The following is a 56,743-nucleotide window of genomic DNA, read 5'->3' as shown; positions in this document are numbered from 1 at the left end:
CTCGAGGCGAGCGGACGGGTCGTGGATTTCCTGCCGGAGAGCGCGGCCGACGCCTTCAGCCTCCGCGGGGGCCCCCGCGAGGTTGCCGACCGGCTGACCGACGTGCTCCGCGGCGCGCCGGCCGAGTTCGACTACGTCGTCCTGCATCCGATCCCGAACCCGGAGTTCCCCGACGATCCCGAGAGCGGCTACACGGCTCGGATGGCGCGCGAGGTGCTCCCGCGCGTGCGCCGCGCCCTAAGTCTCCCTCTCCCCCCTGGGGAGCGCTAACTCTCCCTCTCCCCACTGGGGAGAGGGTAGGGTGAGGGGTGCCGCGTCAACCCTGGACCGTCTTCACCCAGATGCCGGGAGAGCCCGGCGCGTGCCGCATGTGCGGGCGTATGCGGTGCGTCACCGGTGAGATGTCCCGCTGGGCCAGCCATGCGGCGCTCTCGGATACATCGGGCCGCTCGAACTCGTAGAGCGTGAGGTACGTCGGCGAGCCGACCACCGCTCGATAGCGCCGGCCACGGATCACGCCCGGCACCTTTTCATAGTTGGGCACGTAGATGGTGTTGTACCAGTCGTTGAAATCCGCGTCGACTTCGGGCGGCACATCCATGCGCCCGATCTGGAGCGCAGGCGCCATGCCGCCCTGCGCCGCCTCCGGCGTGAGCGTCTTCGGGTGGATCATCGTGTAGACGTTGCGGATGAATGTCGTGCCGATGGCCTCGGGAGAGCAGCGCTGGGTCCATTCCGTCGGGTGCGCCTGGACGCGCTTGTACGCCGCGCTCTCCAGCACGGAGACGTCTTCCAGCTCGTAGCAGGCGAGGTGCTTCGGCCCGCTCTTCACGGCTTCATAGCGGGCTCCGGAGAGAAAACCCCGCACGGCCAGCCGCTCGCGCAGATGCTCCTCGTTGTACCAGCGGTTGAACTCTTTCTCCTTGTCGGCCGGGACGTCCGCCCAGACCATGAGGAGCCCCGCGCCCTTCAGCTTGGTCGGCATGCGGCGTTACCGGATCTGCTTGTGCACGAATTCGATGATCTTGTCCATCGCCCGGACGGCGGTAGGTGAAGTTGGGTTCTTTGTGATGAACGACTGCCCGGCGTCGTCGTAGAGCTCCAGCTCGACCTGGCCGCCCGCCTTGCGGTACCCGGCCACGAACCGATCGAGGTGGGGACGCGGGTGCGCCGGGTCGTTGGTGCCCTGGAGGTAGAGGACCGGCGGCATCTCGACCCGCTCGCCGCGCTCGAGTGCGAGGACCGGATTGCCCTCGGCCATGGCGGCCTCCGTCTGCCAGTACTGATCGTGGAGCGGCAGCACCTGATCCACGACGTCCGGGTACGGCTTGCCGCCCGCTTTCAGCTTCTTCGCGTAGTGATAGCGCCCCAGCGGGTCGATAACCGGCCAGCACAGGACGACGGCGCGGACCGTGGCATCGACCGCAGGGGCGCCGGCGGGCAGCGGAATCGCCGAGTAGCGCGAGTCACGCGGACGCATCGCGCTCAGCATGCCCTGGTGCGAGCCGCTCGAGATGCCCAGGACGCCGACCATGGCGGGGCGGCTGCCGAGCTCGGTCGCGCGTGTCTTGAACCAGCGGATCGCGTAGTTGATGTCGGCCATCGAGGCAGGGTACCCGGCCTCCGGCGGCATGCGGAAGTCCAGCGCCGCCACGACCACGCCGCTCTTCGCCAGGGGCTCGTTGAGTGCGGTGTCGTTCAGGCGATCGCCCTTGCACCAGGCGCCGCCGTGGAGCTCGACGATCAGCGGGAAGGGTCCCGTGCCGCGCGGCTTGAAGAGGCGCGCCAGGAGCGGCTTGTCCCCATGGCGGAGATATTCGACATCTTCGACGTCGATCGCGGACGTGACGGCTGCGTTGATGGCCATGATTCGCTCCTCAGGCCGTCCCGAGCACTTGGGCGGCTGCCTTCTCCACCACGGTACCGCTGAAGAAGGCTGGGTTGACCGTGCCCCAGAGCCGCACGGCGTTGGCGAACGTGAAATCGCGGAAGTCGTCGGCGGTGATGAGGCCATCCTCGCACAGCTCGTAGGCCTCGGGCAGCACGTCCAGCATGTCCGGCACGTCGAAGTGGCCGATGTCGGAGCCGAAGATGGCGTTGAGCCGCGCGCCGAACGGGTTCACGCGGCGGTCGAACGCCCAGGCGTTGCTCCGGTCGTCGGCCTCGCAGCCGAAATAGAACTGCTTGGTGAAGAGATCCCGCAGGTCTTCCTTGCGCTCGATCCGGCACGCGGAGTAGTCGTCCAGATCGGCGATGCCGCCCGTGGCCGTGACGGCGTCGGGGTTGGGCCAGCCGTCGCGCTCGCGCAGCGCGGCCGCCATGTCCTCGCTGCCGTACTTCCGCACGAGGTCCATGAGCAGCGCGCGGTCGAGGGAGCGGGGATCGGTATGCTCGAGCGCCTTGCGGTTGCGCTTCTCCCAGTGGCCGATGAGATCGGCGTAGAGCATGCACGCCCAGCCCACGCCGCCCTCGAGAAACGCGAAGTTCAACCCCGGGAATCGCCGCGTGACTCCCCCCAGGAATAGCGCCTTGCAGACGGCGTGGCCGGCGGCGGCAAAGTGGCCGATGTGGTTGTAGGTGAAGTTCGTCGGCGACAGCCGCAGGCCCTGCCGGCGGACGCCGGTGTGGAAGGTCGGCGCGACGCGAAGCTCGGCGCACTTGGCCCACAGCGCATCGTAGTCGTACTCGCTGTCGAGGCCGAGCGGGTCGTACCACGTGACGGCGCCGTCCTGGGCGGCAGCCGGGCGGGCGATGAGGCTGCCGAACATCGCGACCTTGAAACCGAGCTGGCGCGCGCAGTATTCCAACTCCTCGATCGCTTCGTCCGGCGTGTGCACCGGGATGACCGCCGCGGGCGTCATGCGGTCGGCGAAGTCCCGGAAGTAGTCGGCGGTGACCACGTTGAACGCCCGGCACGTGGCGCGCCGCTGGGCGTCGTCGCTGATGCGGGGCACGCGCAGCCCGACCGTCGGGTACAGGACCGCGAAGTCGATGCCGAGCTCGTCGAGTCGTTCGTAGAGGAGCTGCGGCAGCAGGCCCGTGGCCCGATCGCGCGTGTTCCGCTCGGGCGAACCCCAGAATGCCTCCTGCGAGATCCGGCGCCGGCGCCGCTCGTCCACCGACATGGACAGCGCCTCGCGCGTATCGCGCCCGACCGAGGCAAAGCCGTCCGCAGCAACGCTCCCGCCGACCTTCCGCAGCTGCTCGGCGAGGACGGGGCGGTACTCGAGCCAGTGCCCGTCGGCGTCGATCACCGGATGGTTCAAGCGCGCTCGAATGGCTGCCGGGCTTCCATGACCGTTGCCGCTCATCGGGCACCTCCTGCGCGTATCTCCCTCTCCCCGTCTTTCCCGCTCCCCCGTCGCGGGGAGAGGGCAGGGTGAGGGGGCCTAAGGGTGAGGGGGCTATGTGCCTGCTACCGCCCCTGGAACTGCGGGCGACGCTTCTCCGAGAAGGCCCGGACGCCCTCCTGGTAGTCCTCGCTGTTGAAGCAGTCGGCGATCAGGCGCTCGAGCATGGCGAAATCGCGCTTCTCCGCCGGCCGCGAGAGCTCGTTCACGGTGGCCTTGGCCGAGCGGATCGTCAGCGGCGCGTTTTTCGCGATCGTGAGCGCGTACTCGCGCGTGAAGGCCTCCAGCTCCGCCTTGGGCACGACCTGGTTGATCAGGCCCATGCGGAGCGCGTCCTGGGCGCTCCAGTTGGTGCGGGCGGTGAAGAAGATCTCCTTCGTGAACGACGGGCCGACGAGGGCCATCAGCTGCTCCATGCCGCTGTAGTGGTAGCCGAGGCCGAGGCGCGCCGCGGGGATGCCGAAGCGCGCGTCGTCCGACGCGATGCGCATGTCGCAGCCGATGGCGATGGCGACGCCGCCGCCCACGCAGTACCCGTGGATCATGGCGAGCAGCGGCTTCGTCAGCGTGGCGAGCGCCTCGCGTCCGCGCGCGCCGATGCGGCGGTACTCCGCTTCGTCCTCCATGTTGCGCCGGCGGTCCTTGAACTGCGAGATATCGGCGCCCGCGACGAAAGCCTTGTCGCCGGCCCCGCGCAGGATGACCACGCGGATGGCGTCGTCGGAGGCCAGGTCCTTGACGTAGTCCGGCATGAGCTGCCACGTCTCGATGCCCACGGCATTCCGCTTCTCCGGCCGGTTGAAGATGAGCCAGCCGATCGGTCCGTCCTTCTCCATCAAGAGGGGCGCCGCGTCACTCATGGATGCTCTCCTTGGGGTTCACTGGGAACCTAGATAACATATCGTGTATGCTCCCGTCTATGAGCGCGGGCCGGATCTCTCGGAGAGGATTTTTCGCCGTCGGGCTAATCGGCCTGCTCGGAACGCCGGCCGCGGCGGCGGGCAAGCCCACGGTGCTTGTGTACAAGGAGCCCACCTGAGGCTGCTGCGAAGGGTGGGTGGGTCACCTGCGCGCCAGCGGTTATCCGGTCAAGGAGGAGAACGTCCCCGACGTCACGCCGATCAAGCGGCGCTATGGCGTCCCCAAGCGCCTCGAGGCTTGTCACACCGCTCTCGTCGAGGGCTACGTGATCGAGGGCCACGTGCCGGCCGATCTCATCGACCGCCTGCTGCGGGAGCGCCCGCGCGCGGCGGGCCTCGCCGTGCCCGGCATGCCCGCCGGCTCGCCCGGCATGGAGTCCTCGGGCCAGACGTCCGAGCCCTACCAGGTCCTGATCTTCGACCGCTCCGGCAAGACCGCCGTCTTCGCCACCCGCTAGGGCTGCGCGAAGAACCAACGATACTTACTTGAACGCGGGCATGACGTCGCGGGCTACGATGCTGAGACTCCGCGCGGCGTATTCCGTCGGGATCAGGCCGGCGGGGTTCGGCTCGACCACGATGCCGTCGAGGCCGAGCTCGTCTCGGAGCTCGGTCAGGCGCTCGATCAGCTGGGCGGCCGTGCCAAATGCCACGCGCGTGCGAAGGATCTCCTCGTACGGCAGCTGCCCCAGCCGCTCCGCCTTGGCCGCGCGCCGGTCCGCCGGGCCCGCGCCCGCCCGCCCGACCGAGGTCTTCATGAGGTCGGCCTGGCGGCGGAAGAAGGCTGTGATGCTCTCCCGCGGCTCCTCGAGCGCGCCCGACTCCGTGAGACCCGCGTAGACGGGGATGCGGAGGTAGACGCTCGGCCGTCCCGGGTGGCCCGCCTCGCGCCAGGCGCGACGGTACAGCTGAAGACACTCGACCAGCTCGGGGATGTCCAGGTCGCGCAGGCCCGCGAAGAGCGCCAGCCCCAGCTCGCCGACAAGCGAAAACGTGTCGGGAGTATTGGCGGCCATGCGGATGGGCGGATGCGGCTTCTGGTACGGGCGCGGCGCGACGGTCGCGTTCTCGAAGCGGTAGAACTTGCCCTCGTAGCTGAACGGCTGGCCCTTCCAGGCTTCCTTGATGATCGCGAGCGCTTCGCGGAAGCGGGCCTGGCTCTCGCCGTAGGGAATGCCGAGGACGTCGTAGGCGCGCGGGGCTCCGCTGCGCCCGATCCCGAACTCGAAGCGTCCCTCGCTGAGGTGGTCCACGGTGGCGGTGTCCTCTGCGATGCGGAGCGGATGGTTCAGCGGCAGGACCTGCACCGCCGTCCCGACGTGGATCCGCTTGGTGCGGGCGGCGATCGCGGTGGCCATCGCGATCGGCGAGGAGAGCACGGAGCGGGCCGGGTTGAAGTGGATCTCGCCGAGCCACACGCAGTCGAACCCCAGGGTCTCGGCGGCGTCCACCGTCTCGAAGCTTTCGCGGAACGCGTCGGCCTCGCCGACTCCGGGCCGCAGCTCCTCGATGAATACGCCGAAGTGCATAAGGGGGCAAGAGTAGCGCGGGGGTCCTCCGTGTTCAAGGCGCGTTTCAGGGCCCCCACCGCGTGCTACTATCCCGTCGTTTTCCACTACGAGGTTATTCACCACGAGACCGGGAGGCAGCGATGGCACTGTTCCGACTGTACACGGGCGCCGACAGCAAGTCCCGCGTCGAGCCGATCGCGCTCGACAAGACCCCCGACTGGGGCAAGGGCCTGGCGACGACGCAGATCTCGTTCAGGGAAGACCCGGTTGGGCGCTTCCTGGACTGGCATCCGGCTCCGCGCCGGCAGTTCGTCATCATCCTGTCGGGCCAGCTCGAGATCGGCCTGGGCGACGGCTCGAAGCACCTCTTCGGTCCCGGCGACGCGCGGCTGGTCGAGGACACAACGGGGCAGGGACACACCACGAAGGTCTACGGCACCCAGCCCTGCCTGACGACCACGATTCCGCTCCAGCAGCAGTGACCCCAGCAGCAGTGACCAAGGAGACCCCATGGCGACCAAGATCCTCTTCGCTCCCAAGCAGGCCGACGCGATCATGGAGATCGCGCGGAGCCTGACGCCGCCCGATTTCGAGCTGGTGATGGCGGAACCCGGTACGCCGGAGTTCTACGAAGCGGCCCCGACGGCCGAGTTCTACCTGGGTCTCGCGCGCCAGATGGGCGGCGAGTTCTTCCGTTCGGCGACGAAGATGCGCCTCGTCCAACTCATCAGCGCCGGGTACGACCACGTCGATATCGAAGCGGCCCGGAAAGCGAAGGTGCCCGTGGCGAACAACGGCGGTGCCAACGCCATCGCCGTGGCCGAGCACACGATCATGCTCATGCTGGCCGTCCTGAAGCGGGTCGTCCGCTTCCACAACGACGTGGTCGCGGGGAAGTGGCGCGCGGGCAACCCGAACGAGTCGCGCATCTACGAGCTGGCGGGCAAGACGCTCGGTATCGTGGGCCTCGGCAACATCGGCAAGAAGGTCGCCCGCCGGGCGGCGCCGTTCGACATGGCCGTCCAGTACTACGACATCGCCCGCCTCACCGAGGACCAGGAGGACGCGATAGGGGCCCGCTTCGTGCTCCTGGAGGAGCTCCTGCGCACCTCGGACGTCGTGAGCTTGCACGTGCCGCTCACGGACTCGACGCGCAGGCTCCTGGGAGCGCGCGAGCTCGGGATGATGAAGCGGAGCGCGATTGTCATCAACACCTGCCGCGGGCCCGTGGTGGACGAAGACGCGCTCCACCGGGCGCTCACGCAGGGCCAGATCGCGGGCGCCGGGCTCGACGTGTTCGTCGAGGAGCCTCCCGCGCCGAGCCATCCGCTCTTCGCGCTGCCGAACGTCACGCTCACGCCGCACTCGGCGGGGCCCACCTGGGAGAACTGGACCGCCCGCTTCCGCAACGGCTTCGACAACATCCAGCGCGTCGCCGCCGGCGACAAGCCGCGCTGGGTAATCCCCGAGCTCACCTGACCGGCTTCATGGCCGGCCGCCTCACGCGTCAGATCAGGTGAGGGGTTCGGGTTAGGAGCCCGTCGGAGAAATGCGTTTGGGCACGACGACGGCGAAGATGCGATCGTACATGTGGCTCACGATCGACGATCCGGCCGTCATTGAGCCGATCCTCGCCCATCTCGAACTCCCGGGCACGCGGGACGGCCCGCAGCCTTCGTTTTCCATGACTGAGGCAGGAGTCGAGCAGCTGGCACTCCCCCGCGTAACCTTCTAGGCGGTGCCGGGGGCCCAGGCAGCCGCGGACGTCTGCCGTGCCGCTGCTTGCGCCCCGGGTGACAGCTCTCGCCCCCTGCGTCGAGGCGCCGATTTGACTGCTCCGACGTGCTCTGGCAGGATCGGCCCGAGATGGGAGGCGCGTTATCCGCACTGTGACAAGGGGAAGAGCCTGGGCCGCGGGTCGCCATGGCTGAGAACGGGGTGTATGTTATCTACGCTCTTGGGTACTGTTTCGATACTCCCATTGGCCGCGGCGATCATCGTCGGATTGTTCGTGGCGTACAACCTTTTTCATTACGCCCTTTTTCTCCTCGTCACGCATCCGAAGGACGCAAGCAAGCTCGGCCACCAGTTGAATGAATTCGAGCAGCGCCAACTAGTCGAGTGGACACCGCGGGTGGACGACTTTCTCAAGCACGACGACGAGAATCGCACATATGATGACGTGTTCCGCGCATATCGCGACGAGCAAGCGAATTACAGCACGTGTGTTTTTCCCCGTGCGGCATTCACGTATCCTTACGAAGCCGAGTGCGCTCTTCTGAAACCGAGGGACGGGATGCGGCTGTTGGAGCTCGGGTGCGGTTCGGGCGCGGCGGCCTACTACCTCGCCAGCCGGTGCAATATCGAAATCGTGTGCGTGACCAATTCCTCTGTGCAAGCGGACATCTGCCGGCGGAAATTTGCGAAGTTTGGCGGGCGCGTCCGCGTGATTCTCACCGACTTCGACATTCTCGATCTCCCGAGCGAGAGTTTTGACGCCATCTATGCGCTCGAATCGATCGGCTACACCAAGGACTTGGACGCTTGGCTGGCGCGGTGCTGGCGGATGCTCAAGCCGGGAGGACGCCTGATGATCCGCTCACCAGGGTCGCTGGATCATTGTCGCCGTGAGGAGGATTACCGGAGCGTCACTGCCTTCTTCGACAATTGGCGCTACAATTTTCTCGGCGCCAATCTTCTCGTCTACAAGACGCGCCGACTCGGCTTCGACCCGATCCGGTATCGGCGACTGCCGTTCTGGGCCTGGGGCCTCACCTGGAACTTCATTCGACACATGCTGTTGTGGAAGTACCGGCTCAAGATGCGCACATTCGTGGAATTGGAAGGGATCATTTGGCGCACATCGAAAGGGTTCGTCTTCGGCAACGCGTACAACACGGTGCTTGCCACGAAGCCCGCGGCAGCATGTTCCTCCGTGCTGCCTCGTGCATCCCCAGAACGGGAGGGTAGATAACATAAAACCCGTTCTCAGTCATCGCCCGTCGAGCCCGAGGGCTTTCCTTGTCACAGCGCGGATAACTCCCCCCTCCCACCTCGCGCCGATCCTGCCAGAGCGGGAATCAGAGGTCAACTCGGGGTCGGGAATCACAGGGCGGGAGCCCTCCACGCGACCATCAGGGACCGGCAGAGCAGACGGCCGCGGCTAGCCCGCCGTGCGGAGGCGGTGGATCAAGTCGAGGACGCGGAGGATCTCGGCGCCGCTCCGGGTCATCAGCCGGTCGCCCGACTGCGACCAGCGCACCCGGCCGTCGCGGTCCACGACGACCGTCGAGCGGTAGGCGACGTTGCGCTCCTCGTCCCACACGCCGTACGCCTGGATCACGCTCCGGTGCACGTCGCTCAGGAGCGGAAACGGCAGCGCGTGCCGCCTGTGGTACTCCGCGTGCGAGAAGGGCGTGTCCCCGCTGATCCCGAGCACGACGGCGCCCTTGGCCTGAAGCTCGCCGGCGACCTCACCGAGGTCGCGGAGCTCGGGCGTTCAGATGTTCCCCCAGTCGTAGCAGTAGAACAACAGCACGACGTCGGATGCGCCCTTGAACTCGGCCAGCGAGATGTCGCGGCCGCTCGTCGAGGGGAGGGAGAACGCCGGAGCCTCGTACCCGTAGCGCAGCATGGGCTGTTGGTCCTCGGTCAGCGGTAAAGGTCGATGAGCTCCTGGATGGCGACCATCTGGCCGCCCTTCGTGGAGGACGGCACGACGATCGGGGTGTTGACGCCCGCCGCGTACCAGGCCTCGATGCCGTCGCGGACCTCCGCGGCGCTGCCGTAGAGGGTGACCTGCGAGAGCCAGCGGTCGGACATGAGCGAGGGAATGCGGTCCTCCTCGCCGGCGGCGATGGCCTTCCGGATCGCCAGCATCTCATCCTCGAAGCCGGCTTCGATCCAGTAGTTCTGGTAGTTGGGGAGCTTGACGTAGCTTATCAGCGTGCGCCGGTTGACGGCCGCGGCCGCGGACTTGTCGTTGTCGATGCAGGTCGGTAGCATGTTGCCGACGAAGAAGCCGGGGTCGCTGCGCAGGGCGGCCGGGAGGTGGCTGAGCGACGCGGCCATGTGAGAGCGCGCCGCGTTGGCCCACACCGCGCCCTGGGCGATCTCGCCGGCCAGGGCGACCATCTTCTGCCTGAGCGTCGCCAGCACGATGGGAGGCAGCGCGCCCGCCTGCTTGGCGCCCGCGCCGAGCTCAGTGACGAAGCGGCGCATGTCCTCGAGGGGCTTGCCCGCGGTCACCTTGAGCCGCGCGAGCGTGGGGCCGTGGCTGACGCCGATTCCGAAGCGGAAGCGGCCCCCGGAGATTTCGTGGATGAACGCGGCCGTGTGCGCGTAGTCGTGGGGGTGGCGCGAGTAGATGTTGGCGATGGACGTCCCGAACCGGATCTCCTTGGTCTCGAGCGCCAGCGCCTCGCAGAGCCCCAGGCCGTCGCCGTAGCTCGGGCAGTAGATGCCGGCGAAGCCCTCCTTCTCGAAGCGCTGGGCGACCTCGATGGTGGCGCGCCGCCGCCCCGGCGCGGCCGCCAGGCTGACCGCGGGCTTGCGCGTCACGCCCACGGCACGCGTCCCCCCCAGAGGTTCCACGAGGTGGTCTCCTCGATCGGCTTGCGCCGGCTCGGCCCGTACTTGACGGCCGGATAGCCGAGCGGGATGCAGAAGTGGAAGGTCAGCTCCTTCGGGATGGCGAAGAGCGCGCGGAAGCGGTCCATGACCACGGCGTGGAGCGTTGTTGGGAGCGAGCCGATCCCGAGCGCGTGGGCCGCCAGCATGAGGTTCTGGCAGGCCGGGATGACCGAGTTGGCTCCGCCGGTCGGCTCCGTAAGCGCGAAGACGACGCAGGGGACGTCCTTCATCGCGTCGGCGAGCCCCATGGCAGAGGCGTAGTTCTTCTCCCCCGGCGGGACGTCCTGGGGCCCGGTCCAGCCGTGGTCGTCCTTGCGCTTGGCCCACCACGCCTCGCGGTAGAGCTCGCCGAACTCGCGGATCTTCTGCCGGTCGGTGACCACGAGAAAGCGCGCGGTCTGGTGGTTGCCACCATTGGGCGCCTTGACCGCGGCCTCGAGGATCAGGCGGATGTCCTCGTCCGGGATCGGGTCGGGCCGGAGCTTGCGCATCGAGCGCTGGGTGAACAGGGCTTCGCCGAGAGGCATCCTTAGACGGTCAGCATTCATACGGGTACTCCCTCATGGTGTCTGTGCGGGGCGATCGTCCTACCGCCACTCGTCGATCGAGACGGTCTTCTGGTAGTTGCAGCCCATGATGCGCCAGTACCCGTTGGTCTCACCCCCGACGACTACGACATGGATGTCTTCTCGACGGAACATCGGGATCAGCTCGTCGGGCGCGGCCTTGAGCTTCGATGCCCACGGCTCCTCGCCGAAGGTCGCGCGCGGATAGATGTAGTTCTGGATGAGCTGGGAGTCCCAGTACTCGCCGGCCGGCATCGTCGCGGTCTCGAAGAGCCAGTCGATGAGCGCGTCCTTCTTCGTGAACCCCGCGCGGTCGATGAACTGGCGCGCGGCGATGGGATCGAGCAGGAGCGTCGGCGGCGTGTGCGGGTCCATGCCGCGCAGCATGCTGCGCACGTGTAGGCGCCAGTGCTTCTCGCGGAGCCCGAGCGTGAAGGATGTCGAGCGGCAGCCGCTGAAGACGCTGACCGCGCTGTCCGCCGGCTTGAAGCCGTGCTGGACATGGAAGGGCTCCCAGGGGCTCCGCTCCTCGTTCTCGGCGAAGGTGACGCTGTTGTAGGCGTAGTTGTTGCCCTGGTTGCCCATGTAGCTGTGGCCCGGGACGGAGCCGCCCTGGCCGTTCTGGGAAAGGAGGCCGTAGGCTCTTCCGATGGTGGCGTTGGCGTGGCTGTACGGGCCGAGCGCGCCCGTGCCCGCGTTCATGCCGATCTCGTCGCGGATCGGTCCGTTGACGACGGCCATGGACGCCATGGCGCTCGAGCTGCTGCTCCGCGCGGTGACGCCCGTCGCGCCGAGCGCCAGGATCACCGGGAAGTACTCTGGCCGCGCCCCCGCCATGACCGCGTTCACGGCGACCTTCTCTACTGTGTATTCCCAGTACTCTCGGAAGTGGGTCGAGCGCATGCGCCCGACGACTTCATCAGGCTTGCGGCGCGTCGCGGCCAGCATCGCCGCCACGCGCTCCTCGGTCGGCAGCACGATCGGCAGCTTGTCCGTCCAGTTGTTGTCGAGGAAGAGACGGTGGAGCTCCGCCTCCGTGCCGGGCTCGACGAGCCTGGGTGTCGAGCGGTCGAACTCGACAGCGCCCAGGTCCTTCGGGTCGAATGGCTGGGTCAGTCCTTCGATGACCTCCTGCATGACCGGGCGGCCGGTGATGGGATCCGTGCCGTCGACGTACGCGCGCAGCTGGGCGGCCGTCTTGCCCATGATGGGCTGGGGGACGAACACCTGCCGGAGCCCCGGCATCCCGTTCACCGCCGCCACCGAGCGGACCACCCGGTCGAACTTGTCGGTATGCATGGCGACGACGGGGATCCCGTACGCCGCTTCGATCGTCATCGCGTGCGCGGCGACCGCCGGCGCGCAGGTGCTTCAGTGGCCGACGCCGAGGATGGCGGCGTGCCCCTTCGCCTTGATCTCCTCCCAGGTCGTCGGGTCGTCGTGCAGGTACACGCTCGAGATCGGCTTGAAGACCGTGCGCACGCCCGGCATGTGCGAAGCGAACCACGCCTGCATCTGCTTGAGGAAGACGTCGGAATCGTCGAAGCGGCAGTCCACCAGGTAGACGGTCTTGCCCTCGAGCGTATCGAGCCTGGGCGCCAACGCCTTGCGGGTCACCTTCGGGGCGAAGCCGACCGGGTTCAGGGCCGTGATCGTCGTCGCGCCGCTCATGCGGTGGGTCCCTCGCCGGCGACGGTGGTCCGGTGCATGACGCGCGTGTGGCGCTTGGCGTCCCAGGGACGGCCGCGGTGCAGCAGGCAGCGGTTGTCCCAGATGACGAGGTCGTGCTGGCGCCACGCGTGCTGGTGCACGCGCTCCGGGCGCGTGGCCAGCTCGAGCAGCTCCTTCAAGAGCGCGCGCCTCTCCTCGACGGGCGTGCCCTCGATGTGCGAGGCGTGCGAGCCGATGTAGACGCTCTTCCTTCCGTTGAGGGGATTGGCGCGGACGAGGGCCTGGCGCACGGGCGGCAGGGCCTGCTGGACGTCGGGGCCGAGCAGCGTCGGGTCGATCAGCCCGCGCGAGTACGCGAAGGAGTGGACGGCGACCTTGCCTTCGAGCCGGCGTTGCATCTCGGGGGCAAGCGCCTCCCAGGCGACGCGGCAGGAGACGAACTCCGTCTCGCCGCCCTCGGGCGGCACCAGGCGGCCGGAGAGGAGGGAGGCCTGGGCCGGCACCTGCTTGAACGACGAGTCGCTGTGCCACATCTGGTTGCCGCTCTGGTAGACCATGCGCCGGTCCGTCCAGTCCATGAGCTTGCCGTCCTCGTCCACGTTGGCCAGCCCGACGAGGTTCGGGTGCAGGCGGTCTTCCTTGCCCAGCGTCTTGACGGTCGTCTCGAGCGGGCCGAAGCGCAGGCTGAAGCGCATCTGCTCGTCGTCCGACAGCGGCTGGCCGTGGAAGACCAGGAGGGAATGCTCGTTGAAGGCCTCCCAGATGTGCGCCCATGTGCCGTCATCGAGCGGCTGGCGGAGATCCACGCCTTCGATTCCGACGCCGAAGGCGGGGTGGAGCCTGTGCATCTGGAGCGTGCCCGTCGAGATCGTCATGGAACCCCCCTGGGGCAACATCCTACATCACATGCAGAACCAGCCCCCGCCACGCCTCACGAGGACGCAGGGGCCGAAGGGGGCGGCGAAGTAGGGATAGACATAGGGGTAGTAGGGAAAGTAGTAGGCCTGAGCCCGCTGGGCCTGAAGGAGCGCGTCCTGCGCATCACGACTGAGCTGCGCCTGAGTCTCGAGGCTGCCGACGAGAAAGTCGCGAACGGGATCGCTGAGCGGCCCCTGCCTGATCACCTCGAGCGCGCGGTCGATCTGCTGTGCGACGCGCGGGTCGATGTTGAGTGAACGGAGCGCCGTCAGCTGCTGCTCGGCCTGGAGCGAGTCCTGATTCCGCAGATAGGCCAAGCCCAGGTAGAGGCGCACGCTCGGTTCATTGGGGCGGATCAGGACGGCCTTCTGGAGCGTGTCGCTTGCCTGGTCGATCTCCCCCTGCTTGTACTGGGCGATGCCCAACCCCACCAGCGCGTCAGTGCGGCCAGGGTCGGCGGCCAGGGCTTGGCTGAAGTAACCCTCGGCCTCGGCGAAGCGCCCCTTCTGCAAGGCCGACTGGCCCTCGCCATAGGGCGTCACGCAGCCCGCCGCGAGAGCGATGACTGCCAGTGTGAGCAGCGTCTGTTTCACGGTGCGGTCCCTCGGTTAAAGCAGGGGGAAGGCGGAGAGCGCGCCGGGCTCGGTGACGGACCTCGCCTCGTGGAGATACGAGGCGTCGAGCTGGCCGTAGCCCGTCACGCCGAGGAGCGCCAGGCAGATCCGTATCTCCTCCTCGAGGAGCTCGAGCGCGCGCTCGAGCCCAGCCTGCCCCGCGGCCGCCAGGCCCAGGCACTGGAGCCTGCCGAGCCCCACGCACTGCGCGCCGAGCGTGATCGCCTTGACCACGTCGGTGCCGCGCATGAATCCGCCGTCCACCATGACGGCGGCGCGGCCCGCGACGGCCGCCACCACCTCGGGAAGCACGTCGAGCGAGCCCCGGCCGTGGTCGAGCTGGCGGCCGCCGTGGTTAGAGACGTAGACGACCTCCACGCCGTGCTCGCAGGCCAGCGCCGCGTCCTCGCCGGTGGCGATGCCCTTCAGGATCAGCGGCACGTCGTGCGCGTCCTTGAAGCGCTTGACCTGGTCCCACGAGAGCGCGGCCTGGTATTCCGCGCCCGTCGCCTTGACGCGCCACGGCTTCACGAAGCGCTTGTCGAGGTCGCGCTCGCGCCGGCTGTAGGACGCCGAGTCCACGGTCATGCAGAAGGCGTGGTAGCCGTGGTCCAGCGCGCGCTTGACGTGGTCGTCCACGAAGGCGTCGTCGCCGCGGACGTAGAGCTGGAAGATGCGGTAGTTGTCCGCCGCCGCCGCCGTCGCCTCGAGGCCCGGGTTGCAGGCGCTCGAGAGCATGTGCGGCACGCCGAAGGCACCGGAGGCTTTCCCCGCCGTCGCGCCGCCGCCGGGCGCGAAGCTCTCGACCGACCCCACCGGCGCCAGCATTACGGGGATGCGCACGGGCCTGCCGAGGAAGGTGGACGAGGTGTCCACCTTGGAGACGTCGCGCAGCACCCGGGGTCTCCAGGCGAGCGAGTCGATCGCCGTGCGGTTGCGCTTCACGGTGGTCTCGGTCTCGGTGCCGCCGACCAGATAGTCCCACGGACCGTCGGCCAGGTTGCGCCGCGCCGCGCGGGCGATTTCGTGGAGCGTCTGGAACTGCTCGTCGAGGTTCGAGGGCATGGGGGGAAGTCTCCTTGAGTGCCCCCAAGTCTGCCCTCGGCCCCCTGCGAAGTCAAAGCCGGCGTGATAAGGCGGCGCATGCTCCGCGCCATCGCGCGCACGCCGACCTCGCCGCCGTCCTGGCACTCCTATGCGGCTGCTCCTCGTCGCCGACGGGGACGTCCGCGGCAGGTGACGAGCCGGTCGCGGCTGGAGACACCGCGCTCTTCATGGACGGGCAGACGCTCCGCGCCGTTGCGGCCGGCGACGGAGGAGCGCGGTAGAGTCTCGAGCTGCCTGCGGCGCTCGCCTACCCGCAGTCTCTCTGGGTGACCACCTCTATCTCCTCGGGGCGGCGTCCCTCGGCTCCGTCAACATCAAGAGCCGAGGCCTCGAGTGGATCGTGCCGCTCGGCAGCGCGCCGACTGCGGGCATCGCGGCGGCCGACGACACGCTCTACGTCACGACCCAGTCGGCGTCAGGTACCTGCGTCTTCCACCCTTCGACCCGGCGACGCAGAAGGACCGCTGGAGCCGCCCGCTCGACTCGAGCTCTCCCGTCGCGCCCATCGTCATGGGCTCGCTCGTCGCCACCGCCTCCAACTCGAGCGCAGAGACCCTCGTGGCCCTCTCGCGGGGTACTGGCATGGTCGCGTGGAGCGCGCGGGCGGGCTCGGTCCCGGTGCAGCCGGTGCTCAAGGGCAACGTGCTCTACGTCGCGGGGCAGGGGCCGAACCGCGTCTACGCCTTCGAGACGCGCACGGGCGCCGTTCTCTGGAGCGGGCGGCTCTGGGGCTGGCCCATGGGCATGGCGCTCACTGAAGACGGCACGCTCCTCGTCAGCGCGGACAACCTCACGCTCTACGCCTACCGGACGCGGTAGACCGGGCGCCGGCGGCAGGTCACCCGAGAACGGCGAGGACGTCCACCTTCACGTCGGTCGCGACCGCGACCGTGCGGTAGAGCGGTCAGCGACTCTTCCAGACCTCCACGAGCTCTTCGGCCTGCCCCTGGCTCACGCCCCAAATCTCGAACGAGACGTTGATGCACTGGAAGCGGTTGGGCTCGGCGTTGCTGCGGATGCCTTCGATGGCGACCTGCATGCCCTTGACGGGCACGTTCTTCTCCAGCGCGTACTTCTCGATGAGCGTCACGCCGCAGGAGGAGACGCCGGCCAGGAAAGCCTCGCCGTTGGTCAGCGCCTCGTTGGGGCCCGAGGGCGAGTCCAGCACGAAGTGGTTGTGGCGCGCGCTGTTCAGCGCGCGGCCCGGGGTACCGGTCGAGTAGGACCGCACCGTGTCGATCTTGACGCCCTGAGTCCCCTCAGCCATAGACGCCCCCTTTCGCTCGGTTGGAGGCAGCCATTGTAGCAGGCCGCGTGCCAATCGGTTGACAAGGCCGAGGGTCTCCCGCACGATGTCCCGAACCCGTGGAGCTACGAGTGATCCGCCAGTGAAGGTACGAGTGATCCGGAGGTACGAGTGATCCAGACCGTTCGCACCGCATGCGCCCATGACTGCCCCGACCAATGCTCGCTGCTGGCCACCGTCGACGACGGTCGGCTGCTGAAGCTCCAGGGCGACCCCGACCATCCGATGACCGCGGGCTTCGCCTGCGCCAAGGTGAACCGCGAGCACGAGTGGGTCCATTCCCCCGACCGCGTGCTCACGCCGCTCCGGCGCGCCGGCGCCAAGGGCGAAGGCCGCTTCGAGCCCATCTCGTGGGCCCAGGCGCTCGACCTGATCGTCGGCCGCTGGCAGGCCATCATCAGCACGGACGGGCCGCTGGGCATCCTGGGCTACGCCTACAGCGCGCACCAGGGCCAGTTGAACCGCGGGCTCTTGCTGGGCTTGTTCCACGCGCTCGGCGTCACGCGGCTCTGGGCCGGGACCGTTTGCGACTCCTGCGCCGAGGCCGGCTGGGACGCGGCGTGCGGCAGCACCGGCGGGGCCGATCCCGAGACCGTGACCGAGTCCGACCTCGTCATCTCCTGGGGCGCCGATCTCCTCACGACCAACGTCCACATGTGGCCGCTCGTCGAGCGGGCCCGCGCGCGCGGCGCCCAGCTCGTCGTGATCGAGCCGCGGCGCAGCCGCACCGCCGAGCGCGCCGACTGGCACTTGAGAGTCAATGTCGGCACGGATGCGGCGCTCGCCCTCGGGGTCATGCATATCCTCGCGCGCGCCGGCCTCTGCGACCGCGACTACATCGCCCGCGAGACGATCGGCTTCGACCGGCTCGAGCTGGGAGTCCTGCCGCGCTTCGATCCGGCCTCCGTGTCGGCGATCACGGGCGTGTCCGTCGCCGACCTCGAGCGGCTCGCGCTCCTCTACGGCCGCGCGCGGGCGCCCTTCATCCGCATGGGCGAGGGCATGTCCCGTTGCGTGAACGGCGGCCAGGCCATCCGCGCCGTCGCGCTCCTCCCAGGGCTGACGGGGGCCTACAACCGTGTGGGCGGGGGCGCGCTCCTGATGACGGCGACGGGCTTCGGCCTGGACAGTAGCGGGATCCGCAAGCCCTCGGGCCCCGCGACGACGCGGATCGTGAACCATTCGCGGCTCGGCAAGGCGCTCCTCGAGCTGGGCGATCCGCCGATCCGTTCGATCTTCGTCGCCGCCAACAACCCGGCTGTCACCTGTCCCGACTCGGTGACGGTGCGCCGCGGATTCGCGCGCGAGGATCTCTTCACGATTGTCCACGACCCGTTCCTCTCGGACACGGCGCGCTACGCCGACATCGTCCTCCCGGCGGCGACCTATCTCGAGAGCGAGGATGTCGTCCGCTCCTACGGCTCGTACTACATCCAGATGGTCCGGCAGGTCGTGCCGCCCCAGGGCGAGGCGTGGTCGAACGGCCGCCTCGCGCAGGAGCTGGCGCAGCGGCTCGGCCTCAAGGACCCGATCTTTTCCATGGACACGGACGGGCTCCTCCGCGAGCTCTTCGGCGGCGCCGCCTCACCGGCGGCGGAGGTGGACCTGAAGGATCTGCGGGATGGCGGACCTATCAAGCTCGCTCCCAAGCCGGGACGGCAGCGCTTTACGACGCCGTCGGGTAAGCTCGAGTTCTATTCGGCGGGCCTGGCGGCGCAGGGTCTGCCGGCGATGCCCGACTGGGTCGCCGACCCGCTCGAGCCCGAGGCGCGCGCGCGCTTCCCGCTGCAGCTCTTGACGGCGCCGGGCTACTTCCAGGCGCACACGGCGTATGCCGGCGTCGCGGCCCTGCGCAAGCGCGCGGGAGCGCCCGAGTGCGTGCTGCACCCGGAGGATGCGGCGGCGCGCGGGCTCGAGAACGGCCAGGTGGTCGAGCTGCACAACGACCACGGGACGGTGCGGCTGAGACTCCGCGTCAGCGACGAGACGGCGCGCGGCGTGGCCTTCGTGCCCGGCCAGCGCCCGGCGGCGGAGGCAGGCGGCGGGACGATCAACATGCTGTGCGGAGACCGCTACAGCGACATGGGCGAAGGAGCGACCTACCAGAGCACGCGGCTCGACGTCCGCGCCGCGCGCTGAGAGGGAGACCCGCGTGATAGGCATCGTCGCGACCATCAAGGTGAAACCTGGGATGAACAAGGAGTTCGAGCAGGTGGCCAAGGAGCTGGTGGCCAAGGTCAACTCGAGCGAGCCCGGCTGCAAGCTGTACGCCCTCCACCACGGCGAGGCGCCGGAGACCTACGTCTTCCTGGAGCGCTACGCCGACCAGGCCGCCGTGGACGCCCATCGCGGAACGGAGTATTTCAAGGCGCTCGGGCGTAAGATGGGGGAGTATATGGACGGCCGCGCCGAGGTGATGCGGCTCCGCGAGGTCGGCTAGATCCTCGAGGAGAACGGGGGGACCGCCGTGCGGAAAATTCTGACGACCGTGTTGCTGGCGTGGGCTCTCTGGTGGGTCCAGGACCTGGAGAAGAAGCCCGAGATGCCCCGGGACATCGTCAAGCTCAGCGTGCACGAGACCCAGGACGCGTGCGAGGCACAGGCCGTGACTCGCCGCCAGTGGCAGGTGGACCTCAGCCAGCAGGAGGTCGGGAGCTTCGACTGGAACTCCAAGCCCTGGCCCACGTACATGCTGCGCCGTCAGACCTTCACCTGCATCCCGGCGTAGCGGCGACCACGCGTCCACAGCGGCGCGCAGCGGAGTAGGCCGGACGTGGAAACCATCCTGATCGTGGACGACGAGCCCGAAGTGCGCGCCGTCGCGCGCGACATGCTCAAGGCCAAGGGCTACACCACGCTCGACACGGGCGATCCCACGCTGGCGCTCCGGATCGCGCGGACCGAGTCCCAGCCCATCCACCTGCTGCTGACCGACGTCGTCATGCCCCTCATGAACGGGCGGGAGCTGGTCGATCAGATCCGCGCGATCCGCCCGGCGATGAAGACCCTCTACATGTCGGCCTACACCACCGAGACCGTCGAGGACTACGGCATCCGGCTCGCCCCGGGTGAGCCCTTCGTCGTCAAGCCCTTCACCATGGAGAGCCTGGCCTCGGCGGTGCGCTCCGTGCTCGACTACCGGTCGCCCTTCGGCAAGCGTCCCTCCCCGTAAGCGCGCCGCCCGAAAGGGGACGACGAATCGCGCCCAGTTGTGTCATGATAGTGGTGTCTGGCTCGGCCGTCGGTTCATTGCGGACCCCTCCTCACCAGACCGCACTCTGGTTCCCCCTTCCGCGGTCCAGAGCGCGTCATCCGCAGCGGGAGATGTACTCGGAGGTTGCTCATGGCGCAGAAACTGTTTATCGGGGGGCTGTCCTTCTCCACGACCGACGAACGCCTGCGCGAGCTGTTCGCCGCTGCCGGCACCGTCGAGTCGGCCGCGGTGGTGACGGACCGTGACACCGGCCGTTCGCGCGGGTTTGGGTTCGTCGAGATGGCGACGGTCGAAGAAGCTACCGAGGCGGTGAAGAAGTTCAATGGGCAGGAAGTGGATGGCCGGACGCTGAAGGTCGAGCTGGCGAATCCCTCGGGCTCGGGCGGCGGCCGGAGCGGCGGCGGGTACCGGAGCGGCGGCGGTGGTGGTGGTGGAAATCGGGGGGGCGGCGGCGGCCGCTGGTAGTCAGGAGCCGACCATGCAGGTCGCAGCGTTCTCGACTCCAGAGAGCCCGGATTGGCGCTGGCGCATCATCAACTACGCCGGCGAGATCATCGAGGAGTCCCACGAGACATATCCGACGATCGTCAGCGCCGTGGCCGACGGGAACAAGCGGCTCGTGCAGATGAACGTCGTGGACAATTCGGTCGTCGCGCGCGTCACCCGCTCGACCTCGCATCTGCGGCGCCGGTAGCGGGGGCTGGTGTGAGGTGAAGCTCCTGCTCGTCCGTCATGCCGCCGCTGTGCCCACGGGCACGCCCGGCGTTCCCGACGACGAGCGCCCCCTCACGCCGAAGGGCAAGGCCAAGTTTACCGTGGCCGCCAAGGGGCTCGCCCGCATCGCCCGTCGGCCCGATGTGCTGCTGACGAGCCCGCTGCCCCGCGCGCGGGCGACGGCTGAGATTGCCGCTCGGGCCTTCAAGCGCATCGAGCCCACGGTCGAGCCGGCTCTCGGTCACGAGAGCCTCGACGGCATCGTGGCCGCGCTCGGCACGCGCCCGCCCGGCGCGACAGTGGCGATCGTCGGCCACGAGCCCACGTTCTCCGCGCTCCTGGCCCGCCTGCTCGGCGCCGCGCACGGTGAGCGGCTCGCATTCAAAAAGGGCGGCGCCGCCCTCGTGGATCTGCCCGACGGGCCTACCGGCCTCGGCGTGCTCCTCTGGTTCCTGAAGCCGAAGGTGTTGCGGGCGCTCGCGGGCGACTGACCCCGTGGGACGCCGGCGGCGGGAATCTCGCAAGAAAGCGGAGCTGGTGGCGGTCGTCGATCTAGGCTCGACGGCGGTTCGCTTCCTGCTCGCCCGGATCAACCCGAACTCCGGCTTCCACCTGCTCGTGGAGGAGCGGGAGCCCACGCGGCTGGGCGGCGGCGCGCCCGGCGTCCTGCCGCGGGAGGCGATCCACCAGACGCTCCGGGCCGTGCACCGGTTCTTCGCCCGGCACTCGCTGAACGGGCGCGGCCCGCGCGTGATCGCGGTCGCGACGTCGGCCGTGCGAGAAGCCCGCAACCGCGAACGGCTGCTCGAGCCGCTGCGCCGCAAGGAGGGGATCGAGGTGCAGGTCCTGAGCGCGCGAGACGAAGCGCGGCTCGGCGTCGAAGCCGCGCTCGACAGCCTGTCCTTCAGGGACGGCGTGGTCGCGGACCTCGGCGGCGCGAGCCTGCAGCTCAGCCGGGTGCGGGACCGCAGGGTTGTCTCCACCGCGAGCCTTCCGCTGGGCACGGTGCGGACCACGAGCCGCTTTCTGCGCGACAACCGGCCCAAGCCGCGCGCGCTCCAGGCGCTCCGCAGCGAAATCCGCGCCCAGCTTCTGGACGGCCTGCCGCCCGCGAGGCGCGGCGAGGTCATGGTGGGGCTGGGCGGCACCGTCCGCACCCTCGCCAGCATCCACCTCCGGTCGCACCAGGGCGAGCGGAAGCACCGCCACGGGCTGCAGCTCTACCAGTCCGACGTCACCGCCGTCCGTGAGCGCCTGGAGAGCCTCTCCCGGCGGAAGCGCCGGAAGATCGGCGGCCTCAAGGCGGAACGGGCCGATATCATCCTGGCCGGGGCCATCGTGATCGAGGAGGCCATGGTTTTCGGCGGCTACCTACGGCTCGTCGTCTGCACGCGCGGCGTGCGCGACGGCATCCTTTTGCGCGAAACATTCAACGGTCGAGGCTGACATGAACACGGACGCGTTCATCAATCGTGAGCTGTCGTGGCTCGAGTTCAACCGGCGCGTGCTCGAAGAGGCGCAGGACCCGAGCGTGCCGCTCCTTGAGCGCGTGAAGTTCCTCGCCATCTTCAGCGCGAACCTGGACGAGTGCTTCATGGTGCGCGTCGCCACCTTGAAGCGGCGCATCGAAGCCGGCGACAAGGCGCCGGGGCCCGACGGGCTCACGCCCGGGGAGACCATGGCCGCCATGGTCGTGCGGATCCACGAGCTGGTGGACGAGCAGCACCGCTGCTTCCTCGAGGAGGTCCAGCCGCTGCTCGCCGCGGAAGGCATCGTCCTGCTCCGCCCCAAGGAAACGAGTGAAGAGCAGCAGCGCTTCCTTGAGGACTACTTCCGCCGCACGCTCTTGCCCGTGCTGACGCCGCTGGCCGTCGACCCCGGCCACCCGTTCCCGTACCTCGGCAACCGCTCGCTCTGCCTCGTGGCCTCCGTCCGGCCGTCGGCGCCCTCCGTGCTGCCGCACAGCGCGCTGTCCGTCATCCACATCCCGAGCCAGGTGCTGCCGCGCTTCGTCCCGCTGCCCGATCCGGCCGGCAAGCAGGTGTTCATGCTGCTCGAGGACGTCATCCGCCTGCACCTGCCGAATATCTACAACGGCTACGACATCCTGTCGACCCACGCCATCCGCGTGACGCGCGACGCGGTCCTGCAGCCGCCGGGCCGCCCGGAGGACCTGCTCGCCAGCATCGAGGAAAGCCTGCGCGAGCGCCGCCTAGGCACGGCCGTGCGGCTGCAGCACGACGGCGACCTGCCGCCCGACATCCTGGCGACGCTGCTGGACGAGCTGGAGCTGTCCCCGGAGGACCTCTACGAGGACGAGGGGTTCACAGCCTTCTCGGACCTGTTCCAGCTCTACGCGGCGGTGGACGTGCCGCGGATCAAGGACCGGCCGCTGCCGCCGCATCCCGTCCCCGCCTTCGATCACGCGCCGGATATCTGGAGCGCCATCCGGACGCAGGACGTCCTGGTGCATCACCCCTACCACACCTTCGACGCCGTCACGCGTTTCGTGCGCGAGGCCGCCATCGATCCCAAGGTGCTTGCCATCAAGATGACGCTCTACCGCGTGAGCCCGGCCTCACCGATCGCGCACGTGCTGCGCACCGCCGTCGAGAACGGCAAGGAGGTCGCCGTTCTCGTGGAGCTGCAGGCCCGCTTCGACGAGGAGGCGAACATCCGCTGGGCGCGAGCGCTCGAAGAAGTGGGCGCCCATGTAGTCTACGGCCTCGCGGGCTTCAAGACCCACTGCAAGGCGTGCCTCGTCGTGCGCCAGGAGGCGGACGGCATCCGGCGCTACTGCCATCTCGCCACCGGCAATTACAACGTTCGGACGGGCGGCGTCTACGAGGACCTCGGGCTCTTCACCAGCCGCGAAACCTTCGGCGAGGACCTGACGGAGCTGTTCAACCTCCTCACCGGCTACACGCGCCCGCACGGCTTCCACCACCTGTTGCTGGCGCTCAGCGACCTGCGCGAGGGCCTCGTCGAGCGCATCCGCCGCGAAGCCGAGCACGCCAGGGCCGGTCGGCCGGCGCGGATCATCGCGAAGATGAACGGGCTCGCGGATCCCCGCCTGATCGAGGAGCTGTACGAGGCCAGCGGGGCGGGGGTGCGGATCGACCTGATCGTGCGCGGGATCTGCTGCCTGCGCCCCGAGGTGCCCGGGCTGTCGGAGAACATCCGCGTCGTCTCGATCGTGGACCGCTTCCTCGAGCACGCGCGGATCTTCTACTTCGAGAACCTTGGGGAGCCGGAATACCTGCTGGCCTCAGCGGACTGGATGCCGCGGAACCTCGACCGCCGCGTCGAGATCGCCTTCCCCGTGCTGGACCCCGGACTCCAGGCCCAGGTCCGCGAGATCCTCGAGATCCAGCTTGCCGATACGGTGAAGGCGCGGCGCATCCTGCCCGATGGCAGTTCCGTGCGCATCACGGCGGACGGGCAGCCCGCGCTGCGCTCGCAGGAGCGCCTCTACGAAGTCACGGGAGCGCACGGCATCTTCGCGTAGTCTCCCCAACGATCCACGCTGCTCTCAGAGGAGTTCGGCCATGATGAAATGCGAAGCGTGCGGGAAAGAGCTCACCGACGACGCGAAGCGATTCTGCAGCGAGGCCTGCCGCGGCATCTTCATGGACGGCCTGCGGCACGGCACCCGGCGATCGCCCGGCCGCACCACTGCCAAACGGCGCCGCCGGCGTGGGCGCTGAATGGTTACCGGGAATAAATCGCACCGGAGCGGGCCTGTAAGCCGGGCCCGACCGCCTCAGGGGATCCTCGCCAACCGGGGCCGCTCGCTCTTTCCGAGGCACTCGGCGCTGCCTTCACACCGAGTAAGGGCAGATTTCCGTTGACTAGAATCGACGGGCAGCTACTCTTGCCGCAAGATGGAATGCCACAGCGGAATGATCTCTGACCTGAACCCGTCAGTGCAGTGTCCAGAAGGTCTTCCGGTAGTTCGTGCCATGCGCCACACTGGGCTGGCTGCTACTACAGCATTGGATCGGAGCCCCTTCCATGCCTGACCGTGTGCTGAAGCAACACGACAAAGGCGTAGATGTGATCGAGGCGCAGGGTTTGCTGAACCGCGCCGGCGCGATCCTCGATCTTGACGGAGGCTTCGGTGGCGGCACTGAGGCGGCAGTGCGCGAGTTTCAGGCGGCCAGCGGCCTACCGAACAACGGCACCATCGATGCCGCCACATGGCAGAGACTGCGCGGCCTACCCGAACCTTCTCCCGACATCCCGGCGCGCGCGGTCGCTTTCATCGCCCGCGAGGAGGTAGGAAGCCGCGGATACTACGACACCCAGTGCACCCGCCCCACATGGCCCGGCGGCGCCAGCGGAGTCACGATAGGCGTCGGCTATGACCTCGGCTATCAGGTCGCCTTCGACGCCGACTGGTCGAATCTGCTCACTCCGGCGCAGATAGGGGGGCTGCGCCCCTGGCTCGGCCGCAAGGGTCAGGCCGCCTCGGCCGGCCCGGCGCAGCTCACAGGCAACACCATCCCCTGGCACGCTGCTTGGACCGTGTTTATTCGCCGCACACTGCCGGCGGAGATTGCTACCACCCGCGCCACCTTCACGGGCCCGGCGCTGCTGTCCCCGCTCTGCCTCGGCGTGCTGGTCAGCCTGGTCTACAACCGTGGCAGCGCCATGGCTGACACGCCCGGCTACCCGGGCAGCCGCAAGGAAATGCGTGATATCCGCGACGCCGTCGCCGCCGGGCGCACGGCTGATGTCCCCGCCGCGCTGCGCGCCATGAAGCGGCTCTGGCCCGAGGGCAACGGCCTGCGCGACCGGCGCGAGCGCGAGGCGAAGCTGTTCGAGGAGGGCCTCGCGTAGGGCTGAGCCGCGCGTCTCAGGCGGAAGCGTGGGCGCGGGCGACCGCAGCGGTGCGTGTTTCGACGCCCAGCTTCGAGAAGACCCGCTCGAGATGTTTGCCCACCGTGCGGGGACTTGCCCGAAGGATCGTCCCGATGTCCTTGTTCGTCTTGCCTTCTGCCACCCAGTGGAGGACCTCGGCCTCGCGCGGGGTCAGCCCGGGCTGTAGGAGCGCCGCGTAGTCGACCTTCGTCTTTTCTTCCTCAAGGACAAGGAGATCGTCCGGCGAGTCAGGAATCAGCCGGATGCTGAGACGCGTATCCTCCCGCTGCACGACCAGGGGCCGAGGCGGTGCAGTCAGCGTGTTGCCGCGGCCCAGGCGCTCCGCCTGCTCCCGGACCCAGCGCTGGAGGTCCTCGGGCAGCTGATGCCCTCGCGCCGCGCCGTCGTCAAAGTACAGCGTCAGCCAGTATCTTGCGCGCGGGGAGATGAGGTGCCGGCCGCTCCGGCGCAAGAAGACGACCTCACGCCGGCGCGTCTCCGGTGCCACGCCTGCCGCGGGGGCCGTCCGGCGGAGCGTGGACACGGTCTCTGCGTTCGCGTAGGCGGTCATCAGGTGAGGGCGGAGCAGGCTCAAGATGAGCCGGTCACGCTCGGTGAAATCGGCCTCGGCACGGCCTCGATCGAGCGCGATGGCGATCGTCGGGGCCGACTGCCGCTGGAGGCTCTTGAGCATGAACGTCATCTGGTACTCCACCCCGGTGCGGCGATAGTTCTCGTTGTAAATCGACAGGCTGTGCAATTGCTGGGGGGTCAGGAAGTCAGACAGCTTGTGTGGTGACCCATCGCCCGTCCGCAGGTAATGGGCGAGCACCGGCTGCTCGTGCCGATACTGTCCGGCACTCAGCTCGAGATGTGGTATCCGGGCATCTCTCGGCTCCACCACATACCTGATCCGTGTCGCCCCGCGTTCGATCTCGTTGTACGAGCCGAAGGGAGCCGGCACGACCCGGAGCAACCCCGCAACGGCCTGTCGCGGGAACGCCTCAAGATCCAGCGTCGCGTAGGTCATCCGCAGGCAATCCAGGGCGGCCCCTAGATCACGGCGGCTCAATCGATGCATTCTCTGCCCTCAGCTGTCGGACTGGTCGTGAACTGCTGGTCGGTGCCGGAACAGTGCGGCAGGCCGTTGCCTTAGTCAAGTCGCCCGAGCCGACGTCCTACAGCCCATACGTCAAGTGACGTATGGCCCAGGGCCCGCCGACCCTGTAGAAGGAGGCTCCTATGCGTCGGACTGCCGGTCACCAAGGGGGCGGCATGGCTTCCTTCCAGATCCAAGAGAAGCTCCGCAGAGCCTTTTGTCCTCCGACATGAGGTACAGAATGAATCTCATCAACTCGCCCGGGCTTCGGATCTCCATGTGTCCACTCCTTTGTGTTCAGGGATGGATGGGAAGGCCCTCGCGCCGTGCGATTGCCTTGCTAGTCGCCGCCTCACTTCTTTCCAGTGGCTGTGGCACGTTCGGAACCTATTTCGGGGTCCGTCCGGATAGCCCGGCAATCACGCCCAGCAGCAATGTTCAGACTGAGTGCGCTAGGCGCGACAGGATCGCCGGAACCTTACTCGCGCTCGACTGTGAAGGGTACCTCAGCCACGTGGAATGGGCCCAGCAGCTCAACGAAGCGTATCGGACCCGTGCGACCATGAACGAATGGTCGATTTACCTTGCGGGCACCATCGCGCTCGGCGCGCTCAGTGCAGTCGGTGGCCTTGGCATAGCCGCTGCCGCGTCTACCACGACGATTGGTCTCATCGGCGTGTCGAGCGGCTTTGCCTCCGGGTTCTTCGGCCTGCTCAACAACAGCGCCCGAGCAGGCTTTTACACAGTGGCAGCGAACGAAATTGCGTCGGCTCTTGCCGAGGCCGCCAGAAGAGTGGGGACGCCCCCCACAGCGCAATCCTATACGGCTGCGACTGTGATTCTTCACGATAAGGTGGAGGCGGCTGCAATCTGGCTGGAGACGAAGCGGTCCGAGGCGGCAGCCGCGGCGGCGGCGGCCGCACAGAAGGAGCAGGCTACTCAACAAATGCAGGACAAACTCGCGCTCGTTGAGAAGGCTGCGCTCGTAGCGATTGACCCCGCTTCCGGCAAGGCGCAAAAGCCTGCGACCCTAACGACGAGTGGGGTCGACCTGACTAAGTTCAAGGGCAAGATCCAGGCCCTCATCGATGGGGAGTCCGCCAAGGCCGAGGTGAAGTCCGCGGACACGGTCGAGGTTACGATGCCGTCGAAGCCAGAGGGCAAGGATCGCGTGGTTGTAAGACTAAAGATCGACGGAGTGATCATTCCAGGCGGACAGAGTTACACGTATGAGAAGCCTTAGTAGAGCAGGCGATTCCGAAGCTATGCAGGGGCCGCGATCGAGGCCGGGCACGAGTACCCAAGAATTCGTGTGAGGAAGCAAGCTCCGGGAACACTTGGCTAACCTGCCTCCAGGGAGTCAGGTGGCAAGAGCACTGGCCGCTCCGCCGGTTCGTGAAGAGCGCAGGGAGGAGGCGAGCGTGCTAGGTTCTTCTCCAGTTAAGAGTGTATGATTCGCAATGGTTTGGTTGATAGTGGCGCTTGTGGGAATGGCGCAGCCATCAACTGCATCGGCGTTCCAGCTCCCGCCCGAAACTACAGATAGTGTTGGCCGGAGCCATGTGTAGATCGTTAGCACTAGCGTTACTCGCGCCGCTTATTCTGTTGTACCCGGCCTTGATTCCGCATGACGCAATCGCAGGCGTGAACCCCAAGTGCTTGAACAGTGATGCGGGTGCGCAAGCGCGGCTAATCGCCTATGACCACCGAGGATCTGGCGACCCCGCGAGCCCGCCGTCAATCCCGAAGGTTAGAGCTGGAGATATCTCGTATACCCAGCCACCACCGAACGCACAAACTGCCGTGTCGCCCTATGAGATGCCCGAAGATGTGCGGCTGGATTGGACGAAATGGCCGTCTACTAGGGTAACCTACGGTGGTGTCCCGTTCGAATTTATGGGCGTTCACGTGACAAACAAAGATGAGTCGGACAAGCAACCTTGTATTCGGCTGATGTTCCGGGTTATGGCACCCGTCTACGAAGCCCATGGGGGAGTGCCTTATTTAGTGTCTGGATGGGAGCGCAAGACACCCAAACTTATATCGGTCGGTGAGGGGGTGTCTAGGTTCGTTGCGTTTGACAGTTCTGAACAATTCTACTTGATAAATCTAGCTAAACTTCGGCAAGACGTCTTTTGGCGACAGCGGTTTGACCTGTACATTAGCAACGTTCGTAACTCTACGGATCCGCGGGCCCGTCCGGTTCACTTCGAGCGGCTGCTGTTCAACATCATTCGCAGGTCCCGATACTCAGCTCCAGCCATTGAAAAGGAGGACAGAGAGAGGTTCAAAGCGGCCACCTTTGAGGAACTTAAAAGACGTGGAAATGATTGCGGAAGTCGGCCCGACTTAGCGGCCTGCATCTTGAACGTCGCATTCATGGAAACAGAACTCGGGAAGGCTAACCCGCTGTCCGTGAGCGACGCCTTGGACAATAGCGGGCTAGCATTCGGCCCTCGCCAGTTGGACCTTGGTCAGGGGAGAAATGATGCCCGTAAGTTTGCAGCCGACTACCTCATCGATAAGACGGACGCGGAAGAAGCTGACTGGAGCAATCGTTTCCTTCGACCAATCGAAGCAATGCGGTTGAGAGACCTCCGGATCATGTACTCCGACGTCACAAGACGATTCAACGATCGGCTTGGTATCCATGGCGATCGAGTTATCGAGGTCTACGCCACTGGATTGCTCGAAATGGCCAATGCAGACTACAAGCTCGCCACGATCCGCTTCTCCGGGAAGGCTGAACTGCTTGCCAGGCTGTTAGCCGCGGACTTTTCCAACAAGTGGGGTGAGGCGGCGGTCGTTCGGATTGTGGCATTTTTGCGTGCTCGAGAGCAGCCGTATGGTGAGTGCGCGCTTCTAGGGACCTGGAGAGAGGGAGTAGAGAAATACTTTCGACCCGACGATGTGAAGGACTTCAAGCGTCGCGCGACTATCGTCAAGACATGGTTTGCGAAGGCAGTAGGGGCAGATTTGAGTTCCTGTGGCCTCTGACTTGAAGGAATGTGGACTCCAGATGATAAATCTGTGATCGGGAATCTTTGAATGGAGCGAAGGACGGAATTCTGGAATGACTAATTACTCTCTTTCTGGAAGTTCGACTCAGCGTGAGAGAGAGCGGAATGGTGAAGCGAGTGTTCTCTCAAGGAGAGACATCCATGAAGCGCATACTGATTCTCGTCGGCATGGCGTCTGTGTTCGTGGCGACCGGCACCTCGCATGCGCAGCTGAGGGACTGGCTGACGAAGAACGACTCCCGAAACGGGTCCACGATTGTCAACTTCCTCGCGTCGGTCGAACGCGTGGACAAGGTGCCAGCGTATCGCGATGAACTAAGGCGGCGTAAAGTTAACGTCGGCCTCGTATTCGTGCCGGGGATTCTCGGCTCTGCGCTCAAGAGTGGGACGGGCGAGGAAATCTGGGGTTACAGCCTTCGAATGTCGGACGGTCTGCGACTGCCGTCCGGGTTGATCGACCCGAGTGCGGAGTCGGACGTGAGCGCGACGATCGCGGACGGCAATGGAACCCTGGACCTGTATGGCGATGCGATGACCCTAATCCGCGCCAACGCGGTACGGGCCGGCATTGCGCCGGATCGCATTGTGGCGTGCGGCTACGATTGGCGGCGCGACATCCGCGCCGGAGCCCGCGACCTGAAACGCTGCATTGAGACCGCCGAGGCACTTAAGGGCATCGAGGCCCTGATCGTGATCGCGCACAGCATGGGCGGTTTGGTCACGTACCAGTGGCATCGGGACAACGCGGCGGACGGTGTGCTTCCTGGCGGCGTGCCCGTAATTGCGGTGGTGACGCTTGGATCGCCTCTCGCTGGCTCCTGCGAGATCGTACGCATGATATCGAAAGGTTACGTACAGCCGACCGCAAACGACCGCCACACGACCAAGGGCTGGCTCGGACGATTCGCGACCGACGTAAAGAACATGAAGGATCGCGTTGTAAATGCCGTGACCGGATTCTTCAGCGACGACGTGCGCCCGCTCGTCCTCACCTGGCCGGGGGCGTTTGACCTCAGCCCGCCTGCGGCGCAGACTAAGGACGATACAAATTGCGCGGCGGTGCCGAGAAACCCGGGCGACGACACCGACCCAGCCGTAGTTAGTCACTACGAATCGCTCTTCTGGACCGGGTCGACCGGTTCAGGCCTGCTGTCGGGCAAACCGCTCCCAGAGGGCTACGGTTACGTGCTTTCCGTCGCGAACGACTTCCGCGCGACGTTCAGAGTCGAGCCACTAACGTCGCCGACCTACCTCTTCGCGAGCGAAATGTGGGACACGCCGATGCAAGCGAAGCTCGTGCCGCCGACCTACGCGCCCGATGCGCGCGAGGAATGGCACACGGTGGACGGGGACGGCAGAGTACCATTCAACTCGGCGATGCCAACTGCGATTCAGTCGCGCGCGGCCGACGCCACGCGTGTGTATAGCGTGCACGGCAATCTGGCAGAGGACAAGGTGTTCCACGAGGAGTTCTTCACCCAGAGATTGCCCAGATTGCTGAACGGATGGTATGCGACGCAACTGATGCGGAAGGCGGCCAGCGATCCGGTCTTCCTGGCGGCCTACGCCGCTGCGGGGGGGCTTCAGGTCCATCCCTACGACATGCTTGCCGTCTATGAGCGGCAGAGCGAAACGAATCAGCGCGATCCGATATATGCGCTGACGATCGAGGCTTGGAATACCACCTTGGCGTTCAATGATGCCTTGTGCGGTGTCTCAGCGTGCCCGGACTACGTGCAGGCGAAGAAGGCCGCGGCAAATGCTACCGATGCGGAGAAAGCAGCAATCTTCTCAGCCGCGATGCAGACGCCTGACGGTCTCAGCGACGACGAGGCAACGTTTCTCCGAGCCAGACGCGGTCTTGCGATGGTGAACCAGCTCAACTGGATCGCCGGGATTGGCGATCTGCGCTACGCGGTGCCCAGGCTCGAGGCGCGCTACCAGCGGCTCGGCGGAAAGGAAAAACCAAATGAGCGCGATCTACGCATCAACGCTAATGCAAATTTGGTCCGCGCACTCGTGATCCGCGGCTTTTGTGACGAAGCGAAGCCGTACATGCAGCGCATTCCGGCGGACAATCGCTGGGCGGTTGATCTGCGTAAGGCGCAGTGCTTCGACCGGGACACCGGGAAGATCGTCTCGCTGCGTTGAGACCCGGGTCCTTCGCGGGTGTCCGTGGCGGCTAGCGTCTCCTGATGTCGTTTAGGAGCGCTGGAGCAGTTCCAGTGGATGGGCGGAGATGTCACTAAGGGTCGTTCACCTGAAATCGTGCAGGCGATTCAGGTGTTGGAAGGGAGCAGTTCGCGCCGGGTGGTTACATCCCCCTAGCCTGGATTTCCACAGAAGCGTAACTCCCTAAGCGAACCGGAGTCAAACTCGGCGTCACCAGCGTTCTGTGGATGCTTCCTCCCTTCGAGATCTGGGCAACCTAGCCGACCCGCCTCGATCGGTGTCTTAGCATATTTGTGCACTGATCCGTCCTATTTCTATGGTCTTTGATTGCCGGAGCTTCACGGCGTCCTGTGGCGCTGGGGCAGTGAGTCTTCGCCGTTCCGCCTCGTATCTCGGGCAACCACCGGTTGGGGGCCGATTTATTGCTTGGCCCCAGAGATGGTATGTAGTACTCATGTATTATGCCGTTGGGTGCACCGAAGAATCTAAGCACCTGCAAGCGCTTCTTCCTGCACGCCACGTCGCCCAAGCAGCGCCAGTACGAGGCCCTGCGCGCGTACTACGTCGACGAGCGGCCCGCCGCCGAGGCAGCCCGGGACTTCGGGTACTCGCCGGGCGCCTTCCATGTGATGTGCCATCACTTCCGGCGCCAGGCCGCGCCCGTCTTCTTTGCCTCCCCGCGGCCCGGGCCCCGCGCCCAGCCCAAGAAGTCCGCCGCTCGAGAGTCCATCATCGCCTTGCGCAAGCGGAACTACTCGATCTACGAGATCAGCGAGGCCCTCAAGGAACGCAAGCTCCCTCTCAGCCCGACGGCGGTGCGGGAGGTGCTCAAAGCCGAGGGGTTCGCGGCCCTGCCGCGCCGCTTGGACGAGGAACGTCCGGCCCGACCGCATCCGACGGTCGAGCCCGTGGCCGATGCGCGCGCGTTCTCCCTGGCCCCCCGGCGGTTCCAGACCCGCTGCGGGGGCTTGTTCCTGTTCGTCCCGGAGCTCATTCGCCTCCACCTCACCGAGATGGCCCAGGCCGCGCGGCTGCCCGGCTCGAAGATGATTCCTGCCCCCCACGCGCTGCGGGCGGCCCTGGCCCTCAAGCTCTGGTCGATCGAGCGCAAGAGTCACATCATGGCGCTCGTGGCCGATGAGGGCTTGGCGCTCTTCGCTGGGCTCAACGCCATCCCCAAGCGGAGCTACCTCGCGGAGTACTCGTCGCGGATCGATCACGCGATGACCACCAAGCTCTTGGCCGCCTGGCAGGAACCCGGCGGGGAGGCCCGCCTCTGGCCCGGCCGCTCCTTCAATCTCGACTTCCACTCCGTCCCGTACTACGGGGAGCATCCCGTCATCGAGCGCCACTACGTGTCGATGCGCAGCCGGCAGCAGAAGAGTGTGCTCACCTTCTTGGCCCAGGATGCTGAGGGGCACGCCTTCTGCTACGCCAATGCGGACCTCCGCAAGGGTGACGAGACGGAGGAGATCTTCCGCTTCATTGACTTCTGGACGCGCACCCACGGGGACCGGCCCCGGCACCTCGTGTTCGACTCCCGCCTGACGACCTACGGCAACTTGGGGCGGCTGGATGCCCTGGGGATCACGTTCATCACCCTGCGCCGCCGGTCCCCCCGGCTCCGCAAGGAGATCGCGCTCGTCCCTCGCTCCGCGTGGCGCACCGTCGAATTGGATGTGCCGACCCGGAAGTACCGGTTCCCCCGCGTCGTTGAGCAGCCCGTCGAGCTGGTGAAGGACCATACCTTCCGCCAGATGTTCATTGAGGACTTGGGTCACGACGACGCGACAATCCTCGTAACGAACGACCGCCGGGGGGCCGCCGCGGTGATCACGCGCTACGCGCAGCGCATGCTCATCGAGAACGCGCTGTCCGACGCCGTGCGCTTCTTCCACCTGGACGCCCTGTCGTCCGCGGTGGGCCTCAAGGTGGACTTTGACATGGCCCTGCTGGTGATCGCCAGTGGCCTCTACCGCCTCCTTGCCCGCACGATGCGGGGCTACGCGGACGCCCAGGCACGTCAGATCTTCCGCGACCTCATCGACATGCCCGCGACCGTGGAGGTGACAAAGACCGAGGTCATCGTGCAGTTCCATCGCCGCGCCCATCTGCCCATCGTGATCGCCTCGGGCCGGCTCAATAAGCCCGTAAAGGTTCCCTGGTGGAACGGAGTGCCGCTTCGATTGACGACGTGAGACACTGGCGGCGATGAGCCTGAATCTTAGGCGAATTCCGGTCCGTGGAAATCCAGGCTAGGGGGAGTGCACATAATTCTTAGAGGCTACGTGCGCGCAACATATAAATCGCACCAGAGAGGGCCTGTAAGCCGGGTCCTGTCACCCGGGCGTGAGCCCGAGGAGACGGTCATTTCTCTAGGACGCCGGTTGCCCGGCGCCTCCAGCGGCCATACCCGAGAGCGCCACGCGGGCCGCGCTTCACCAGTCCTTGCGGACCGGATCGCTCTCCTATTGGGCCTTGCTCCGGGTGGGGTTTACCGAGCCGGCGCGGTCACCCGCGCCGCTGGTGAGCTCTTACCTCACCGTTTCACCCTTACCGCCCGTTGCCGGACGGCGGTTTGTTTTCTGTGGCACTGGTCCGTGGGGTTGCCCCCCCTGGCCGTTAGCCAGCACCCTGCCCTGCGGAGCCCGGACTTTCCTCCCGCGCGAGTTGCCCCGCGCCGGCGACCGTCCAGCCTTCTCTGGTGCGAATCAAAGAGCGTGTGGAAGCGAGAGGAAGTATAGCACCGCGTGACCACCCCTCACCCTACCCTCTCCCCTGAGGGGAGAGGGACCTATCGAGGGGGACACCTAGGAGATCGATCGCCTCGCGGCGCCGGCCAGGGCTGACGTGCGTGTAGACCTCGGTCGTCTCGAGCGACTCGTGCCCGAGGAGCGTCTGGATGACGCGGAGGTCAGCGCGGCGGTTGAGGAGCTCGGTCGCGAAGGTGTGGGGAAGAGATGCGGGTGGAGCCGGATGCCGAGACGACGGCCGGCGCGCGCCACGGCATTGATGATGGGCCGCTTGCCGATCCGCCCGCGCCAGGACACGAAGAGTGGATCGCGGGCGTCCAACGGCCCCCGCGCGGCGAGATAGGTCTCCAGCGCCCCTACGGCGACGGCATGGAGCGGCACGACGCGATCCTTGCTCCCTTTGCCACGAACCCGCAGACTGCGTGACTCCCGCGAGTAGTCGCCCGTGCTGGCCGCCATCACCTCGGCGCGGCGGAGTCCCGCGAAGGCCAGGAGCGCCAGGATGGCGCGATCGCGGGGGTTGGGCTCGCCGGCGACGGCGGCTTCGGCCTGGCTCCACTCGAGCACTCGGGGTAGATGGCGCTCGCGCTTCGGCACCGTGAGCGCGCGGACGGGATTGCGCTTGAGGTAGCCGCGGTCGACCAGCCAGCTGCCGAAACAGCCTAGCTCGACCAGTCGCCGGCGCAGGGTGTTGGTGCGCCACCGCTGGGTGGCCATGTGACGCTGGTAATCGCGGAGGCCCGCCGTCGTGCAGGCCCGCAGACTATCCCGGCGCGCCGGGCCTGGGCGTCCATCGAGCAGGTAGCCGAGAAACTGGGCAAAGTCGCTGCGATAGGCGGTGATGGTCTGCGGGGCCAAGCGCTTCTCGACCTCGCAGTGACGAAGGAACTCGCGATGCAGACTCGAGAGCGTCATGGGCGGGGCCCGGCCCCGGGGCGCCGCTACGGCAGGAAGTCGGCGACGGCGATGCGGGCCGACGGCGCGGCAAGGGGCGTGACGTGCTCGTCGGGCCCGAGCGTTAGCAGCACGCGGTAGGCCCAGCCGTACTGCGCCCCGGCGTCTGGGCCGGGCTCACGGTGGACCTCGAGGACCCGGTCCACGAGATTCACGATCCAGTACTCTGGCAGACGCGCGCGCGCGTAGAGACTGCCCTTGTGCTCGCGGTCGAGCGCCAGGCTCGAGTCTGCGACTTCGACGACCAGCGCAGGTCTGGACGGATGATCCGCATAGTCGCGTGGTCCGCCCGAGACTACCGCCAAGTCCGGCTCGGGCTCGGACTCGTCGTCGAGCGCGATGGGCAACTGGACGCGCACGTGCCAGCCCGGCACCAGAGCCCGCTGTATGGCCTCGAGGCCGAGAGAGATCGCCCTCGCGTGGGGACTGTTCTGGGGTTCGCTGACGCAGAGATGGCCGCCAAGGAGCTCCACCTTGTCGCCCGGGCCGAGGAACCCGGTCTCGATCAGCTTGTCGTACTCGACGCGGGTCCAACGACGCGGTCGCACCGCCGACTCGCTCATGGCAGGAGGTCGGCGACGGCGATGCGCGCCGTGGGCGCGGCGGACGGCGTGACGTGCTCTCCGGCGGCCAGGCTCTGGCGCGAGCGGTAGGCCCAGGCCTGGGGAGCGGAGGGATCGGGATGCGGTTCTCGATAGACCTCGAGCACGCGATCACGAAGGTTCAGGATCCAGTACTCGGGCACGTGAGCGCGCGCGTACAGGCCGCCCTTCTCCTCGCGATCGAGCGCAAGACTCGCCTCGGCGACCTCGACGACGAGCACCGGCCGGGCCGGGTGTGACGGCAGAAAATCCCGCGGGTCGCCGGCGGTCACCGTGACGTCCGGCTCCGGCTCGGATTCTTTGTCGAGGGCCACGGGGAGCTGCATGTCCACGATCCACCTGTCGTCTGCGAACACTTCACGCAGGGCGCGCGTGACCAGCCGGATCCCCGTGGCGTGCGGCGTTCCCTGGGGCTCGCGGACTACCAGCTGCCCGGCCAGCAGCTCGAGGCGCTCGCCGGGCTGGAAGACACCCTCTTCGATTAGCCGGTCATACTCGAGACGGCTCCACCGGCGTGTGCGAACAACGGATTCGCTCATGGGAAGCAGACTAACGCTGGGCCGATCGTGGAGTCAATGTCCACTCCCGGATACGCCTCAGCGCGGCGGGATCGCCGAGCGGGCGAGCGCGTCGGCGCGATCGTTCATCTCGTGGCCGCTGTGGCCCGCGACCTTGTGCCAGACGACGTCGTGGCGCTCGACCTCGGCCAGGAGCGCCTCCCAGAGATCGCGGTTCTCCACGGGCTTCTTCTGGGCGTTGCGCCAGCCGTTCTGCCGCCAGCGGACATACCACTTGTCGCGGAAGCAGTTGACTACGTAGGCGCTGTCGCTGTAGATCGCGACGACGCGGCGGCCCGCAAGCGCGCGCAGGCCTTCGATCGGGCCCGCGAGCTCCATGCGCTGGTTGGTCGTGGGAGACTCGCCGCCCGAGAGCTCAATCTCGCGGCCGCCGTCGATCACGATGGCGCCCCAGCCGCCGGGGCCCGGGTTGCCGCTGCAGGCTCCGTCGGTGTAGATGCTGACGACGGAGGGGGAGGTCATGGACATTCACCCTACCCTCTCCCCAGAGGGGAGAGGGAGGACTCGGAGAGGGGAATCGGTCAGGCGAGCCAGTAGAGGTAGCGGCCGCAGGACTCGCAGGGAAGGGGCGCGGTCTGGGCGCGCAATTCCTGGAGCCGCTGGGGGGTGACGGTCATGCGGCACCCGCCGCAGAGGTTCGGCTTGATCACCTGCGCGAGGGCGAGGCCGCCGCGCGCCTTGAGCAGCTTGTCGTAGTCGGCCAACACGGCCGGGGGCAGCTGGCGGGCCAGCTCAGCGCGCTCGGTGCGGACCAGGGCCAGGTCGGCCTCGACGGCGCGGAGCTTTTCCTGAAACGCGGCCTCCTCCTGCTTGCCCTGCGTCTCGCGAATCTTGAAGCGCGACTCGGCGTCCTTGATGTCGGCGGCCAGGCGTTCCTGACTCTCCATCAGAACGAGGATCTCCTCCTCGACCCGGCCCTTCTCCTGCTTGATGTCCTCGATCTCGGCCAGGACCGCGGAGTACTCCTTGTTGGTCTTGACCTCGTACAGGCGCCCCTCGGTCTTGGAGCGCTTGGCCTGGACGACCTCGAGGTCCTTCTCGCGCACGCGCTGGTCCTTCTTGGCGGCGTCGAGGCGCGTCTTGCCCGCGTCGAATTCCTGCTTCAGGGCCTGGACGGCGGCGTGGATGGCGGCGATCTCTCTGGGCAGGAGGGCCGCCTCGGCCTCGAGCGCGGCGATGCGGGTGTCCACGCCCTGCAGATCTATGAGCGTCTTGAGCTGCCCGTCCATTATCTCAGCACTCGCCTCGCCACTCTCCTCGTGTCTCAGCTCGAACTGCGGCCCCTGCTCCTTCTGAAATGGTGGGCCCACTTGGACTCGAACCAAGACCGAACCGGTTATGAGCCGGGGGCTCTGCCAATTGAGCTATGGGCCCGCGGTTGGCGATCATAGCACCGATCACGATTCGAGGAAGCTCCTGAGCTTCTTGGAGCGGGAGGGATGGCGGAGCTTGCGGAGGGCCTTGGCCTCGATCTGGCGGATGCGCTCGCGGGTCACGGCGAAGTCCTGCCCGACTTCCTCGAGGGTGTGCTCGCAGCCGTCGGAGAGCCCGAAGCGCAGGCGCAGCACCTTTTCCTCGCGGGGCGTCAGCGAGTTGAGCACCTTGTTGGTCTGCTCGCGGAGCGACAGCCCGATCATGCTCTCGACGGGCGAGCCCACCTGCTTGTCCTCGATGAAGTCGCCCAGGTGGCTGTCCTCTTCCTCGCCGATGGGCGTCTCGAGGGAGATCGGCTCTTGCGCGATCTTGAGAACCTTGCGCACCTTGTCCACGGGCACTTCCATCTTGACCGCGACCTCCTCCGGCGAGGGCTCGCGGCCCAACTCTTGGACCAATTGCCGCGAGGTCCGGATCAGCTTGTTGATGGTCTCGATCATGTGCACGGGGATGCGGATGGTGCGGGCCTGGTCGGCGATGGCGCGCGTGATGGCCTGGCGGATCCACCACGTCGCGTACGTCGAGAACTTGTAGCCGCGGCGGTACTCGAACTTGTCCACGGCCTTCATCAGGCCGATGTTGCCCTCCTGGATCAGGTCGAGGAACTGGAGCCCGCGGTTCGTGTACTTCTTCGCGATCGAGATGACGAGGCGGAGGTTGGCCTCGACCATCTCCTTCTTGGCGCGGGCGGCCTTGACCTCGCCCGAGCGGATGTCCTTGACGATGCGCTTGAGGTCGTCGGCCTTGGTCTGGGCGTTCTCCTCGGCGCGCTTGATCTTCTGCTGGGCGACCCAGACGAGGCGCTCCTTGATCGACGGGTGGCGGGCCGCGGCCTTCTGGTAGAGGTCGCGATCGCCGTCTTCCCGGTCCTCGGAGAGCGAATCGAGGAACGCGTCCACCTCGGCCGGCGCCGGGCGCTTGCCGTCGGACCACAGCGCGATCTCGCGCTCGGAGACCTGGATCTTTTCGACGAGCTTCTTGAGGTCCTGGCCCCACTGATCAAGGAGAGACGGCTGGAGGCTCAACGTGCGGAGGGTTTGCAGCGCTTTGATCTGCTTGGCTTGGGCGACCACCTCGTGCTTCTTCCACGGCGGCTCGCCCTTTCGCTTCTTGCGCCCGCCGGCCTTGGCGCGCAGCTTCCGCGCCAGGTCGAGGACCTTCTCCCGCTCGCGCAGCAGCCGGTCGACGGTGCCGAGCTCGCGCATGACCGAGCGCCGGAGGTCGGCCTCCTTCTCCTCGGTGAACTCTTCCTCGGGGTAGTCGACCAGGTCCTTGATCGGGACGAGATCTTTGCGTAGGTCGTCCCTCACGGCGCGGATCTTGTCGAGCGCCAGCGTGGTGGACAGGATGGCCCGCGTGGACTCGTCCTTGCCCTCCTCGATGCGCTTGGCCAGCGTGATCTCGCCCTCGCGGGTGAGGAGCGACACGCGCCCCATCTCGCGCAGGTAGAGGCGGACGGGGTCCTCGGTGCGCCCGACGGGCCCGGGCGTGAGATCGATCCGCCGCGGCTCCACGGGCTCGTCGTCGTCGGGCTCGGGATCGGCGGCCTGGCTCGCCGCCTCGCTGGGCAGGCGGCCGGCCTTGGCCGAGTCCACGATCTCGATGTCCATTGAGCCGAAGAGCATCATGATGTCGTCGAGCTGATCCAGCGCGACGATGTCGGAGGGCAGGGCGTCGTTGACCTCGTCGTAGGTCAGGTAGCCCTTTTCCTTCCCCTTGGCGATGAGCTTGTCCAGCTCCTGTAGCTTGGGTTCGTCCGCCATGCTCGTCGGCTCTCCTGATGGGGGGTGCGGGTTCATCGGCCGGTGACCATGCCCCTGACGGCCTGGGCCTGATCCTGCAGACTCCGGAGCTCGGCTTGGAGGCCGGCGACGGCTGGATCGCCCGTCGCCTGGGCCTCGGTGATGGCCAGGCTCAGCTCCCGGATCCGCTGTTTCCGCCGCCGAATATCGTACCGCTTCTGCAACTCCCTTACCTGAATATGTATGTCGCTCCACTCCCGCTGTTCGACGAGAAGCGCGGCCAGGAGGCTCCGCTCCGCCTCCCCGGGCAGCTCGGCCATGAGGCCCTCGGGGGCTACGCCCTCGGGCGCCCGCCGGAGCGCGCCCAGGACCGCCCGCAGCCCCGGATGGACGATCTGCACCTCTTCAAGATACGGCAGAAGTCCGGTCCGCGCCTCCTCCGTGTGAAGGAGCATGAGGAGGAGGTCGCGCTCCGAGAGGCTGGGGGCGGGCCAGGCCTGGGCCGAACCGGTCGGCCCATCCGGGGCGGCCGTCGTGCCGGCCTGGCGATCCTGGCCGCCTTTCCGGGCGCGGGCGCCCTGGAGCTGCTGGGCTTCGATCCAGAGCTGGGTGGCGTCGACGCCGAGCTTGCGGGCCGCTTCCCGGGCCAGCGCGGTCGCCTCCTCGGCATTGGGCACGCGGGAGAGGATGAGCGCCACGCGCGCGTGGGCAGTCGAGCGGCCGCGGGGCGTCGTCAGGTCCTCCTCGCCGAGCGCCCGCTCGAGGACGAAGTCGAGGATGCTCCGGGCGGCGTCCAGGCGTGACTGGAGCGCTTGCGCGCCCTCGGCGCGGAGGAGGCTGTCGGGGTCGTGGCCCTCGGGCAGGACGGCGACCTTGATGGGGAAGTAGCCCGCCTTCTCGAAGGAGCCCGTGCGCGAGACGGACCAGCCGAGGTTCCGGAGATCCATCACGTCGGTCAGCATCTCCTCGAGCCGGCTCGTGGCCTTCTGCCCCGCCGCGTCGGCGTCGAAGACGCTCACCACCTCGTCGGCGTAGCGCCGCAAGAGGCCGAGCTGCGCGGCGGTGAAGGCCGTGCCGAGAGCCGCCACGGTCTCGGTGAAGCCGTGCTGGTGGGCCATCAGGCAGTCGAGATAACCCTCGACGACGACGGCGCGGTTCTTCTGGCGCATGCCTTCGCGCGCCAGGTCGAGGCCATAGAGCATCTGGCCCTTGACGTAGAGCGGGGTCTCGGGGGAGTTGAGGTACTTGGGCTCCTCGGCGCCCATGGCCCGGCCGCCGAAGGCGACGACGCGCGCCTGCAGATCCCGGATGGGGAAGAGGAGGCGCCCGCGGAAGCGGTCGTAGAAGCCGGGGGCGTTCTGGCGCGGCAGCGCCAAGCCTGCCGAGACGAGCTCGGCGTCGGTCACGCCCTCCTTGGCCATGTGGCTCAAGAGCGCGTTCCAGCCGTCGGGGGCGTAGCCGAGACCGAAGCGGCGCGCGACCTCGAGGTCCACGCCGCGGCTTTCGATATAGGCCTGCGCCTTGGCGCCGTCCTTGGCCCAGAGCGCGTCCGTGTAGAACTGGGCCGCCAGCGCCATGACGCGGCGGAGACCCTCGAGCTTGCCGTCCGTCTCGGGGGTCCGCTGGGTGGGAAGCTCCACGCCCGCGCGCTGGGCCAGGGCCCGCACCGCCTCGGGGAAGCCCAAGCGGTCCTGGCGCATGAGGAAGCCGAAGGCGTCGCCGCCCACGCCGCAGCCGAAGCAGTGGAAGATGCCGCGCTTCGGATTGACGGTGAAGGAGGGTGTCTTCTCGGTGTGGAAGGGGCAGAGGCCCTTCCAGTTCTCGCCGGCGCGCTTGAGGTTGACGGACTGGCCGACGAGCTCGACCATGTCCACCCGGGAGCGGATCTCGTCGAGGATCTGGGAAGAGAAGCCGGCGGCCATCAGGACTGTCCTAACACAGCGACGGTGGCGCCCGCTCCGCCTTCGTGCGGCTCGCCCGACCGGTGACTCGTGACCAGCGGGTGGGCCGCCAGCAGCTCCTCGACGGCGCGGCGGAGCGCCCCCGTGCCCTTGCCGTGGATGATGCGCACCGAGGCCAGCCCCGCGAGGAAGGCATCGTCGAGGTACTTTTCGAGGATGTCCCGGGCTTCGTCCGTGGTGCGTCCGATCAGGTGCAACTCGTCGGCGATCGTTGCCCCCTGACTATTCAGCCCTCGCCTCACGGTTTCGCCCTTCGGCTCGAACTGCGGCCCTCTCCCCCGATGGGGGAGAGGGTTCTTGGCTCCCCATTTCCCTCTCCCCTCAGGGGAGAGGGAAGGGTGAGGGGCCTGGTGCTGAGGGGCCTGGTGCTGAGGGGCCTGGTGCTGAGGGGTGGTCCTTCCGGTGTCAGCGCGTCCGACCACGCGAAGGGCCTGGGCGGGAACCTTGACCGTCACTGCGCCCGCCTGCACCGTCGCCGTTCCGCCGTCCACAGTCAGCACGTCTCCCTTGAGCCCCAGGTGGGGCACCTCGACTCTATCGCCTGCCGCGGCCGGGCGCTGGCCGAAGTCCACGGGCTCGGCAGCGCTGCCCACGACGCGCGCCGCCTCGCTGAGCCGCTTCCGGCCCTCCGCGAGCGAGTCGCGCGTCTTGTCCTGGGCCTTGAGCCTGTCCCACTCGGCGTTGACCGCGCGGCGGATCTCGGTGAGTATCCGCTGGGATTCGGTCTTGGCGCGCGCCACCATCTCGGCCGCCTGCTTCCGCGCGGATTCGAGCTGGGCCTCGGCCCGAGAGAGGAGCGACGCGCTCTCCACCTCGCGCCGCTCGATCGCCTCGGCATGCTCGGCCTCGCGCCGGTCGCGCTCTTCCAGGCGCTGGAGCAGGGCCTCGAGCTGGCGCCGCTGGGCCGAGCGGTGGGCCTCGGCGCGCTCGATGAGGCGCGCCGGCAGACCGAGCCTCGCCCCGATGGCGAGCGCGTAGCTCTGCCCCGGCCGATCGTAGACCAGCCGGAAGGTCGGCTGCAGCCGCTCGCCGTCGAACTCGACCGAGGCGTTGCGCGCCTGGGGAAAGCTCGACGCGAAGCCCTTGAGCGGCTCCAGATGGGTCGACGCCACGCAGAGGGCGCCGCGCCCGGCCAGCTCCTCGAGGACCGCCTGGGCCAGCGCCGCGCCGTCGTCCGGGTCGGTGCCGGCTCCAAGCTCGTCGAGCAGCACCAGCGACCGGTCGTCCACCTGCTCGAGCACCAGGCAAAGCTGCTTGACGAAGGCCGAGAAGGTCGACAGGTTCTCGGCCACGCTCTGGTCGTCGCCGATGATGGCGAAGATCGTCGAGAGAACCGGCAGCCGCGCGCCTTCGCGCGCCGGCAGGTGGAGCCCGGATTGTGCCATGAGACAGAAGAGCCCGAGCGTTTTGAGCGCCACGGTCTTGCCGCCCGCGTTGGGCCCCGTGATCACGAGCAGCGGCCGCTCCCCGCCGACGCGCAGGTCCATGGGGACGACGGGGCGCTCGGGCGCCTGCCACGCCTGCGCCAGCAGGAGCGGGTTGCGCGCCCCCATGACGTCGGCCACGCGTTCCTCGCCGACCGCGGGCTCGGTCGCCTCCATGGCCTCCGCCAGTTCGGCGCGCGCGAAGGCGAGATCGAGCCTGCCCACGTCGTGGACGAGCGCCTCGAGCTCGGGCAAGGCCTCGCCCACCGCGCTCGTCAGCGCGGCGAGCACGCGCAGCACCTCCGCTTCCTCCTCGCGGGCGGCCTGCACCAGGTCGTTGTTGTCCTCGACGACGCCCTCGGGCTCGACGAAGAGCGTGGCCCCGCTCTGCGAGCGGTCGTGGACGATGCCCTTGAAGCGCGACTTGGCCTCCGCCCGGATGGGCAGCACGTAGCGGCCGTGCCGGACCGTGACGTAGCGCTCCTGGAAGATGTGCTCGGCCGCGGGTCCCTGGAAGTACTGCTCGAGCCGCTTGACGAGGTCGCGTCTGAGTTCGCGGCCTTTCTGGCGGAGCCTTCGGAGCGCGGGGCTCGCGTCGTCTAACATGGCGCCGTCAGGGTCCAGCGAGCGCCGGAGGAGATCGGCCAGCGGCGTGACGCGCGGCAGGGCTGCCAAGGTCTTCGAGAGGCCGGGCGCCTCGGCGGCGATGGCGCGGCCATATCCGGCCAGCCGCCCGGCGGCGTCGAGCAGGGGGAGGAGGGTGACCAGCTCGCCGCCCTCGGCGACCGATCCGGGGACACGGGCGCGCTCGAGGAGATCACGGACGTCGGGGATGGACTCCCACGGAGGTATGCCCGCGGCGGCCAGCGCTTGCCGGCCCTCGCGCGTCTCCATGAGGGCGGACCGGACGGCGTCCAGGTCCGACTGCGGCTCGAGGCCGAGGGCCCGTTCGCGCCCCATCGGCGAGTGAGTGTGCCGGGCCAGGAGGTCCCTGACCCGGCTCCACTCAGCGCCCCAGCCTGCCGCGACTAGTCGAAGAACCGCTCCCGTTTCTTGGCCTTCTTGCGCGCAGCCAGGGTCTTGCGCTTGCGCTTGACGCTGGGCTTCTCGTAGTGCTGCCGCTTCCGCAGCTCCGACATGAGCCCGGCCTTCTCGCAGGACTTCTTGAAGCGCTTGAGCGCGTTCTCGAAGCTCTCGTCGGGCTCGACGATCACCTTGGTCACCCGGAATTCACCCCTCTCGCCGAATCCTGAAGCATCGTCTGTATACCACGCGTCCCCTCAGGCCGCAACTTGGGCCCGGGGTCCAGCTGAGGCACCGGGCGGGGAGGCGGGTGGGGCCGGGGGCACCCCCCGTGGACCCGTATCTTCTGCGCGCAGCCGAAGCCCGAGACCTCGATCTCGTGGCCCCATCGAGACGCCGCGAAGCGCCCGCGAGTCAGCGTGGTCCGCGGGGGGTGCCCCCGGCCCCACCCGCCGCATCTGCACCTAGCGGAAGAGGGGAGCTAGTACCAGCGCGACGACCGACATGAGCTTGATCAGGATGTTCATGCTGGGCCCCGCCGTGTCCTTGAACGGATCACCCACCGTGTCGCCCACGACGGCGGCCTTGTGCGCCTCCGAGCCCTTGCCCCCGAGGTTGCCCTCCTCGATGTACTTCTTGGCGTTGTCCCACGCGCCGCCCGCGTTGGCCATGAAGAGCGCGAGGAAGACGCCCATGAGCGTCGCACCCGCGAGGAAGCCGCCCAGCGCTTCCTTGCCCATGACGAAGCCGATGACGGGGGGCAGCACGACCGCGGACAGCCCGGGCACGATCATCTCCTTGAGCGCCGCGCCCGTGGCGATCTCGACGCAGCGGGCGGTGTCGGGCTTGGCGGTGCCCTCCATTAGGCCGGCGATCTCGCGGAACTGGCGCCGCACCTCCTGGACCATGCCGAAGGCGGCGCGCCCGACGGCGCGCATGGTCAGCGCCGCGATCATCATCGGCATGATGCCGCCCAGGAAGAGGCCGATCACCACCTTGGCGTCGAGCAGGTCGATCGTCTTGAGCCCGACGGACTCCGTATACGCCGCGTAGAGGGCGAGCGCCGTCAGCGCCGCCGAGCCGATGGCGAAGCCCTTGCCGATGGCCGCCGTCGTGTTGCCGAGGGCGTCGAGCTTGTCCGTGATACCGCGCGTCTCGGGCCCGAGGTTCGCCATCTGGGCGATGCCGCCCGCGTTGTCGGCGATCGGGCCGTAGGCGTCCACGCTCATGGTGATGCCGATGGTGGCGAGCATGCCGACGCCCGCCAGTGCGATGCCGTAGAGGCCGTGGGCGTAGTGCGAGACGAAAATCGCGCCGCAGATGGCCACGACCGGCAGGGCCGTGGACTCGAGGCCGACCGCGATACCGGTGATGATGTTGGTCGCCGAGCCCGTCTTGCAGCTCTCGGCGATCTCCTCGACGCGCTTGCCCGAGGTGTAGAGCTCGGTGAGATAGCCGATGGCCGAGCCCGCCAGGAGCCCCGAGAGCACCGCCCAGAACGGCGCCGGCCCGACGTCCATGACGCGCACCACGATCCAGCTCAACACGATCAGGATGCCGGCCGCGATGAGCGTCGCGTTGCGGAGCGCCGCCTGCGGGTCCATGCGCTGGAGAAAGCCCATTGAGAGCACGCCCGCGGCCGACGAGACGAGCCCCGCCATCACGATGACGATGGGCAGCAGCATCATCGCCATGGGATTGGGCAGGGCGGAGCCGATGGCGATGGCGGCCACGATGGAGCCGACGTAGGACTCGAAGAGGTCGGCGCCCATGCCGGCGACGTCGCCCACGTTGTCGCCGACGTTGTCGGCGATGACGGCGGGGTTCCGCGGGTCGTCCTCGGGGATGCCCGCCTCGATCTTGCCGACGAGGTCGGCGCCGACGTCGGCCGACTTGGTGTAGATGCCGCCGCCGACGCGGGCGAAGAGCGCGATGGACGAGGCGCCCATGGCGAAGCCGCTGATGATGACCGGGTCCTGCCAGCGGAGGAAGAAGAGGCCCAGGCCCAGGATGCCGAGCGCGGCGATGGTCAGGCCCATCACCGAGCCGCCGAAGAAGGCCACCGCGAGCGCCTTGTCGCGCCCGACGGTCCGCGCCGCCTGGGCGGTCCGCACGTTGGCCTTGGTCGCGGCCTTCATGCCGATGAACCCGGCCAGCATGGAGCAGACGGCGCCCGAGATGAACGCGAGCGCGGTGCGGGTGCCGATGCCGAGCGAGAGCAGGGCGGCCACCACCACGATGAACCAGACGAGGATCGAGTATTCCTTGCGAAGGAAGGCCATCGCCCCAGTCTCGATCGCCTCCGCGATCTCGGTCATCGCGCCTGTGCCCGCCGGCTGGGCCACGACGTACCGGTACAGCACGAAGGCCATCAGGAGCCCGAGGGCGCCGAGGACCGGAGCGAGAATGGGAAGGGACATAGGCGCCTCCCTAGAAGCGGCGGGCGTTGTGAGCTTCGACCAGCCTGAGCGCCTGGGCACCCGCCTCGAGGCAGGCCGCCTCGACCGTTGGGCGCTCGTCGGGGAGGAAGGCCGAGAGCACGTGGTCCACGATCTCCTCGCGGTCCCGACCGGGCGAGGCCGGTCGGCCGATGCCGACCTTGACCCGCCGCAGCTGGTCCGTGCCGAGCGTGCTGATCAGCGACCGCATACCGTTGTGGCCTCCCGCGCTGCCCTTCAAGCGCACCCGCACCCTGCCCAGCGGCAGGTCGAGGTCGTCGTACACGAAGATGAGGTCGCCCGCGACCAGCTGGAGCTTGCGCGTGACGCGTGCCACCGGCGGTCCCATGGCGTTCATGAAGCACTGCGGTTTGACGAGGTAGACGACGTCGCCCCGCCACTTGGCGTGGGCGACCAGGTGGCCGCCCACGCGCTGGAAGCGCACCTTGAGCTTCTTGGCCAGGGCGTCGAGCGCGCGGGCGCCCATGTTGTGCCGCGTGTCGCGGTACTCGGGCCCGGGGTTGCCGAGCCCGACGATTCCCTGGGCCACTTACTCTTTCTTCTTTCCCTTCTTGTCCTTCTCCTCGGCCTCGGGCTCTTCCTTGAGCTTGCGCTCGGTGAGCACTTCCGGCTCGCCCGGCGCCCCTGCCACAGCGCCCACCACGGCGGCCACGGGCGCGGCGACTTCCTCGACGGCCGGCGGGGCCACGGTGGCCACGGCCTGCGCCCTGTCGGTCAGCACGCGCACGCCCTCGGGTACGGCGAGGTCGGCCACGGTCAACACGTCGCCGATCGCGAGGTTGGAGACGTCGGCCGTGATGTCCTCGGGGATATTCGCCGGCAGGCACGAGACCTGGACCTCGCGCAGCACCATCTCGAGGATGCCCTGCGTGTCGCGCACGCCGACCGGTTCGCCCACGTGACGGAGCGCCACCGTCACCTGGATCGGCTTGTCCATGTTGACCTCCTGGAGGTCGACATGGACCAGGTCCTCGGAGACGGGGTCGAGCTGCAGATCGCGAAGGATGACCATGCGCGAGTCCTTGGCCCCGGCGAACGTCACGCGGAGCAGCTGCGTGCTGCCCTCGTGGCCGTGGATGATGCGGAAGACCTCCCGCGGGTCCACGGCGATGTTGACGGGGGTCGAGCCCCCGTAGAGAATGCCCGGCGTCTTGCCGGAACGCCGCAGCCGCCTGGCCACGGACTTGCCCACGCCCTCGCGGGGCGTAACGGTCAGCTCACGAATTTCCATGATGCGATCGCTCCTTCATTGCTTGAGTTACACGAAGAGGGTCGACACCGACTCCTCGTCGTGAATGCGGCGGATGGCCTCCGCGAGCAGCGGCGCCACCGACAGCACGTGGATCTTGGGATTTGCCTTGTCGGGCGTCAGCGGCACCGAGTTGGTGATGACGACCTCTTCGAGCGCCGAACTCTCGATGCGCTCAATGGCCGGCCCGGAGAGCACGCCGTGGACGGCACAGGCCAGCACGCGGCGCGCGCCCTCGCGCTTGACGGCCTCGACCGCCTGGATGAGGGTGCCGGCGGTGTCGATCATATCGTCGATGACGACGACGTCCTTGTCCTTGACGTCGCCGATCAGGTACATGAAGACGGCGACGTTGGGGCCGTCGCGGCGCTTGTCGATGATGGCCAGCCCCGCGTTCAGGCGCTTGGCGATCGCGCGGGCCCGCTCGACGCCGCCCGCGTCGGGAGAGACCAGGACCGGGTCCTTGAGGTCCTTCTTCGCCAGGTAGTCCACGATCACCGGGGGAGCGGCGAAGAGGTGGTCAACCGGGATATCGAAGAAACCCTGGATCTGCCCGGCGTGGAGGTCCACCGCGAGCACGCGGTGGCAGCCCGCCGTCGTGATGAGGTCGGCCACGAGCTTGGCCGTGATCGGCACGCGCGGCATCACCTTCCGGTCCTGGCGGCCATAGCCGTAGTACGGCAGGACCGCGGTGATGCGCCGGGCTGACGCGCGCTTGAACGCGTCGATCATGACCAACAGCTCCATCAGGTGGTCATTGACGGGCGGGCAGGTGGGCTGGACCACGAAGACGTCCTGACCGCGGACGTTCTCGTTGATCTGGACGTAGACCTCGCCGTCCGAGAATCGCGAGACGTCGGCGTCGCCCAGGCGGATGTGCAGGTGCTGGGCGATCTCCTCGGCCAGGGGCCGGTTCGCGTTTCCCGAGAACAGCTTCAGTTCATAGGCCATGGTTTTTACTCAGCACTCGCCTCATCGTGCTCCTCGCCTGCGGCTCGTCGGCCACGCTTCAGCTCGAACTGCGTCTCTCATTCAGCCCTCGCCTCACGGCTTCGCCCTTCGGCTCGAACCGCCACGCCTGCGGCTCGTCAGCCACGTTTCGGCTCGAACCGCGTTCCCGGAATGTGGCTGGGGCGGGAGGGCTCGAACCTCCGTTGCGGGGTCCAAAGCCCCGAGTCCTACCTCTAGACGACGCCCCAGTGAGTCTAGACGGCGCGAATGGCGGCGCCGCTGTTCGTCCTCACGGCCCAGGCCGACCAGCCCGCGCGGTTCACCCGCCGCTGGATCTGGCGCGCCTGGTCCAGCGAGCGCGCCACGCCGAACACCGTCGGCCCGCTGCCCGACATCACCGCGCCGAGCGCACCTGCGGCCAGCAGCGCCGCCTTCATCCGCCCGATCACCGGCATGGCCGGCTCGACCCAGCGCTCGAGGTGGTTCGTCAGCGCCGCGGCGACCTTGGCCGCGTTCCGCGTCCTGAGCGCCTCCAGCATCCGCTTGGTGCCCTCGGGCTTCGCGTGCCATCCCACGGGCACCCGCCCGTACACCTCTCTCGTGGACAGCGGGACTCCCGGATTAACGAGCACCATCGCGTAGCCGCCCACGGTCGGCACCGGCTTGAGCACTTCGCCGCGCCCCGTCCCCACCGCCCGTCCCGGACCGAGGAAGAACGGCACGTCCATCCCGAGCCTGACCGCGAGTGCCATCAACCGCTCCCGACGCCAGCGCAGCCCCCAGAGGCGGTTGAGCCCCCAGAGCGTAGCGGCCGCGTCGCTCGAGCCGCCCCCAAGCCCTGCCGCCACCGGGATGCGCTTGTCGAGCACGATCCGCGCCCCGGCTTGGATGCCCGACGCCTCCCGGAGGAGCCGCGCCGCGCGGACGACCAGGTTGCGGTCGTCGGTGGGGAGGGCGGCGTCGCTCGTCTCGAGCGTGATCGTTTCGGCCCTCTCCACCGTCAAGCGGTCAAAAAGATCCACCGCCTGCATCACGGTGGACAACTCATGGTATCCGTCGGAACGCTTGCCCAGAACCTCGAGGGCCAGATTGACCTTGGCCGAGGTTCGCAGCACCAAGTGTCGAGCGCTTCCCGGCCGCTTCAACAAAGCGGTAAAGCCTACCACGCCCCCTTGCGGACGGTCAACGGAAGTCTTGGATTCTCACACCTTGCGGGACAGTCAGCTTGAGCAGCTCGGGGTCGAAACCGGAGTCCCGCCGAGGGTCTCGGTAGCGTACCGTCACGTCGAGCTTCCCGTCGAGCGTCGCGAGTCGCACACCGTCAGGGACGAAGACGGCGCGGGCCGGTTGGGAGCCGCCCGTCCACTCGATCTGGCGGGCGTCGCCGGAGGCCGGGTCGAGCCAGATTCGTTGGCGGCCGTCGGCGGTTTCCAAAGCCAGCGATGGACCGATGTCATCCGGCGGTAGCATCTGGCCCGAGAGCGGGTCGCGGGCGGGCAGGGCATAGCCGGCCAGGAGGCTGACAAGCTCCTCGGCGCCCAGCGCCAGCCCAAGCCAGCGGCGGGTGGCATCCGGGGAGGAGCGCCCGATGAAGGCGCGCTCGCTGAGCACCTCCCAGAGCGTGACGGCGTCGGCATCGGAGGCGACGACGAGCAGGGGCGGTCCGAAGGGCGTCAGGGCTTCGAAGCGGAGCGAGGCAGGCGCGCGGAGGAGGAGCACGCCCGAGAGGCGCTCGATGCGTGTGCCCCGGCGAATCCTGATCTCGGCCAGGGAGCGCAGGTCGTGGAAGTCGCGCCAGCGCGCCTCGAGCGTGGCGCGCGCGGCCAGGACGTCGGGCGGGAGCGGCTGGCGCGGCGGAAGCGAAGCGCAGCCGCCCGACAGGGCGAGCGCGCCCAGCAGCAGGCCGGCGAGCTTACTTCTGCTCGGCCTTGGGACGGTCACCGCCCTTGGACCGGCGGGCCTTGTCGCGCGCATCGTCGAGCTTCTTCTTGATCGTCCCGGTGACGCTGCTGTCGACGTCCGCCTTGAGCGCGCGCTCCCAGACCGTGATCGCGTCGTCGGTGCGGCCCGTCTTGATGTACGCGTCGGCCAGGTGGTCGAGGACGACCGGGTCTTCCTTGGCGAAGGACACGGCGCGCTGCAGCTCCTTGAGCGCGTCGGCGTAGCGTCCCTGCTGGTAGTAGGCCCAGCCCAGGCTGTCGATGAAGTAGCCGTTCTCGGGGTCGAGGTCGAGCGCGCGCTTGATGAGCTGCACGGCCTCGGTCAGGTTCTGGCCCCGCTCGGCGTACATGTAGCCGATGTAGTTGTAGGACTCGGCGTGCTTGGGGTCGAGCACGAGCACGCGGCGGAAGGCCCCCACGGCGTCGTCGAAGCGCCCCTGCTTTTCGTAGACGACCCCCGTCTGGAAGACCAGGTCCTTGTTGTTGGCGTCGAAGCCGAGCCCTTCCTGGAGCGCGGCGAGCGAGCGGTCGTACTGCTGGGCCCGGAAGTACGCGGTGCCCAGGTAGAGGAAGAGCTCGGCCCGCTTGGGCTCGATGTTGACGGCTTCCTGCAGGAGCCGGATGGCCTCGTCGTGGCGCTTGGCGCGGCCGTGGAGGAACGCGAGCTGGACGCGGGCGTCGACCGAGCGCGGGTCGGCGGCCAGGATCTTCTCGAGCTCGGCGACCGCCTCCGCGTCCTTGCCGGAATCCATCAGCGCGGTGGCGAGGAAATAGCGCGCCCGCAGGTTGGTGGGCTCGATCGCGACGGCGTTGCGGAAGGCCGCCACGGCGCGATCCCACTGCTTCTGCTCGTAGTAGATCGCGCCGAGCTTGATCCAGATGCGCGGGTCGCGCGGCGCGCCCTCCGCCAGCGCCTCGACCTCTTGCTGCGCCTCCTTGAAGCGGCCGAGCCGGACCAGCACGTCACCCAGCCGCTCGACGAAGGTGATGTTCTCCGGGTTGGCCTGCAGCGCCTGCCGGTAGACCTTGAGCGCTTCTTCCGGCTGCTGGCGCGTCTCGTACACGAAGCCGAGCGCCATCCACGCCGCGTCCATGTCGGGGTCGAGCTCGACCGCGCCCTTGAGGCGCGTGATCGCCTCGTCCCACTGCTCGCCTTCGATGGCCACCCGTCCGAGCAGGTTCTGGGCCTGGGCCGAGCCGGGCTGGATCGCGACCAGACGCAGCAGCACCGCCCGCGCCTTGTCGAACTGTTTCAGCTCGAGGTCCTGCTGGGCGAGGGCGATATAGGCGTCGGGCGAGCCGGGCGCCAGCTGGATGGCCTTCTCGAGCTCGCCCTCGGCGTCGGCGAAGCGGCGCTGACGCCGGAAGATGTCGGCAAGCGTGAGATGGGGCGTCGCGTTGCCGGGCTCGAGCGCGATGGCTTTGTGCGCTGCCTCGACGGCCTTGGCCGGCTCGTTGGCGCGCGCCAGCCACTGGGAGAGTTGCACCCACAGCGCCGCCGTGTCGGGATCGCGGTCGATGGCCTGGCGGAGCGAGACGATGGCGTCCTGGACGCGGCCTGCGCGGGCGTGCATTTGGGCGACCGAGTAGAAGTAGTACGCGGCGGCGCGCGGGTCGCGGATCTTCGGGGGCGGCGCGTCGGCCGTCGCGCCGGCGTCATCGGCGGCGGTCAGGGGCTCCATCGACGCGCAGCCTGCGATCGCGACCGCGGCCGAGAGGACGATCCAGAATCGGGTCATGGCTGCTCCGAAGCGGCGGGAGCACGTCGCTCGCCGCGCGCCAGCAAGTCTTTGGTCAGAAGCCTCTTGAGCGACGATGCGAGCACGGGATCGGGGAGCTGGCCGGCTGCCGCATCCACGATCCGCGCTTCCTCGACGGTCAGGCGCCGCTCGGGCGCCTCGGTGCCCGCGCGCGAGGGCCGCGCGGCGACGTCGGCGTCGCCACGGCCGCTGCCCAGCGCGAACCGCACCCCGATGACGGCCGAGCCGTGGCGCTTCCGCAGCGCGGCCACGATGGCGGCAGAGCGCAGCGTTAGCTCCTGGAGCCACGGGGAGTTGTCGACGCTGACCTCGAGCGTGCCCTGCCGGAGCGCCCCGGGGCGGGAGCGTCGGGCTGCCTCGGGGCCCGCCGTCTGCGCCCACTCCCGGCGTATCGCTTCCTCGAGCATCCGCTCGGCCAAGGCCGGGACCGCCGCGGTCAGCAGGTTGCCGACCCTTACCGGATTACGGCCGCCGCGCGTGCCCATCGTGCGTTCCATCATACTTGACCCGTCCCCCCGCTGCCATACGGATACGGACGCGGTTTCGAGGGGGTCAAATTGACTCCCCCGGGAGCGGCCCTTATCATGACGCTGCCATGAGCCGGCCCCAGCGCGGTCAACGCTTGTCCGTCACCATCGACGACCTCGCATTCGGGGGCGAAGGCGTCGGCCGGGCGGACGGCTACGTGGTCTTCGTACGGGGCGGCGTGCCTGGTGACCGCCTCAGCGTCCGCCTCGACCAGGCTCGTTCCCGCTTCGGCCGCGGCACGATCGAGGCCATCGAGACTCCGTCGCCGCACCGGGTCGAGGCCCCGTGCCCGTACTTCGGACGCTGCGGCGGCTGCAAGCTGCAGCACGTGGACTACCAGGCGCAGCTGTCGTTCAAGTCCAAGCAGGTCGCCGACGCGCTCGAGCGGCTGGGCGGCCTCGGTCCCGTCGACGTCCGCCCCATCCTCGCTGCCGTGGAGACCTACGGCTACCGGAACAAGATGGAGTTCACCGTCGCGCGCGCCGGGGATGGCGCGGGCCTGACGGTGGGCCTCCACGAGGCGGCGCGCTACGACGCGGTCCTCGACATCGAGCGGTGTCTCCTCCAGTCAGACAGCATGAACGCGCTGCTCGACGAGGCGCGGCGGTTCTTCGCCGCGAGCGGGCTCACCGCGTGGGAGCAGGACTCCGGCGAGGGGCTCCTGCGCTTCCTCATGCTGCGCGAGGGGTACCGGACGGGCGAGAGCATGGTCAACATCGTCACCTCGTCGCCGGCGGTGTCGGAGCTGGCGCCCCTGGCCGAGCGGCTCTCGGCGCGCGAGCCACGGACCACGAGCGTGGTGGTGAACGTCAACCCCAAGAAGGCGAGCGTGGCGGTGGGCGTGGAGGAGCACCTCCTCGGCGGCCGCGACCACATCCGCGAGTTGGTGGGCGGGCTCGAGTTCCAGGTCTCGGCCAACTCGTTCTTCCAGACCAACACTGCGCAGGCCGAGCGGCTCTTCGCCCTCGTGCTGGACTCGGCGGGTCTTACGGGCGGCGAGACCGTGCTGGATCTGTACTCCGGCACGGGCGCCATCAGCCTGCAGCTGGCCACGCGCTGCCGCTGGGTGTACGGCGTCGAGATGACGCAGGCCGCGGTGGACGATGCGGCCCGAAACGCCGCCGCCAACGGCATCACGAACTGCACCTTCCTCGCCGGGGAAGTCCGCTTCGTCCTGCCTCAGCTCTGCTCCCAGGGCGTGAGCGCGGAGGTGGTCGTGGCGGACCCGCCGCGGGCGGGCTTCCACCCGAAGGCGCTGCGCGCGCTCCTGCAGATGGGCCCCGCGCGGATCGTCTACGTCTCGTGCAACCCGGCGACGCTGGCGCGGGACCTGGGCGAGCTCGTGCGCGGCGGCTATCGCCTCGAGTGGGTGCAGCCGGTGGACATGTTCCCGCACACGCCGCACATCGAGGCCGTGGCGCGATTGGAGCGCGTTCCCGCATGAGGTCCTACCTGCTCCGCCGGCTGTGGCAGGCGGTGCTCGTGCTCTTCGGCGTCTCAGTCGTCGTGTTCCTGATCCTGCACCTCACCGGTGATCCGGCCGCGCTGCTCCTGCCGCCCGACGCGACGGCCGAGGACGTGACGAGCTTCCGCAAGGCCATGGGCTTCGACGATCCCGTGGCCGTCCAGTACCTCCGCTTTCTCAAGGGCGCGCTGCGCGGCGACTTCGGCGAGTCGCTCCGCCACGGCGAGCCCGCCATGCACCTCGTCCTGGAACGGCTGCCCGCGACGTACGAGCTGGCCGGCGCCGGGCTCCTCCTCGCGCTGTGCCTGGCCATTCCGGCCGGCATCATCTCGGCGGTCAAGCGGAACACGCCCATCGACTACATCTCGACCGTGGTCGCCCTCATGGGCCAGGCCATGCCGACCTTCTGGCTCGGCATCATGCTGATCCTGGTCTTCTCGGTGCGGCTCAGCTGGCTGCCCTCCTCGGGTCGCGGCGGCTTCGAGCACCTCATCCTGCCGGCGGTGACGCTCGGGCTCTTCACCACGGCGCGCATCACGCGGCTGACGCGCTCCGGCATGCTCGAGGTGCTGGGGCAGGACTACATCCGCACCGCGCGGGCCAAGGGAGTCAGCGAGCAGCCGGTGGTCTGGAAGCACGCGCTCAAGAACGCGGCGATCCCCATCGTCACCATCGTCGGGATCGAGCTCGGCACGCTGCTCGGCGGTTCCGTCATCACCGAGATCATCTTCGCCTGGCCCGGGGTCGGGCGCCTCTCGGTGCAGGCCATTTTCAACCGCGACTACCCCGTGGTGCAGGCGGCCGTCTTCATCCTCGCCACCACCTTCGTGTTCCTGAACTTCCTCGTGGACATCGCCTACACCTGGCTCGATCCGCGGATCAGGTACCGCTGATGACGCCGCCCAACAGCACCGCCGTCGCGCTGTCCGCTCCGGTCGCGGTCGAGGAGCGGCGGTGGGTGATGACGCTCAAGCGGCTCGCCCGGCGCCGCACCGCGGTCTTCGGCCTGGGCGTCGTGATCACGGTGCTGCTGGCGTCCGTCTTCGCCCCGTGGCTCACGCCCTTCGACCCGCTCGAGCAGGACATCAACGAGCGCCTCCGGGAGCCCGGGTGGCAGAGTGCCGCCGGCCGCGTCCACGTGCTCGGCACCGATCACCTGGGGCGGGACATCCTGGCCCGCGTGATCTTCGGCTCGCGCATCGCGCTCGCCGTGGGGTTCTCGGCCGTCCTGATCTCCGGCGTGCTCGGCATGGCCGTCGGCCTCGTCTCCGGCTACTTCGGCGGCAAGGTGGACGACTTCTTCATGCGCCTGGCCGACATCCAGCTGGCCTTTCCGTTCATCCTGCTCGCCATCGCCGTCATCGGCGTGCTCGGGCCGAGCCTGCGCAACATCATCATCGTCATCGGCGTGTCCTCGTGGGTGGTGTATGCGCGCGTCGTCCGCGGCGAGGTGCTCTCGATCCGCGAGCGCGAGTTCGTGCAGGCGGCCATCGCGCTCGGCAGCCGGGACGGGCGCGTGCTGGTCCGCCACGTGCTGCCGAACGCCTTCACGCCGTGGCTCGTGGTCGCCACGCTCGACATGGCGCGCGTGATCGTCATCGAGTCCGCGCTGTCCTTCCTGGGGCTGGGAGTCCAGCCGCCCACGCCGACCTGGGGCGGCATGCTCGCCGACGGACGTGTCTACCTCTCGACGGCGTGGTGGCTCGCGACCTTCCCGGGCTTGGCCATCCTCGTGACGGTGCTCGGCATCAACCTGCTCGGCGACGGCCTCCGCGACACGCTGGACCCCCGGCTGAACGTCTGATGGCCGCGATGGAGACGCTGGTCCTGATGGGAGCGTCCCTGATCGACGGCACGGCCGCGGAGCCAGCGCGCGGCCGCGCCGTGGTCGTCGAGGGCGGGCGCATTGCCTCGGTGGTGGACGAGGCGCGCGCGCCCCGAGGCAGGCACATCGACCTCTCGGGGTGCACGCTCCTGCCGGGGCTCATCAACTGCCACGTGCACCTCTGCCTCGGCGCCGAGGCAGATCCCGTGCGCGTGCTCAAGGACGAGCCCGTCGCGCTGACGGCGCTCAAGGCGCTCCTGCGCGCGAGGCAAACGGTGGACGCGGGCGTGACGACGGTGCGGGATCTCGGCGGGCGCGAGTACGTCGAGCTCTCCGTCCGCCGCGCCGTCGCCGAGGGGCTCTTCCTTGGGCCCCGCATCCTCGCCGCTGGGCGCCCGGTCTGCATGACCGGCGGCCA

55 protein-coding genes, 2 tRNA genes, 1 other RNA gene and 1 pseudogene (2 of these 59 cut by a window edge) are annotated in these 56,743 nt (G+C 68.1%); 24 read left to right on the top strand and 35 right to left on the bottom strand.

Going from position 1 to position 56,743, the window contains the following annotated elements:
- A protein-coding gene (locus Q7W02_05650) for an LLM class flavin-dependent oxidoreductase (GenBank protein ID MDO8475671.1) crosses the window boundary here: on the top strand, positions 1-270 show its 3' portion. 804 nt of this gene lie to the left of the window's left edge; only the last 270 of its 1,074 coding nucleotides appear in the window; its start codon lies beyond the left edge, outside the window; the stop codon is at positions 268-270.
- Between the two features lie 46 nt (positions 271-316).
- On the opposite strand, the gene Q7W02_05645 is transcribed toward Q7W02_05650, so the two are convergent.
- From Q7W02_05645 to Q7W02_05630, 4 genes are all read right to left on the bottom strand, one after another.
- On the bottom strand, positions 317-985 hold the full coding sequence (locus Q7W02_05645; GenBank protein ID MDO8475670.1) for a hypothetical protein: 669 nt from the start codon (positions 983-985) through the stop codon (positions 317-319).
- A gap of 6 nt (positions 986-991) precedes the next feature.
- Positions 992-1,867, bottom strand: a complete 876-nt coding sequence (locus tag Q7W02_05640; GenBank protein MDO8475669.1) for an alpha/beta hydrolase — start codon at positions 1,865-1,867, stop codon at positions 992-994.
- A 10-nt stretch (positions 1,868-1,877) separates the two neighbouring features.
- Positions 1,878-3,311, bottom strand: coding sequence for an amidohydrolase family protein (locus Q7W02_05635; GenBank protein MDO8475668.1), 1,434 nt, complete (start codon positions 3,309-3,311; stop codon positions 1,878-1,880).
- Positions 3,312-3,415: 104 nt separating this feature from the next.
- On the bottom strand, positions 3,416-4,210 hold the full coding sequence (locus tag Q7W02_05630) for an enoyl-CoA hydratase (protein ID MDO8475667.1): 795 nt from the start codon (positions 4,208-4,210) through the stop codon (positions 3,416-3,418).
- 197 nt (positions 4,211-4,407) lie between these two features.
- Between Q7W02_05630 and Q7W02_05625 the strand changes: the two genes are divergently transcribed.
- The gene (locus Q7W02_05625) at positions 4,408-4,728 is read left to right on the top strand and encodes a DUF411 domain-containing protein (protein ID MDO8475666.1); all 321 of its coding nucleotides are present in this window, start codon (positions 4,408-4,410) and stop codon (positions 4,726-4,728) included.
- A 24-nt stretch (positions 4,729-4,752) separates the two neighbouring features.
- Here the strand turns inward: Q7W02_05625 and Q7W02_05620 are convergent, their stop codons facing one another.
- A complete protein-coding gene (locus tag Q7W02_05620) occupies positions 4,753-5,799 on the bottom strand; it encodes an LLM class flavin-dependent oxidoreductase (GenBank protein ID MDO8475665.1) in 1,047 nt (348 codons plus the stop codon).
- Positions 5,800-5,921: 122 nt separating this feature from the next.
- Here Q7W02_05620 and Q7W02_05615 point away from each other — a divergent pair, with 122 nt between their 5' ends.
- The 3 genes from Q7W02_05615 (at position 5,922) to Q7W02_05605 (ending at position 8,755) form a co-directional block, all read left to right on the top strand.
- A complete protein-coding gene (locus Q7W02_05615; GenBank protein MDO8475664.1) occupies positions 5,922-6,263 on the top strand; it encodes a hypothetical protein in 342 nt (113 codons plus the stop codon).
- A 28-nt stretch (positions 6,264-6,291) separates the two neighbouring features.
- Positions 6,292-7,260, top strand: coding sequence for a 2-hydroxyacid dehydrogenase (locus Q7W02_05610; GenBank protein ID MDO8475663.1), 969 nt, complete (start codon positions 6,292-6,294; stop codon positions 7,258-7,260).
- Between the two features lie 502 nt (positions 7,261-7,762).
- Positions 7,763-8,755: a class I SAM-dependent methyltransferase gene (locus Q7W02_05605; GenBank protein MDO8475662.1), complete on the top strand. Its 993-nt coding sequence runs from the start codon at positions 7,763-7,765 to the stop codon at positions 8,753-8,755.
- 189 nt (positions 8,756-8,944) lie between these two features.
- Here Q7W02_05605 and Q7W02_05600 read toward each other — a convergent pair whose 3' ends face one another.
- From Q7W02_05600 to Q7W02_05565, 8 genes are read right to left on the bottom strand one after another with little or no spacing between them, the layout of a single operon-like run.
- A complete protein-coding gene (locus tag Q7W02_05600; GenBank protein ID MDO8475661.1) occupies positions 8,945-9,415 on the bottom strand; it encodes a peroxiredoxin family protein in 471 nt (156 codons plus the stop codon).
- A 17-nt stretch (positions 9,416-9,432) separates the two neighbouring features.
- Complete coding sequence (locus Q7W02_05595; protein MDO8475660.1) at positions 9,433-10,374, bottom strand: LLM class flavin-dependent oxidoreductase; 942 nt, start codon at positions 10,372-10,374, stop codon at positions 9,433-9,435.
- A complete protein-coding gene (locus Q7W02_05590) occupies positions 10,338-10,940 on the bottom strand; it encodes a nitroreductase family protein (protein MDO8475659.1) in 603 nt (200 codons plus the stop codon). The genes Q7W02_05595 and Q7W02_05590 overlap by 37 nt, the downstream gene beginning before the upstream one ends.
- A gap of 60 nt (positions 10,941-11,000) precedes the next feature.
- On the bottom strand, positions 11,001-12,317 hold the full coding sequence (locus Q7W02_05585; GenBank protein MDO8475658.1) for a UGSC family (seleno)protein: 1,317 nt from the start codon (positions 12,315-12,317) through the stop codon (positions 11,001-11,003).
- Positions 12,318-12,350: 33 nt separating this feature from the next.
- Positions 12,351-12,650, bottom strand: coding sequence for a hypothetical protein (locus Q7W02_05580; GenBank protein MDO8475657.1), 300 nt, complete (start codon positions 12,648-12,650; stop codon positions 12,351-12,353).
- On the bottom strand, positions 12,647-13,525 hold the full coding sequence (locus Q7W02_05575; GenBank protein ID MDO8475656.1) for a TauD/TfdA family dioxygenase: 879 nt from the start codon (positions 13,523-13,525) through the stop codon (positions 12,647-12,649). The genes Q7W02_05580 and Q7W02_05575 overlap by 4 nt, the downstream gene beginning before the upstream one ends.
- A 27-nt stretch (positions 13,526-13,552) precedes the next feature.
- A complete protein-coding gene (locus Q7W02_05570) occupies positions 13,553-14,161 on the bottom strand; it encodes a tetratricopeptide repeat protein (protein MDO8475655.1) in 609 nt (202 codons plus the stop codon).
- 15 nt (positions 14,162-14,176) lie between these two features.
- Positions 14,177-15,247, bottom strand: a complete 1,071-nt coding sequence (locus Q7W02_05565) for an alpha-hydroxy acid oxidase (GenBank protein MDO8475654.1) — start codon at positions 15,245-15,247, stop codon at positions 14,177-14,179.
- 375 nt (positions 15,248-15,622) lie between these two features.
- Between Q7W02_05565 and Q7W02_05560 the strand changes: the two genes are divergently transcribed.
- A complete protein-coding gene (locus Q7W02_05560) occupies positions 15,623-16,108 on the top strand; it encodes a PQQ-binding-like beta-propeller repeat protein (protein MDO8475653.1) in 486 nt (161 codons plus the stop codon).
- A gap of 85 nt (positions 16,109-16,193) precedes the next feature.
- On the opposite strand, the gene Q7W02_05555 is transcribed toward Q7W02_05560, so the two are convergent.
- Positions 16,194-16,556 carry a hypothetical protein gene (locus tag Q7W02_05555; protein ID MDO8475652.1) on the bottom strand — a complete coding sequence of 121 codons (363 nt, stop codon included), beginning with the start codon at positions 16,554-16,556 and terminating at the stop codon, positions 16,194-16,196.
- 150 nt (positions 16,557-16,706) lie between these two features.
- Between Q7W02_05555 and Q7W02_05550 the strand changes: the two genes are divergently transcribed.
- From Q7W02_05550 to Q7W02_05505, 10 genes are all read left to right on the top strand, one after another.
- On the top strand, positions 16,707-18,734 hold the full coding sequence (locus tag Q7W02_05550) for a molybdopterin-dependent oxidoreductase (GenBank protein MDO8475651.1): 2,028 nt from the start codon (positions 16,707-16,709) through the stop codon (positions 18,732-18,734).
- Between the two features lie 13 nt (positions 18,735-18,747).
- The gene (locus Q7W02_05545) at positions 18,748-19,035 is read left to right on the top strand and encodes a putative quinol monooxygenase (protein ID MDO8475650.1); all 288 of its coding nucleotides are present in this window, start codon (positions 18,748-18,750) and stop codon (positions 19,033-19,035) included.
- 27 nt (positions 19,036-19,062) lie between these two features.
- On the top strand, positions 19,063-19,323 hold the full coding sequence (locus Q7W02_05540; GenBank protein ID MDO8475649.1) for a hypothetical protein: 261 nt from the start codon (positions 19,063-19,065) through the stop codon (positions 19,321-19,323).
- 45 nt (positions 19,324-19,368) lie between these two features.
- The gene (locus tag Q7W02_05535; protein ID MDO8475648.1) at positions 19,369-19,767 is read left to right on the top strand and encodes a response regulator; all 399 of its coding nucleotides are present in this window, start codon (positions 19,369-19,371) and stop codon (positions 19,765-19,767) included.
- Between the two features lie 171 nt (positions 19,768-19,938).
- Positions 19,939-20,274 carry an RNA-binding protein gene (locus Q7W02_05530; protein ID MDO8475647.1) on the top strand — a complete coding sequence of 112 codons (336 nt, stop codon included), beginning with the start codon at positions 19,939-19,941 and terminating at the stop codon, positions 20,272-20,274.
- A 13-nt stretch (positions 20,275-20,287) separates the two neighbouring features.
- Positions 20,288-20,503, top strand: a complete 216-nt coding sequence (locus tag Q7W02_05525; protein ID MDO8475646.1) for a hypothetical protein — start codon at positions 20,288-20,290, stop codon at positions 20,501-20,503.
- A 16-nt stretch (positions 20,504-20,519) separates the two neighbouring features.
- Positions 20,520-21,014, top strand: a complete 495-nt coding sequence (locus Q7W02_05520) for a histidine phosphatase family protein (GenBank protein MDO8475645.1) — start codon at positions 20,520-20,522, stop codon at positions 21,012-21,014.
- A gap of 4 nt (positions 21,015-21,018) precedes the next feature.
- Positions 21,019-21,969, top strand: coding sequence for a hypothetical protein (locus Q7W02_05515; GenBank protein MDO8475644.1), 951 nt, complete (start codon positions 21,019-21,021; stop codon positions 21,967-21,969).
- Between the two features lies 1 nt (position 21,970).
- Entirely contained in the window at positions 21,971-24,031 is a 2,061-nt protein-coding gene (ppk1, locus tag Q7W02_05510; protein MDO8475643.1) for a polyphosphate kinase 1, read from the top strand.
- Between the two features lie 506 nt (positions 24,032-24,537).
- Positions 24,538-25,365 carry a peptidoglycan-binding protein gene (locus tag Q7W02_05505; GenBank protein MDO8475642.1) on the top strand — a complete coding sequence of 276 codons (828 nt, stop codon included), beginning with the start codon at positions 24,538-24,540 and terminating at the stop codon, positions 25,363-25,365.
- Between the two features lie 16 nt (positions 25,366-25,381).
- On the opposite strand, the gene Q7W02_05500 is transcribed toward Q7W02_05505, so the two are convergent.
- A complete protein-coding gene (locus Q7W02_05500) occupies positions 25,382-26,416 on the bottom strand; it encodes a LuxR C-terminal-related transcriptional regulator (GenBank protein MDO8475641.1) in 1,035 nt (344 codons plus the stop codon).
- A 310-nt stretch (positions 26,417-26,726) separates the two neighbouring features.
- Here Q7W02_05500 and Q7W02_05495 point away from each other — a divergent pair, with 310 nt between their 5' ends.
- The 4 genes from Q7W02_05495 to Q7W02_05480 all read left to right on the top strand — a co-directional run bounded on the left by Q7W02_05495 (position 26,727) and on the right by Q7W02_05480 (position 33,875).
- Positions 26,727-27,728, top strand: coding sequence for an IPT/TIG domain-containing protein (locus Q7W02_05495; protein ID MDO8475640.1), 1,002 nt, complete (start codon positions 26,727-26,729; stop codon positions 27,726-27,728).
- A gap of 722 nt (positions 27,729-28,450) precedes the next feature.
- Positions 28,451-29,482 (top strand): hypothetical protein, encoded by a 1,032-nt coding sequence (locus Q7W02_05490; GenBank protein MDO8475639.1) that lies wholly within the window; start codon positions 28,451-28,453, stop codon positions 29,480-29,482.
- Between the two features lie 164 nt (positions 29,483-29,646).
- Complete coding sequence (locus tag Q7W02_05485; protein MDO8475638.1) at positions 29,647-31,656, top strand: hypothetical protein; 2,010 nt, start codon at positions 29,647-29,649, stop codon at positions 31,654-31,656.
- 488 nt (positions 31,657-32,144) lie between these two features.
- On the top strand, positions 32,145-33,875 hold the full coding sequence (locus Q7W02_05480; protein ID MDO8475637.1) for a hypothetical protein: 1,731 nt from the start codon (positions 32,145-32,147) through the stop codon (positions 33,873-33,875).
- A gap of 111 nt (positions 33,876-33,986) precedes the next feature.
- Here the strand turns inward: Q7W02_05480 and rnpB are convergent.
- From rnpB to Q7W02_05380, 20 genes and pseudogenes are all read right to left on the bottom strand, one after another.
- Positions 33,987-34,380, bottom strand: an RNA gene (gene rnpB, locus Q7W02_05475) — RNase P RNA component class A.
- Between the two features lie 107 nt (positions 34,381-34,487).
- A complete protein-coding gene (locus Q7W02_05470; protein ID MDO8475636.1) occupies positions 34,488-35,345 on the bottom strand; it encodes a tyrosine-type recombinase/integrase in 858 nt (285 codons plus the stop codon).
- Positions 35,346-35,371: 26 nt separating this feature from the next.
- Positions 35,372-35,932, bottom strand: a complete 561-nt coding sequence (locus tag Q7W02_05465) for a Uma2 family endonuclease (protein MDO8475635.1) — start codon at positions 35,930-35,932, stop codon at positions 35,372-35,374.
- Between the two features lie 11 nt (positions 35,933-35,943).
- Positions 35,944-36,525 (bottom strand): Uma2 family endonuclease, encoded by a 582-nt coding sequence (locus Q7W02_05460; GenBank protein MDO8475634.1) that lies wholly within the window; start codon positions 36,523-36,525, stop codon positions 35,944-35,946.
- Positions 36,526-36,582: 57 nt separating this feature from the next.
- On the bottom strand, positions 36,583-37,032 hold the full coding sequence (gene rnhA, locus Q7W02_05455; protein ID MDO8475633.1) for a ribonuclease HI: 450 nt from the start codon (positions 37,030-37,032) through the stop codon (positions 36,583-36,585).
- Positions 37,033-37,085: 53 nt separating this feature from the next.
- Positions 37,086-37,793 (bottom strand): C4-type zinc ribbon domain-containing protein, encoded by a 708-nt coding sequence (locus Q7W02_05450; GenBank protein ID MDO8475632.1) that lies wholly within the window; start codon positions 37,791-37,793, stop codon positions 37,086-37,088.
- Between the two features lie 69 nt (positions 37,794-37,862).
- A tRNA-Ile gene (locus Q7W02_05445) sits at positions 37,863-37,938 on the bottom strand.
- Between the two features lie 23 nt (positions 37,939-37,961).
- Positions 37,962-39,761: an RNA polymerase sigma factor RpoD gene (gene rpoD, locus Q7W02_05440; GenBank protein ID MDO8475631.1), complete on the bottom strand. Its 1,800-nt coding sequence runs from the start codon at positions 39,759-39,761 to the stop codon at positions 37,962-37,964.
- A gap of 32 nt (positions 39,762-39,793) precedes the next feature.
- Positions 39,794-41,662 (bottom strand): DNA primase, encoded by a 1,869-nt coding sequence (gene dnaG, locus Q7W02_05435; GenBank protein MDO8475630.1) that lies wholly within the window; start codon positions 41,660-41,662, stop codon positions 39,794-39,796.
- A pseudogene (locus Q7W02_05430) lies at positions 41,662-44,121 on the bottom strand (endonuclease MutS2). Before Q7W02_05430 ends, dnaG begins: the two are co-directional and overlap by 1 nt.
- A gap of 32 nt (positions 44,122-44,153) precedes the next feature.
- Positions 44,154-44,348, bottom strand: coding sequence for a 30S ribosomal protein S21 (rpsU, locus tag Q7W02_05425; protein MDO8475629.1), 195 nt, complete (start codon positions 44,346-44,348; stop codon positions 44,154-44,156).
- Positions 44,349-44,612: 264 nt separating this feature from the next.
- The gene (locus Q7W02_05420; GenBank protein MDO8475628.1) at positions 44,613-46,568 is read right to left on the bottom strand and encodes a sodium-translocating pyrophosphatase; all 1,956 of its coding nucleotides are present in this window, start codon (positions 46,566-46,568) and stop codon (positions 44,613-44,615) included.
- A 10-nt stretch (positions 46,569-46,578) separates the two neighbouring features.
- Positions 46,579-47,136 carry an aminoacyl-tRNA hydrolase gene (pth, locus tag Q7W02_05415; protein ID MDO8475627.1) on the bottom strand — a complete coding sequence of 186 codons (558 nt, stop codon included), beginning with the start codon at positions 47,134-47,136 and terminating at the stop codon, positions 46,579-46,581.
- A complete protein-coding gene (locus tag Q7W02_05410) occupies positions 47,137-47,838 on the bottom strand; it encodes a 50S ribosomal protein L25 (protein MDO8475626.1) in 702 nt (233 codons plus the stop codon).
- A gap of 27 nt (positions 47,839-47,865) precedes the next feature.
- Positions 47,866-48,807, bottom strand: coding sequence for a ribose-phosphate pyrophosphokinase (locus Q7W02_05405; GenBank protein MDO8475625.1), 942 nt, complete (start codon positions 48,805-48,807; stop codon positions 47,866-47,868).
- 174 nt (positions 48,808-48,981) lie between these two features.
- Positions 48,982-49,055, bottom strand: a tRNA-Gln gene (locus Q7W02_05400).
- Positions 49,056-49,061: 6 nt separating this feature from the next.
- Positions 49,062-49,922, bottom strand: a complete 861-nt coding sequence (locus Q7W02_05395; protein ID MDO8475624.1) for a 4-(cytidine 5'-diphospho)-2-C-methyl-D-erythritol kinase — start codon at positions 49,920-49,922, stop codon at positions 49,062-49,064.
- A 67-nt stretch (positions 49,923-49,989) separates the two neighbouring features.
- Entirely contained in the window at positions 49,990-50,748 is a 759-nt protein-coding gene (locus tag Q7W02_05390) for a hypothetical protein (GenBank protein ID MDO8475623.1), read from the bottom strand.
- On the bottom strand, positions 50,720-52,486 hold the full coding sequence (locus tag Q7W02_05385; GenBank protein ID MDO8475622.1) for a tetratricopeptide repeat protein: 1,767 nt from the start codon (positions 52,484-52,486) through the stop codon (positions 50,720-50,722). The genes Q7W02_05390 and Q7W02_05385 overlap by 29 nt, the downstream gene beginning before the upstream one ends.
- Positions 52,483-53,007, bottom strand: coding sequence for a DUF721 domain-containing protein (locus Q7W02_05380; protein MDO8475621.1), 525 nt, complete (start codon positions 53,005-53,007; stop codon positions 52,483-52,485). The genes Q7W02_05385 and Q7W02_05380 overlap by 4 nt, the downstream gene beginning before the upstream one ends.
- A gap of 95 nt (positions 53,008-53,102) precedes the next feature.
- Here Q7W02_05380 and rlmD point away from each other — a divergent pair, with 95 nt between their 5' ends.
- The 4 genes in view from rlmD to Q7W02_05360 are tightly spaced (each overlapping or abutting the next) and all read left to right on the top strand, a layout consistent with a single transcriptional unit that may run on beyond the window.
- Positions 53,103-54,479, top strand: a complete 1,377-nt coding sequence (rlmD, locus tag Q7W02_05375; GenBank protein MDO8475620.1) for a 23S rRNA (uracil(1939)-C(5))-methyltransferase RlmD — start codon at positions 53,103-53,105, stop codon at positions 54,477-54,479.
- The gene (locus Q7W02_05370) at positions 54,476-55,393 is read left to right on the top strand and encodes an ABC transporter permease (GenBank protein MDO8475619.1); all 918 of its coding nucleotides are present in this window, start codon (positions 54,476-54,478) and stop codon (positions 55,391-55,393) included. Before rlmD ends, Q7W02_05370 begins: the two co-directional genes overlap by 4 nt.
- The gene (locus Q7W02_05365; protein ID MDO8475618.1) at positions 55,393-56,304 is read left to right on the top strand and encodes an ABC transporter permease; all 912 of its coding nucleotides are present in this window, start codon (positions 55,393-55,395) and stop codon (positions 56,302-56,304) included. The genes Q7W02_05370 and Q7W02_05365 overlap by 1 nt, the downstream gene beginning before the upstream one ends.
- On the top strand, positions 56,304-56,743 hold the beginning of the coding sequence (locus Q7W02_05360) for an amidohydrolase family protein (protein MDO8475617.1). The gene runs 754 nt beyond the window's last position; only the first 440 of its 1,194 coding nucleotides appear in the window; it begins with the start codon at positions 56,304-56,306; its stop codon lies beyond the right edge, outside the window. The genes Q7W02_05365 and Q7W02_05360 overlap by 1 nt, the downstream gene beginning before the upstream one ends.

The organism is Candidatus Rokuibacteriota bacterium (genome assembly GCA_030647435.1).
Lineage (GTDB): Bacteria > Methylomirabilota > Methylomirabilia > Rokubacteriales > CSP1-6 > AR37.
Note: the sequence above shows the minus strand (reverse complement) of the source record. Positions and strands in the feature narration are given on the sequence as shown.

Coding starts and splice junctions, on each gene's coding strand:
- Q7W02_05645 (MDO8475670.1), bottom strand. CDS start 985: ATGCCGACCAAGCTGAAGGGCGCGGGGCTCCTCATGGTCTGGGCGGAC.
- Q7W02_05640 (MDO8475669.1), bottom strand. CDS start 1,867: ATGGCCATCAACGCAGCCGTCACGTCCGCGATCGACGTCGAAGATGTC.
- Q7W02_05635 (MDO8475668.1), bottom strand. CDS start 3,311: ATGAGCGGCAACGGTCATGGAAGCCCGGCAGCCATTCGAGCGCGCTTG.
- Q7W02_05630 (MDO8475667.1), bottom strand. CDS start 4,210: ATGAGTGACGCGGCGCCCCTCTTGATGGAGAAGGACGGACCGATCGGC.
- Q7W02_05620 (MDO8475665.1), bottom strand. CDS start 5,799: ATGCACTTCGGCGTATTCATCGAGGAGCTGCGGCCCGGAGTCGGCGAG.
- Q7W02_05615 (MDO8475664.1), top strand. CDS start 5,922: ATGGCACTGTTCCGACTGTACACGGGCGCCGACAGCAAGTCCCGCGTC.
- Q7W02_05610 (MDO8475663.1), top strand. CDS start 6,292: ATGGCGACCAAGATCCTCTTCGCTCCCAAGCAGGCCGACGCGATCATG.
- Q7W02_05590 (MDO8475659.1), bottom strand. CDS start 10,940: ATGCCTCTCGGCGAAGCCCTGTTCACCCAGCGCTCGATGCGCAAGCTC.
- Q7W02_05585 (MDO8475658.1), bottom strand. CDS start 12,317: ATGACGATCGAAGCGGCGTACGGGATCCCCGTCGTCGCCATGCATACC.
- Q7W02_05580 (MDO8475657.1), bottom strand. CDS start 12,650: ATGAGCGGCGCGACGACGATCACGGCCCTGAACCCGGTCGGCTTCGCC.
- Q7W02_05575 (MDO8475656.1), bottom strand. CDS start 13,525: ATGACGATCTCGACGGGCACGCTCCAGATGCACAGGCTCCACCCCGCC.
- Q7W02_05565 (MDO8475654.1), bottom strand. CDS start 15,247: ATGCCCTCGAACCTCGACGAGCAGTTCCAGACGCTCCACGAAATCGCC.
- Q7W02_05555 (MDO8475652.1), bottom strand. CDS start 16,556: ATGGCTGAGGGGACTCAGGGCGTCAAGATCGACACGGTGCGGTCCTAC.
- Q7W02_05530 (MDO8475647.1), top strand. CDS start 19,939: ATGGCGCAGAAACTGTTTATCGGGGGGCTGTCCTTCTCCACGACCGAC.
- Q7W02_05525 (MDO8475646.1), top strand. CDS start 20,288: ATGCAGGTCGCAGCGTTCTCGACTCCAGAGAGCCCGGATTGGCGCTGG.
- ppk1 (MDO8475643.1), top strand. CDS start 21,971: ATGAACACGGACGCGTTCATCAATCGTGAGCTGTCGTGGCTCGAGTTC.
- Q7W02_05505 (MDO8475642.1), top strand. CDS start 24,538: ATGCCTGACCGTGTGCTGAAGCAACACGACAAAGGCGTAGATGTGATC.
- Q7W02_05500 (MDO8475641.1), bottom strand. CDS start 26,416: ATGACCTACGCGACGCTGGATCTTGAGGCGTTCCCGCGACAGGCCGTT.
- Q7W02_05495 (MDO8475640.1), top strand. CDS start 26,727: ATGAATCTCATCAACTCGCCCGGGCTTCGGATCTCCATGTGTCCACTC.
- Q7W02_05490 (MDO8475639.1), top strand. CDS start 28,451: ATGGCACCCGTCTACGAAGCCCATGGGGGAGTGCCTTATTTAGTGTCT.
- Q7W02_05485 (MDO8475638.1), top strand. CDS start 29,647: ATGAAGCGCATACTGATTCTCGTCGGCATGGCGTCTGTGTTCGTGGCG.
- Q7W02_05470 (MDO8475636.1), bottom strand. CDS start 35,345: ATGACGCTCTCGAGTCTGCATCGCGAGTTCCTTCGTCACTGCGAGGTC.
- Q7W02_05460 (MDO8475634.1), bottom strand. CDS start 36,525: ATGAGCGAATCCGTTGTTCGCACACGCCGGTGGAGCCGTCTCGAGTAT.
- rnhA (MDO8475633.1), bottom strand. CDS start 37,032: ATGTCCATGACCTCCCCCTCCGTCGTCAGCATCTACACCGACGGAGCC.
- Q7W02_05450 (MDO8475632.1), bottom strand. CDS start 37,793: ATGGACGGGCAGCTCAAGACGCTCATAGATCTGCAGGGCGTGGACACC.
- rpoD (MDO8475631.1), bottom strand. CDS start 39,761: ATGGCGGACGAACCCAAGCTACAGGAGCTGGACAAGCTCATCGCCAAG.
- dnaG (MDO8475630.1), bottom strand. CDS start 41,662: ATGGCCGCCGGCTTCTCTTCCCAGATCCTCGACGAGATCCGCTCCCGG.
- Q7W02_05420 (MDO8475628.1), bottom strand. CDS start 46,568: ATGTCCCTTCCCATTCTCGCTCCGGTCCTCGGCGCCCTCGGGCTCCTG.
- Q7W02_05410 (MDO8475626.1), bottom strand. CDS start 47,838: ATGGAAATTCGTGAGCTGACCGTTACGCCCCGCGAGGGCGTGGGCAAG.
- Q7W02_05405 (MDO8475625.1), bottom strand. CDS start 48,807: ATGGCCTATGAACTGAAGCTGTTCTCGGGAAACGCGAACCGGCCCCTG.
- Q7W02_05385 (MDO8475622.1), bottom strand. CDS start 52,486: ATGACCCGATTCTGGATCGTCCTCTCGGCCGCGGTCGCGATCGCAGGC.
- Q7W02_05380 (MDO8475621.1), bottom strand. CDS start 53,007: ATGATGGAACGCACGATGGGCACGCGCGGCGGCCGTAATCCGGTAAGG.
- rlmD (MDO8475620.1), top strand. CDS start 53,103: ATGAGCCGGCCCCAGCGCGGTCAACGCTTGTCCGTCACCATCGACGAC.
- Q7W02_05370 (MDO8475619.1), top strand. CDS start 54,476: ATGAGGTCCTACCTGCTCCGCCGGCTGTGGCAGGCGGTGCTCGTGCTC.
- Q7W02_05365 (MDO8475618.1), top strand. CDS start 55,393: ATGACGCCGCCCAACAGCACCGCCGTCGCGCTGTCCGCTCCGGTCGCG.